The sequence below is a fragment of the Sphingomonas sp. JUb134 genome, from assembly GCF_004341505.2.
Classification (GTDB): Bacteria; Pseudomonadota; Alphaproteobacteria; order Sphingomonadales; family Sphingomonadaceae; genus Sphingomonas.
Window position 1 is genome coordinate 209247 of the sequence record NZ_SLYP02000001.1, and the last position, 55692, is coordinate 264938.

Annotated in this window: 53 protein-coding genes and 1 tRNA gene (1 of these 54 cut by a window edge); 26 read left to right on the forward strand and 28 right to left on the reverse strand. The window is 68.5% G+C overall.

All coding sequences use genetic code 11. From position 1 onward, the window contains the following. The 8 genes in view from EDF69_RS00930 to EDF69_RS00960 are tightly spaced (at most 40 nt apart) and all read left to right on the forward strand, a layout consistent with a single transcriptional unit that may run on beyond the window. Positions 1–441: the end of a heme o synthase gene (locus EDF69_RS00930; protein WP_132883331.1), read on the forward strand. It extends 465 nt beyond the left edge of the window; only the last 441 of its 906 coding nucleotides appear in the window; its start codon lies off the left edge, out of view; it ends in the stop codon at positions 439–441. Further along, positions 438–572 (forward strand): hypothetical protein, encoded by a 135-nt coding sequence (locus EDF69_RS19760; protein WP_274611270.1) that lies wholly within the window; start codon positions 438–440, stop codon positions 570–572. Before EDF69_RS00930 ends, EDF69_RS19760 begins: the two co-directional genes overlap by 4 nt. Continuing rightward, positions 569–1102, forward strand: coding sequence for a cytochrome c oxidase assembly protein (locus EDF69_RS00935; protein ID WP_132883332.1), 534 nt, complete (start codon positions 569–571; stop codon positions 1100–1102). Before EDF69_RS19760 ends, EDF69_RS00935 begins: the two co-directional genes overlap by 4 nt. Positions 1103–1134: 32 nt before the next feature. Then, positions 1135–2046 (forward strand): cytochrome c oxidase subunit 3, encoded by a 912-nt coding sequence (locus EDF69_RS00940; RefSeq protein WP_132883333.1) that lies wholly within the window; start codon positions 1135–1137, stop codon positions 2044–2046. Beyond that, on the forward strand, positions 2006–2431 hold the full coding sequence (locus tag EDF69_RS00945) for a DUF983 domain-containing protein (protein WP_132883334.1): 426 nt from the start codon (positions 2006–2008) through the stop codon (positions 2429–2431). The genes EDF69_RS00940 and EDF69_RS00945 overlap by 41 nt, the downstream gene beginning before the upstream one ends. Then, positions 2428–3042 carry an SURF1 family cytochrome oxidase biogenesis protein gene (locus tag EDF69_RS00950; RefSeq protein ID WP_132883335.1) on the forward strand — a complete coding sequence of 205 codons (615 nt, stop codon included), beginning with the start codon at positions 2428–2430 and terminating at the stop codon, positions 3040–3042. The genes EDF69_RS00945 and EDF69_RS00950 overlap by 4 nt, the downstream gene beginning before the upstream one ends. Positions 3043–3082: 40 nt before the next feature. Next, complete coding sequence (gene thrC / locus EDF69_RS00955) at positions 3083–4486, forward strand: threonine synthase (RefSeq protein WP_132883336.1); 1404 nt, start codon at positions 3083–3085, stop codon at positions 4484–4486. Continuing rightward, positions 4483–5352, forward strand: a complete 870-nt coding sequence (locus EDF69_RS00960; protein WP_132883337.1) for a class I SAM-dependent methyltransferase — start codon at positions 4483–4485, stop codon at positions 5350–5352. The genes thrC and EDF69_RS00960 overlap by 4 nt, the downstream gene beginning before the upstream one ends. Before the next feature lie 178 nt (positions 5353–5530). Here the strand turns inward: EDF69_RS00960 and EDF69_RS00965 are convergent, their stop codons facing one another. Genes EDF69_RS00965 through EDF69_RS00975 form a run of 3 tightly spaced genes read right to left on the reverse strand, consistent with a single transcriptional unit; the run spans position 5531 to position 7154 of the window. Continuing rightward, complete coding sequence (locus tag EDF69_RS00965; RefSeq protein WP_132883338.1) at positions 5531–6166, reverse strand: heme exporter protein CcmB; 636 nt, start codon at positions 6164–6166, stop codon at positions 5531–5533. Further along, on the reverse strand, positions 6163–6747 hold the full coding sequence (gene ccmA, locus EDF69_RS00970) for a heme ABC exporter ATP-binding protein CcmA (protein WP_204991284.1): 585 nt from the start codon (positions 6745–6747) through the stop codon (positions 6163–6165). Before ccmA ends, EDF69_RS00965 begins: the two co-directional genes overlap by 4 nt. After that, positions 6744–7154 carry a metallopeptidase family protein gene (locus tag EDF69_RS00975; protein WP_125959336.1) on the reverse strand — a complete coding sequence of 137 codons (411 nt, stop codon included), beginning with the start codon at positions 7152–7154 and terminating at the stop codon, positions 6744–6746. Before EDF69_RS00975 ends, ccmA begins: the two co-directional genes overlap by 4 nt. Positions 7155–7201: 47 nt before the next feature. Here EDF69_RS00975 and EDF69_RS00980 point away from each other — a divergent pair, with 47 nt between their 5' ends. The 3 genes from EDF69_RS00980 to EDF69_RS00990 are packed head-to-tail and all read left to right on the forward strand — an operon-like array spanning position 7202 to position 9158. Beyond that, the gene (locus EDF69_RS00980; protein ID WP_125959337.1) at positions 7202–7489 is read left to right on the forward strand and encodes a 4a-hydroxytetrahydrobiopterin dehydratase; all 288 of its coding nucleotides are present in this window, start codon (positions 7202–7204) and stop codon (positions 7487–7489) included. 35 nt (positions 7490–7524) lie between these two features. Continuing rightward, the gene (gene uvsE, locus EDF69_RS00985; RefSeq protein ID WP_239555215.1) at positions 7525–8658 is read left to right on the forward strand and encodes a UV DNA damage repair endonuclease UvsE; all 1134 of its coding nucleotides are present in this window, start codon (positions 7525–7527) and stop codon (positions 8656–8658) included. Between the two features lie 59 nt (positions 8659–8717). Next, entirely contained in the window at positions 8718–9158 is a 441-nt protein-coding gene (locus EDF69_RS00990) for a DUF4126 domain-containing protein (RefSeq protein WP_132883339.1), read from the forward strand. Between the two features lie 97 nt (positions 9159–9255). Here EDF69_RS00990 and EDF69_RS00995 read toward each other — a convergent pair whose 3' ends face one another. The 3 genes from EDF69_RS00995 to ruvB all read right to left on the reverse strand — a co-directional run bounded on the left by EDF69_RS00995 (position 9256) and on the right by ruvB (position 14226). Then, a complete protein-coding gene (locus EDF69_RS00995; protein WP_239555217.1) occupies positions 9256–12393 on the reverse strand; it encodes a helicase-related protein in 3138 nt (1045 codons plus the stop codon). Positions 12394–12498: 105 nt separating this feature from the next. Next, on the reverse strand, positions 12499–13086 hold the full coding sequence (locus EDF69_RS01000; protein ID WP_132883340.1) for a cysteine hydrolase family protein: 588 nt from the start codon (positions 13084–13086) through the stop codon (positions 12499–12501). A 117-nt stretch (positions 13087–13203) separates the two neighbouring features. Next, positions 13204–14226 carry a Holliday junction branch migration DNA helicase RuvB gene (ruvB, locus tag EDF69_RS01005; protein WP_129343185.1) on the reverse strand — a complete coding sequence of 341 codons (1023 nt, stop codon included), beginning with the start codon at positions 14224–14226 and terminating at the stop codon, positions 13204–13206. Between the two features lie 122 nt (positions 14227–14348). On the opposite strand from ruvB, the gene EDF69_RS01010 reads away from it, so the two are divergent. Together EDF69_RS01010 and EDF69_RS01015 are read left to right on the forward strand one after the other, a co-directional pair. After that, positions 14349–15251 (forward strand): 2-hydroxyacid dehydrogenase, encoded by a 903-nt coding sequence (locus EDF69_RS01010; protein ID WP_132883341.1) that lies wholly within the window; start codon positions 14349–14351, stop codon positions 15249–15251. Between the two features lie 49 nt (positions 15252–15300). After that, positions 15301–17364: an MGH1-like glycoside hydrolase domain-containing protein gene (locus tag EDF69_RS01015; RefSeq protein ID WP_239555219.1), complete on the forward strand. Its 2064-nt coding sequence runs from the start codon at positions 15301–15303 to the stop codon at positions 17362–17364. A 149-nt stretch (positions 17365–17513) separates the two neighbouring features. Here EDF69_RS01015 and EDF69_RS01020 read toward each other — a convergent pair whose 3' ends face one another. The 6 genes from EDF69_RS01020 to EDF69_RS01045 all read right to left on the reverse strand — a co-directional run bounded on the left by EDF69_RS01020 (position 17514) and on the right by EDF69_RS01045 (position 20686). Then, complete coding sequence (locus EDF69_RS01020; protein WP_132883342.1) at positions 17514–17942, reverse strand: nuclear transport factor 2 family protein; 429 nt, start codon at positions 17940–17942, stop codon at positions 17514–17516. Between the two features lie 102 nt (positions 17943–18044). Next, positions 18045–18647, reverse strand: coding sequence for a Holliday junction branch migration protein RuvA (ruvA, locus tag EDF69_RS01025; protein ID WP_132883343.1), 603 nt, complete (start codon positions 18645–18647; stop codon positions 18045–18047). Beyond that, positions 18644–19150: a crossover junction endodeoxyribonuclease RuvC gene (gene ruvC, locus EDF69_RS01030; protein ID WP_132883400.1), complete on the reverse strand. Its 507-nt coding sequence runs from the start codon at positions 19148–19150 to the stop codon at positions 18644–18646. The genes ruvA and ruvC overlap by 4 nt, the downstream gene beginning before the upstream one ends. Further along, positions 19147–19890 carry a YebC/PmpR family DNA-binding transcriptional regulator gene (locus EDF69_RS01035; protein ID WP_125959345.1) on the reverse strand — a complete coding sequence of 248 codons (744 nt, stop codon included), beginning with the start codon at positions 19888–19890 and terminating at the stop codon, positions 19147–19149. The genes ruvC and EDF69_RS01035 overlap by 4 nt, the downstream gene beginning before the upstream one ends. A gap of 146 nt (positions 19891–20036) precedes the next feature. Further along, positions 20037–20273, reverse strand: coding sequence for a DUF2312 domain-containing protein (locus EDF69_RS01040; RefSeq protein ID WP_125959346.1), 237 nt, complete (start codon positions 20271–20273; stop codon positions 20037–20039). A gap of 95 nt (positions 20274–20368) precedes the next feature. Next, positions 20369–20686 (reverse strand): DUF1244 domain-containing protein, encoded by a 318-nt coding sequence (locus EDF69_RS01045; RefSeq protein WP_132883344.1) that lies wholly within the window; start codon positions 20684–20686, stop codon positions 20369–20371. 70 nt (positions 20687–20756) lie between these two features. Here EDF69_RS01045 and pyk point away from each other — a divergent pair, with 70 nt between their 5' ends. Then, entirely contained in the window at positions 20757–22223 is a 1467-nt protein-coding gene (gene pyk / locus EDF69_RS01050; protein ID WP_132883345.1) for a pyruvate kinase, read from the forward strand. 95 nt (positions 22224–22318) lie between these two features. Here the strand turns inward: pyk and EDF69_RS01055 are convergent, their stop codons facing one another. Both EDF69_RS01055 and ykgO read right to left on the reverse strand, forming a co-directional pair. Further along, positions 22319–22951: an HAD-IA family hydrolase gene (locus EDF69_RS01055; RefSeq protein WP_132883346.1), complete on the reverse strand. Its 633-nt coding sequence runs from the start codon at positions 22949–22951 to the stop codon at positions 22319–22321. 13 nt (positions 22952–22964) lie between these two features. Next, complete coding sequence (gene ykgO, locus EDF69_RS01060; protein ID WP_055755695.1) at positions 22965–23090, reverse strand: type B 50S ribosomal protein L36; 126 nt, start codon at positions 23088–23090, stop codon at positions 22965–22967. Positions 23091–23243: 153 nt separating this feature from the next. Here ykgO and EDF69_RS01065 point away from each other — a divergent pair, with 153 nt between their 5' ends. The 6 genes from EDF69_RS01065 (at position 23244) to EDF69_RS19765 (ending at position 27731) form a co-directional block, all read left to right on the forward strand. After that, positions 23244–23861 (forward strand): DUF4136 domain-containing protein, encoded by a 618-nt coding sequence (locus EDF69_RS01065; protein WP_132883347.1) that lies wholly within the window; start codon positions 23244–23246, stop codon positions 23859–23861. Beyond that, positions 23858–24979, forward strand: a complete 1122-nt coding sequence (locus EDF69_RS01070) for a M14 family metallopeptidase (RefSeq protein ID WP_132883348.1) — start codon at positions 23858–23860, stop codon at positions 24977–24979. Before EDF69_RS01065 ends, EDF69_RS01070 begins: the two co-directional genes overlap by 4 nt. A 40-nt stretch (positions 24980–25019) precedes the next feature. Then, positions 25020–25706 carry a 2,3-diphosphoglycerate-dependent phosphoglycerate mutase gene (gpmA, locus tag EDF69_RS01075; protein WP_132883349.1) on the forward strand — a complete coding sequence of 229 codons (687 nt, stop codon included), beginning with the start codon at positions 25020–25022 and terminating at the stop codon, positions 25704–25706. Between the two features lie 97 nt (positions 25707–25803). Next, the gene (gene purE / locus EDF69_RS01080) at positions 25804–26289 is read left to right on the forward strand and encodes a 5-(carboxyamino)imidazole ribonucleotide mutase (protein ID WP_125959353.1); all 486 of its coding nucleotides are present in this window, start codon (positions 25804–25806) and stop codon (positions 26287–26289) included. Next, on the forward strand, positions 26286–27353 hold the full coding sequence (locus tag EDF69_RS01085; RefSeq protein ID WP_132883350.1) for a 5-(carboxyamino)imidazole ribonucleotide synthase: 1068 nt from the start codon (positions 26286–26288) through the stop codon (positions 27351–27353). The genes purE and EDF69_RS01085 overlap by 4 nt, the downstream gene beginning before the upstream one ends. Positions 27354–27602: 249 nt before the next feature. Next, entirely contained in the window at positions 27603–27731 is a 129-nt protein-coding gene (locus EDF69_RS19765) for a hypothetical protein (RefSeq protein ID WP_272695160.1), read from the forward strand. A 64-nt stretch (positions 27732–27795) separates the two neighbouring features. On the opposite strand, the gene EDF69_RS01090 is transcribed toward EDF69_RS19765, so the two are convergent. Then, the gene (locus tag EDF69_RS01090; protein ID WP_132883351.1) at positions 27796–29853 is read right to left on the reverse strand and encodes a S9 family peptidase; all 2058 of its coding nucleotides are present in this window, start codon (positions 29851–29853) and stop codon (positions 27796–27798) included. A gap of 239 nt (positions 29854–30092) precedes the next feature. Beyond that, positions 30093–30650, reverse strand: a complete 558-nt coding sequence (locus EDF69_RS01095) for a septal ring lytic transglycosylase RlpA family protein (protein ID WP_132883401.1) — start codon at positions 30648–30650, stop codon at positions 30093–30095. Between the two features lie 198 nt (positions 30651–30848). On the opposite strand from EDF69_RS01095, the gene EDF69_RS01100 reads away from it, so the two are divergent. Beyond that, positions 30849–32645 carry an aminopeptidase P family protein gene (locus EDF69_RS01100; RefSeq protein ID WP_132883352.1) on the forward strand — a complete coding sequence of 599 codons (1797 nt, stop codon included), beginning with the start codon at positions 30849–30851 and terminating at the stop codon, positions 32643–32645. Between the two features lie 70 nt (positions 32646–32715). Here EDF69_RS01100 and EDF69_RS01105 read toward each other — a convergent pair whose 3' ends face one another. Continuing rightward, positions 32716–32862: a hypothetical protein gene (locus tag EDF69_RS01105; protein ID WP_165890016.1), complete on the reverse strand. Its 147-nt coding sequence runs from the start codon at positions 32860–32862 to the stop codon at positions 32716–32718. Between the two features lie 88 nt (positions 32863–32950). Here EDF69_RS01105 and EDF69_RS01110 point away from each other — a divergent pair. Continuing rightward, positions 32951–33025: transfer RNA gene (locus tag EDF69_RS01110), tRNA-Thr, on the forward strand. Positions 33026–33167: 142 nt separating this feature from the next. On the opposite strand, the gene EDF69_RS01115 is transcribed toward EDF69_RS01110, so the two are convergent. The 3 genes from EDF69_RS01115 to EDF69_RS01125 all read right to left on the reverse strand — a co-directional run bounded on the left by EDF69_RS01115 (position 33168) and on the right by EDF69_RS01125 (position 37415). Beyond that, positions 33168–34697: a DHA2 family efflux MFS transporter permease subunit gene (locus tag EDF69_RS01115; RefSeq protein WP_132883353.1), complete on the reverse strand. Its 1530-nt coding sequence runs from the start codon at positions 34695–34697 to the stop codon at positions 33168–33170. Between the two features lie 113 nt (positions 34698–34810). Then, positions 34811–35953 carry an EmrA/EmrK family multidrug efflux transporter periplasmic adaptor subunit gene (locus EDF69_RS01120; RefSeq protein WP_132883354.1) on the reverse strand — a complete coding sequence of 381 codons (1143 nt, stop codon included), beginning with the start codon at positions 35951–35953 and terminating at the stop codon, positions 34811–34813. Then, complete coding sequence (locus EDF69_RS01125) at positions 35946–37415, reverse strand: efflux transporter outer membrane subunit (RefSeq protein ID WP_132883355.1); 1470 nt, start codon at positions 37413–37415, stop codon at positions 35946–35948. Before EDF69_RS01125 ends, EDF69_RS01120 begins: the two co-directional genes overlap by 8 nt. On the opposite strand from EDF69_RS01125, the gene EDF69_RS01130 reads away from it, so the two are divergent. Together EDF69_RS01130 and EDF69_RS01135 are read left to right on the forward strand one after the other, a co-directional pair. Further along, on the forward strand, positions 37414–38148 hold the full coding sequence (locus EDF69_RS01130) for a TetR/AcrR family transcriptional regulator (RefSeq protein ID WP_239555221.1): 735 nt from the start codon (positions 37414–37416) through the stop codon (positions 38146–38148). The two genes, EDF69_RS01125 and EDF69_RS01130, sit on opposite strands and share 2 nt — an antisense overlap. A gap of 59 nt (positions 38149–38207) precedes the next feature. Next, positions 38208–39587 carry an FAD-binding domain-containing protein gene (locus tag EDF69_RS01135; protein ID WP_165890017.1) on the forward strand — a complete coding sequence of 460 codons (1380 nt, stop codon included), beginning with the start codon at positions 38208–38210 and terminating at the stop codon, positions 39585–39587. 37 nt (positions 39588–39624) lie between these two features. Here EDF69_RS01135 and EDF69_RS01140 read toward each other — a convergent pair whose 3' ends face one another. The 4 genes from EDF69_RS01140 to EDF69_RS01155 all read right to left on the reverse strand — a co-directional run bounded on the left by EDF69_RS01140 (position 39625) and on the right by EDF69_RS01155 (position 45267). After that, entirely contained in the window at positions 39625–41766 is a 2142-nt protein-coding gene (locus EDF69_RS01140) for a TonB-dependent siderophore receptor (RefSeq protein WP_132883356.1), read from the reverse strand. 128 nt (positions 41767–41894) lie between these two features. Continuing rightward, entirely contained in the window at positions 41895–42902 is a 1008-nt protein-coding gene (gene hemH, locus EDF69_RS01145) for a ferrochelatase (RefSeq protein ID WP_132883357.1), read from the reverse strand. Positions 42903–42916: 14 nt separating this feature from the next. Then, positions 42917–43489, reverse strand: a complete 573-nt coding sequence (locus EDF69_RS01150; RefSeq protein ID WP_132883358.1) for an ankyrin repeat domain-containing protein — start codon at positions 43487–43489, stop codon at positions 42917–42919. A gap of 74 nt (positions 43490–43563) precedes the next feature. After that, entirely contained in the window at positions 43564–45267 is a 1704-nt protein-coding gene (locus EDF69_RS01155; protein WP_274611225.1) for a catalase, read from the reverse strand. A 254-nt stretch (positions 45268–45521) separates the two neighbouring features. Between EDF69_RS01155 and EDF69_RS01160 the strand changes: the two genes are divergently transcribed. Next, a complete protein-coding gene (locus tag EDF69_RS01160) occupies positions 45522–46502 on the forward strand; it encodes a L,D-transpeptidase (protein ID WP_239555223.1) in 981 nt (326 codons plus the stop codon). Positions 46503–46565: 63 nt separating this feature from the next. On the opposite strand, the gene EDF69_RS01165 is transcribed toward EDF69_RS01160, so the two are convergent. Then, positions 46566–48803, reverse strand: coding sequence for a putative bifunctional diguanylate cyclase/phosphodiesterase (locus EDF69_RS01165; protein ID WP_132883359.1), 2238 nt, complete (start codon positions 48801–48803; stop codon positions 46566–46568). A gap of 305 nt (positions 48804–49108) precedes the next feature. On the opposite strand from EDF69_RS01165, the gene EDF69_RS01170 reads away from it, so the two are divergent. Next, positions 49109–51343 carry a TonB-dependent receptor gene (locus tag EDF69_RS01170; protein WP_165890018.1) on the forward strand — a complete coding sequence of 745 codons (2235 nt, stop codon included), beginning with the start codon at positions 49109–49111 and terminating at the stop codon, positions 51341–51343. On the opposite strand, the gene EDF69_RS01175 is transcribed toward EDF69_RS01170, so the two are convergent. From EDF69_RS01175 to EDF69_RS01185, 3 genes are read right to left on the reverse strand one after another with little or no spacing between them, the layout of a single operon-like run. Further along, the gene (locus EDF69_RS01175; protein WP_132883361.1) at positions 51340–52461 is read right to left on the reverse strand and encodes an endo-1,4-beta-xylanase; all 1122 of its coding nucleotides are present in this window, start codon (positions 52459–52461) and stop codon (positions 51340–51342) included. The two genes, EDF69_RS01170 and EDF69_RS01175, sit on opposite strands and share 4 nt — an antisense overlap. A gap of 23 nt (positions 52462–52484) precedes the next feature. Further along, positions 52485–54077 (reverse strand): MGH1-like glycoside hydrolase domain-containing protein, encoded by a 1593-nt coding sequence (locus tag EDF69_RS01180; RefSeq protein ID WP_132883362.1) that lies wholly within the window; start codon positions 54075–54077, stop codon positions 52485–52487. Next, positions 54074–55669 carry a glycoside hydrolase family 43 protein gene (locus tag EDF69_RS01185; protein ID WP_239555225.1) on the reverse strand — a complete coding sequence of 532 codons (1596 nt, stop codon included), beginning with the start codon at positions 55667–55669 and terminating at the stop codon, positions 54074–54076. The genes EDF69_RS01180 and EDF69_RS01185 overlap by 4 nt, the downstream gene beginning before the upstream one ends. Between the last annotated feature and the right edge of the window lie 23 nt (positions 55670–55692).

Here is a 55692-nt window from a genome sequence, read left to right on the forward strand (position 1 = left end):
CCGCTGATCGGCTGGGCGGCGGCGACCGGCGAGATCGCGCTGCTGCCGCTGCTGCTGTTCGCGCTGGTGTTCCTGTGGACGCCCCCGCACTTCTGGGCGCTCGCGCTGTTCGTGCGCATGGACTATGCGGCGGCGGGCGTGCCGATGCTGCCGGTGGTGGCCGGCGAACGCACGACCCGTACCCAGATCGGCCTCTACACCATCCCCATGGCGCTGGCCGCGATCGCCCCCTGGCCGCTCGGTCTGGCCGGCCCGATCTATGGCGCGGTGTCGGTTGCGATGACCGCAGTGTTCGGCTGGTTCGCGCTGGGCGTGGCTCGGCGCACGACGGCACCCGAGGGCGACACGATGCAGCCGGAAAAGCGCCTGTTCGGCTATTCGATCCTCTACCTCTTCGTGGTGTTCGGCGCGCTCGTCGTCGACCGGTGGCTGCTGCCGTGACGCCGGAGGACGAAGCCCTGGTTCGCGCCCGCCAGCGATCGCGTGCGAAGGTGATGGCCTGGCTGCTCGGCGCGCTGGTCGTGCTCGTGTTCGCGATCAGCATCGTCAAGATCCAGGCGGGGATGATGTGACCCGCAACGGCCGCACCGCGCTGCTCGCCGGCCTTGCCGCCGTTTCGATGACGGGTCTCGGCTGGGCGAGCGTGCCCCTCTACCGCGTCTTCTGCCAGGTGACGGGGCTGAACGGCACCACGCAGCGCGGCGAGCTGGCGCCCGGCGGCATCGGCGACAAGGTCACCGTCCGCTTCGACAGCAACGTGGCGCCCAACCTCAAGTGGCGCTTTCGACCCGAGCGACCGGCCGAGACGATCGACATCGGCGCGCGCGACATGGCGTTCTTCACCGCCAAGAACCTGACCGATCGCCCGATCACCGGCACGGCCACCTTCAACGTGACCCCCGCCCAGGCGGGCAAGTATTTCACCAAGATCCAGTGCTTCTGCTTCACCGAGCAGACGCTCCAGCCGGGCGAGGAGGTGCGGATGCCCGTGATCTTCTACGTCGATCCCAAGCTCGCGAGCGATCCCGACACCAGCGACGTGCGCGTGATCACCCTGTCCTATACGTTTTACCCGGTGGATTCCCCCCGAACGCCAAGCTAGACCTTTGCGGACAAGAGAGGATGGGGACGACGATGGCCGGAACCAAGAACCACGATTATCACATCCTGCCGCCGAGCCCGTGGCCGATGCTGAGCAGCTTCGCCGCGCTGGTGCTGGCCGCGGGCGGCATCATGTACATGCGCGATGCGGCCTATGGCGGCCTGGTATTCGGCGCCGGCCTGATCGCGGTTCTGGCTTGCATGGGCCTGTGGTGGGCCGACGTGATCCGCGAGGCGCGCGCCGGCGACCATACCCCCGTCGTGCAGCTTCACCTGCGCTACGGCATGGTGCTCTTCATCGCCTCCGAGGTGATGTTCTTCCTGGGCTGGTTCTGGGCCTGGTTCGATTTCGCGCTGTTCCCGGCAGCCGTCCAGTTCAACCATGAGGACGGGGTCTCGCTCATCGATTCCGCATCGCAGCTCGCCGCCCAGTGGCCGCCGGCCGGGATCGAGGTCCTCGACGCGTTCCAGCTTCCGCTGCTCAACACCTTCCTGCTGCTGCTCTCGGGCACGACGATCACCTGGGCCCATCATGCGCTGATCCACGGGCAGCGCGGTGGCCGCCGCGTGGGCCTGTGGGGCCTGCTCGGCGTCGGCGAGGACGATGGCGTCAAGAAGGGCCTGTGGCTGACGATCGTGCTCGGGCTGCTGTTCTCGTGCATCCAGGCGTATGAATATGCGCATGCGCCGTTCCCGTTCGGGACGATCAACTACACCTCCGCCTTCTACATGGCGACGGGCTTCCACGGCTTCCACGTCATCATCGGCACGATCTTCCTGATCGTGAACCTGGTGCGAGTGTACCAGGGCGACTTCACGCCGCGACAGCATTTCGGCTTCGAAGCGGCGGCCTGGTATTGGCACTTCGTCGACGTAGTCTGGCTGTTCCTGTTCGTCACCGTTTATGTCTGGGGCGGATGGGGCGCGCCGGTCCACGCAGGCTGACGTGACCGGCCCCGCCGGCACGCCGCCGGAACCCCTGGCGGCCGCGACCGGCGGGCTTTGCCCGCGCTGCGGGGCGAAGACGCTGTTCGCCGGCTTCATCGCTTTCGCGCCCTGCTGCGCAAACTGCGGGCTCGACTTCCTCCAGTTCAACGTGGGCGACGGCCCCACGGTGTTCCTGACGATGGGAATCGGCACGCTGGTGACGGTGCTCGCCGTGGTGGTCGAGCTGCTCTTCTCGCCGCCGACGTGGCTGCACGTGGTGCTGTGGCTGCCGCTCACCCTGGGCGGCGTGGCGGTGTCGCTGCGCTTCACCAAGGCGCTGCTGCTCGCGCTGGAATATCGCAACGCCGCGCGCGAGGCCCGGCTGACTCGCGACGAGCCATGAGGCGCCTCCCCGCCGTCGCCACCGCAGCAGTGCTGCTGGCGGTGGCCGCGATGCTCGCCCTCGGCTTCTGGCAGCTCCACCGGCGGGACCAGAAGGAGGCGATGATCGCCCGCTTCACCGCCAACGCCGGAAGGGACGTCCTCCCCCTTCCCCGCGCCCCCACCGACGATCTGCTGTTCCGCCGCGTCACCGCGCAATGCCTCGCGGTGACAGGCTGGAACGTCAGCGTCGGTCGCACCAAAGACGGCACTCCCGGGTGGCGCCACATCGCTCACTGCAAGGCCGGTCCGCACACGGCGACGTTCCGCGCGGACATGGGCGTCAGCAACGATCCCAAGCTGCGCCCCGGCTGGCAAGGGGGCTGGGTCACCGGCCTGCTGACACAAGCCCCGACCGGCACACCTGCCATTGCCGCAGCTTTCGGCGCCCGGGCGGCAAAGGTGTGGATGATCGTCGCCGAGGCGCCAGCACCCGGGCTTGCACCCAGCCACCAGCCCCATCCCGCGGACGTCCCCAACAACCATCTCGCCTATGCCGTGCAGTGGTTCGCCTTCGCCGCCATCGCGGCTGCCATCTATGCGCTGGCACTTCGGCGGCGCCTGAAGGGCTGACGCGCTTGTGCCCTCCCGGCCGGGGGGCTAACGCCTCCGCATGCGCTATGTGAGCACCAGGGGGAATGCGCCGGTCCTCGATTTCGAGGGCGCGACGCTGGCAGGGCTGGCCGCCGATGGCGGACTCTATGTGCCGGAGGCGTGGCCGACGCTGTCGCGCGAGCAGATCGCGGACCTCGCCGGCCTCTCCTACGCGGAGACGGCGGTGCGCGTGATGCTCCCCTTCGTCGGCGACAGTCTGAGCGAAGACGAGCTGCGGGACCTGTGCGAACGCGCCTATGGCACCCGCTTCGCGCATGCCGCGGTCACCCCGCTCGTCCAGCTCGACCATCGCCACTGGCTGCTGGAGCTGTTCCATGGGCCGACGCTCGCGTTCAAGGACGTGGCGCTCCAGCTGCTCGGCCTGTTGTTCGAACGCTTCCTGACCGGCCGGTCGGAGCATGTGACGGTGATCGGCGCGACCTCGGGTGACACCGGCTCGGCGGCGATCGACGCGCTTGCCGGCCGCACCGGCGTCGACATCTTCATGCTCCACCCGCATGGCCGCGTGTCGGACGTGCAGCGGCGGCAAATGACGACGGTGCTCGCGCCCAACGTCCACAACATCGCCATCGACGGCAGCTTCGACGACGCCCAGGCGCTGGTGAAGGCGATGTTCAACGCGCCGGACTTCGCCGGCCGCTTCCACCTGTCGGCGGTGAACTCGATCAACTGGGCCCGGCTGATGGCGCAGGTGGTCTATTATTTCTACACCGCCGTCCGCCTGGGCGCGCCCGAGCGGCCCGTCGCCTTCTCCGTTCCGACCGGCAATTTCGGCGACGTGTTCGCGGGCTATGTCGCACAGCGCATGGGGCTGCCGGTGGCCAAGCTGGTGGTCGCGACCAACGTCAACGACATCCTCCATCGCGCGCTGTCCGCGGGCGACTATTCCACCGGCACCGTCACCGCGACCGACACACCGTCGATGGACATCCAGGTCAGCTCCAACTTCGAACGGCTGCTGCACGACCTCGGCGGCCGGGACGGGGCGGCACTCGCGCTGCAGATGCAGGGTTTCGAGACCAGCCGCGCGATGCAGCTGAGCGGCGCGCATCGAGACGGTGCGGCTGCTCTGTTCACCAGCGCACGCATCGACGCAGGCGGCATGATGGGCGCCATGCGCTGGGCGTGCGAGCGCACGGGCGAGCTGATCGACCCGCACACCGCGATCGGCCTCGCCGCCGCGCGGGAGCTGGACATTGCCCCCGAGGTTCCCGTCGTCACGCTCGCCACCGCCCATCCGGCCAAGTTCCCGGACGCGGTCGAGCGGGCGACCGGCCATCGCCCGGCCCTGCCTGCTCGCGTGGGCGACCTGTTCGAACGCGAGGAGCGCTGCGATCGCCTGCCCGCCACGTTCGAGGCGGTGACCGGCTATATCGCCGAGCGTGCGGTGGCACGCGCGTGAAGCTCATCAGCCTGATCGGTGAGCCCTGGCCCGACTATGGCCTGGTGGACTCCGGGCATGGCCGCAAGCTGGAGCGCTACGGCCCCTATCGCTTCATCCGCCCCGAGCCGCAGGCGATGTGGGCACCGGCCTCCCCGGACTGGGATGCGCACGGCGAGTTCGTGCCCGGATCGGACGAGGAAGGCGGCGGCCGCTGGCAGTTCGACAAGCCGGTACCGCGCGAGGGCTGGCCGCTCGCCTGGAACGAGGTCCGCTTCACCGCCCAGAACACGCCCTTCCGCCACCTCGGCTTCTTTCCGGATATGGCGCCAGTGTGGAGCTGGATGCGCGAGCAGCTGAGCGACGCGCAGGATCCGGAGTGCCTCAACCTGTTCGGCTACACCGGGGTCGGCACCCTCGCGCTCGCTTCGGCTGGCGCCCGGATGGTGCACGTCGATGCGTCCAAGAAATCGGTCGAGGCCGCACGCGGCAACGCCGTGCTCTCGGGCATGACCGACCTGCCCGTCCGCTGGCTGGTCGAGGACGCCAGCAAGTTCGTCGCGCGCGAGGTGCGTCGCAACCGCCGCTACGACGGCATCCTGCTCGATCCGCCCAAATGGGGCCGCGGCCCCAATGGCGAGGTGTGGAAGCTGGAGGATCACCTCCCGGGCCTCATCGCCGATTGCCGCCAGCTGCTGGACGAAAACTCCCGGTTCCTGTTCCTCACCGTCTACGCGGTGCGCATGTCCGCGCTGGCGATAGGCGAACTGCTGCGCCAGGCGCTCGCGGATCTGGGCGGCACGGTGGAATGCGGCGAGCTCGGCGTCCGCGAGGAAGCCCGCGGCCTGACGCTGCCGACGGCGATTTTCGCGCGGTGGCGGCGGTAGCGGCTGGGTCACATCGACCGTAAACGCCCCAACCTAGTCTTTTCCCGTTCGTCTCGAGTAGCCGTCGAGCTTGTCGAGACGGCATATCGAGAGACTGGCTGCGGCTCTCTCGATACGGGCTCTCGACAAGCTCGATCCCTACTCGAGACAAACGGAAGGGATTGGGTACAGTCCCGCGCTATTCCCTCGCAAAGCGCAGCGCGGCGCCCGCGACGAACGGCGCGCCGGCCAGCAGCAGCAGGCTGGTGGCCGCGACGAGCTTGAGGCCGGAACTGCCGCCCTCCAGCGCGCCGGCGCCGAACACCAGCAGGGGGAGCGCGAAGGGCAGCATCACCATGCCGGCCACCGCGCCGGCGCCGCGCAGGCCGGCGACCAGCGCGGCGGTTGCGACGGCCAATGCAGCCAAGCCCGGGGTGCCGAGCAGAAGCCCCAGTTGCAGCCTCAACAGCACGTCCGCCGGCATCTCCAGCAGCGCTGCGCTGAGCGCCGCCGCCAGCATCACGGCGGGTCCGAAGCCGATCCAGTGGCCCAGAATCTTGGCGAGCGCGACACCGGCGCCGGAGAGGCCGCGCACCGCGAACTGGTCGATTACGCCCGCCTCGAGGTCCGGCAGCACCAGCCGCTCGACGGGCAGCAGCGCGGCGAGCAGCGCGGTCGCCCACACCACCCCGCCGCCGATCCGCGCAAGCAACTTCGCGTCCGGGCCGATCGCGAACGGGAACAGCGTCGCCACCAGCAGGAAGAAGGCGAGCGTCAGCATCAGCCCGCCGCCGCTCCAGGCGCGGCGCAGCTCGCGCAGCACGATCGCGGTCATGCGGCCGGCTCCAGCGGCAGCACGCGGGCACCGGGCAGCGCCACCGGCACATGGCTCGCCACCAGAACGATGCCGCCATCGGCACGATGCCGCGCCACCAATGCTTCCAGCAGGGTGGTGGAGGCGGCGTCGAGGCCGTTGACGGGCTCGTCCAGCAGCCAGATGGCGGCACCGCCCGCGACCACCCGCGCCAGCGCCGCACGCCTACGCTGGCCGGTCGACAGCATCCGCACCGGTACTTCCGCGAGCGCACCGAGCCCCACCGCCTCCAGTGCATCCGGCACCCGCCCGCGCGCGCCATCGAGCGCCGCCCAGAAGCCGACGGCGTCGCCGAGCGTGCGTTCCGGATCGAGTGCGGCTGCCTCCGCCAGCAGCGCCCGCGCGCCGGCCGCCTCGACCCGGCCCGCGGCGGGGGCGAGCAGGCCGGCGGCGATGCGGATCAGGCTGGACTTGCCGACGCCGTTGGGGCCGGTCACCAGCGCCGCCTCCCCGGCGGCAAGCGCAAGGCTGAATCTCTCGAACAACAGCCGCCCGCCACGGATGCAGGCAACGTCGTCCAGCACGAGCGCCGCCGTGCTCACGCGCCCGCGGCTTCCTCCAGCGCGTGCATGTCGGCATCGGACAGGCCGAAATGGTGTCCCACCTCATGCACCACGACATGGGTGATGAGCGCTTCCAGCGAGACGTCGGTCTCGACCCACTCGTCGAGCAAGGCGCGGCGATAGAGGTGGATGCGGTCGGGCATGGCAGCGCCGGTCCAGGCCGATTTCTCGCCCACCGGCAGCCCGTGGTAGAGGCCGGTCAGCGCGAACGGATCCTCGATGCCCATCGCGTCCAGCGTCTCGTCGTCCGCGAACTCCTCGACCAGCAGCACCACGTCCTTCAGATGCTCGGCAAAGGGCTCCGGGATGCGGGCGAGCGCGGCGCGGGCCAGCGCCTCGATGCGGGCGGCGTCGGGGGCGAACTGCAAAGGCGCTTGCTCGGACATGGCTTCGTCCATAGGCCTTGCCGGCGAGGCCGCACAAGGAGGGTCGAATGGAGCTGTTGAACGAGGCGGAGCGCGCCGATGCGCTCGACGGACTGCCGGACTGGGACCATGACGACGCGCGGGACGCAATCACGCGCAGCTTCACCTTCGACAACTTCAGCCAGGCCTTTGCCTTCATGACCCAGGTGGCGCTGCTGGCGGAAAAGGCCAATCACCACCCGGAATGGTCGAACGTGTGGAACCGCGTGGACATTCTCCTGACCACGCATGACGCGGGCGGGCTGTCGTACCGCGACATCGACATGGCCCAGGCGATCGACGCCCTGGTGGAATAAAGGACCCTCTGGCGTCCCCGCCCGTTGGACGGGCGATGCCGAACCGATCCAACCGCCCGATGCGGCTGGGCTTCCCCGTCAAGGTGATGGGCAAGCCCGAGCTCAAGAGCAACGACACCCGCCGCTGGCAGGCGGGTCCGCACCTGAAATGCTCGCTCGAGCATGTCGACCGCGTGCTCGACTATTGCGCCGCCAAGGGCATCTCCATGTACCGGCTGTCGTCGGACCTGGCGCCCTATGCCACCCATCCGGACATGCCGCAGTTCCACGCCATGGTGGCGGAAAGCGACGCGGAGCTCGCCGCGTTCGGTGCAAAGGCGCGGTCGCTCGAAATGCGGCTGTCGTTCCACCCGTCGCAATATATCCTGCTCAACAGCCCCAACCCGGAGCTCACCGCCAAGAGCATCCAGGACCTGGCCAGCCAGTCGGAGATGCTCGACCGCATGGGGCTGGACGACGAGGCGGTGGTCATCACCCATGTCGGCGGCGTGTATGACGATCGCGAGGCGGCGCGCGCCCGCTGGATCGAGGGCTGGGAGCAATGCCCGGAGCATGTCCGCCGCCGGCTGGTGCTGGAAAACGACGACCTCCGCTTCTCGGCCGCCGACGTGCTGTGGATTCATGAGCTCACCGGCGTCCGGCTGATCTTCGACTATCAGCATTTCTGGTGCCTCAACCCGGAAGGGCTCGACCTGCGCGAGACGCTGGAGCGCTTCATGGCGAGCTGGCCCGACGGCGTTCGCCCCAAGATCCACTTTTCCTCCCCGCGCACCGAGATGCGCGAGGTGAAGCAGAAGATCACGCCCGCCAAGCGCGGCAAGGCGGCCAAGGACGAGGTCACCAAGGCGCCGGTGAAACCGAATGCACGCGTGAAGACGGTGCTGCGCCCGCCGGTGTGGACGGGCCATGCCGACTTCACCAACCCGTTCGAATTCGCGACCTTCATGCGCACCGCAGAGGGGCTCACCTTCGACGTGATGCTGGAGGGCAAGTCCAAGGACCTCGCCCTCATCAAGCTGCGCGGCGACCTGCTGCGCTACGCCCCGGACGTGGCGGCCCGGTTCGGCATCCATGCCGAGGACGCCGCCGCGCTCGCCGCCGACGATGCCGCGCTGGAGAACGGGGTGGACGCCGAGGATGCGCCCGACGTGGACGAAGGCGCCGCCTGATCCCCGGGATACCCGGCGCCCTCCGCTCGTTGCGTTCCAGACCATTCCAGGAGACTCGCATGCTTCGCTCCCTCCTCATCGGCCTCGTCGCGGGCCAGCGCGCCATGACCCCGCTCGCGCTCGTCGCGGGCGCCGCCCGGCGCAGCCGCCTGCCAAAGGATGCGCCGGCACGCGATCTGCTCGCTCATCCGCTGGTCGCGGGCGGTGCGGTGGCACTCGCTGCGGCGGAGATGGCGGGCGACAAGATGCGCACCGCACCCGACCGCACCGTCGTGCCGGGCCTGATCGCGCGCACTGCCACCGCAGCCTTCGCCGGCGCCGCCCTGGCCCCGGCCGAACAGCGCAAGACGGCTGCGGTGCTGGCCGCGGCGACCGCGATCGCCGCCTCATACATGGGCTTGTCGCTGCGCATGCGGGCGCTGCGCCGCTACGGTCAGGACAAGAGCGGCTTCGTCGAGGACGCGCTGGTCCTCGGCAGCGGATTAGCCATCACGCGCTGACGCGGCCACCATCGTGCTCCTGCGAAGGCAGGAGCCCAGGGCCACACGCGCTGCGTTCCGTAACCCTGGACCCCGGCCTCCGCCGGGGTTCGGGGCGTCAGCAGTCGGCTACCTCGCTCAGCAGCGCCTGTACCCGGGCGGCGCGCTCCGCGGCATCCTCGATGCGCTCGGCCAGCACGTACCGGTCCCCCTTCGCCTCCAGCCCCGCGGCCTTCAGCTTCGCCTTGCCATAGGGCGTGAGCGCGATGCCGCCCGGCCCCGCATCGACGCGGGCGACCTCGGCGACCCGCGCCAGCTGGCGGATACGCGCCACCGTCATCAGCCGCTGGGCGTCCTCCGGCAGTTCACCGAACCGATCCTCCAGTTCCTCCTCGAAGCCGTCGAGGGCCGCCTCGTCGGCCAGCCGCGCAAGCCGGGCATAGAGCGTCAGCCGTACCTCGGCTTCCGGGATCCACTCCTCCGGCAAGCGACCCTCGATCCCCAGGTTCAGCTCCGGCGTCCACACCGTCACCTCCTCCCCACGCGCCGATCGCAGTGCGAGGCCCAGCAGATGCTGGTAGAGATCGACGCCGATCAGCTTCATGTGCCCAGCCTGCGCCTCGCCCATCAGGTCGCCGGCGCCGCGCATGTCGAGGTCGCGCGCGGAGATCGCAAAGCCCGCACCCAGCCGGTCGAAGGCTTGCAGGGTGCGCAGGCGCTTGAGCGTGGACTCGGCGATCTCGGCACCGGCTTCGGTCATCAGCAGCACCTGCCCGCGACGGCCGCCACGCCCCACCCGACCGCGCAGCTGGTGGAGCTGGCTCAGCCCGAAGCGATCGGCATGGTGGACGATCATCGTGTTGGCGCGGGGCACGTCGAGCCCGGCCTCGATGATGTTGGTCGCGAGCAGCACGTCGCCCGCGCCATTGGCAAAGGCGACCATCGCCTCGTCGATCTCGGCCGCCGGCATCTTGCCGTGGGCGGTGACGAGCCGCAGTTCCGGCACCAGCTTCTTCAGCTCCGCCTCCAGCGGTGCCATGTCCTCGATCCGGGGCACCACCACGAAGCTCTGCCCGCCGCGTCCCTTTTCGCGCAGCAGCGCGCTGCGCACCGTCACGGGATCGAAGCTGGCGATGGCGGTGCGGATCGGCTGGCGGCGCGCCGGCGGCGTGGCCAGGATCGACAGCTGCTGCAGGCCGACCAGCGCAGTCTGCAGCGTGCGCGGGATCGGCGTGGCCGACAGCGCCATGACGTGCCCCGCGCCCAGGTCGCGCAGCTTGGCCTTGTCGGCCGCGCCGAAGCGCTGCTCCTCGTCGATCACCACCAGTGCGAGGTCGTGGTACTCCACTCCGGCACCCGCTACCGCGCCGGTGCCGATCACCACGCGGATCGAGCCGTCGGCAAGGCCTGCCTTGACCTCTCTCTTCTCGGCCTCGCTCGACAGGCGGGAGAGGCCGGCGACGGCGATACCGGTGCCTTCGAAGCGCTTCTGAAAGGTCTCCAGGTGCTGGCGGACCAGCACGGTGGTGGGTGCCGCGATCGCCACCTGGCGGCCGGCGAGCGCGACCATCGCAGCCGCGCGCAGGGCTACCTCGGTCTTGCCATAGCCGACGTCGCCGATCACCAGCCGGTCCATCGGCTTGCCCGAGGCGAGGTCGTCGCGCACCGCCGCGATCGCCCGCGCCTGATCCGGCGTCTCGGTAAAGGCGAAGCCGGCGGCGAAGCGCTCGTACGCAGCCGGGTCCGGCTCGATCGGGTCGGTGGTGCGCGCGTCTCGCTCGGCGGCCAGGGCTGCGAGGCCCTTGGCGCTCTCCGCCACCGCCGCATCGATCGCGCCGCGCCGCTTCTCCCAGCTCGATCCGTCGAGCGAGTCGAGTGTCACCGAATCGGCGTCCGCGCCGTAGCGCCAGATGCGGTCGGCCTCGGCGACCGGCACCAGCCGGCGGCCTTCGCGCGCATAGCCGAGCATGATCGCGTCGCCGCCATGCTCACCCGGCAGCGTCTCCAGCCCCATCACGGTCCCGATGCCGAAGTCCTCGTGCACCACCACGTCACCGATGCGCAGTTCGCCGGCACCCGCGAACAGCGGGTCGATGGCGGCGACCGCGTTGTCCTCTGCCAGCGCGCGTCCGCCGAGCAGGTCGGAGGCGGCGACCACCGCCAGCCCCTCGACGAGGAACCCGCGCTCGATCGGTACGACCAGGGTCCCGACCGTACCAGGCCCAAGCGCCCGCGCAGCCTGCCAGCTGGCGACCTCCTGGGGCTCGGCCTTGAGCAGCTTCCTCACCCGCGCGCCCAGGAAGCGCAGGTCGCGGCGCGATCCGACCAGCAGCAGCGCGCCATCCTCCAATGCGGCGCGGCCGAACCGCGCAAAGCCGCGCGAGGGCTGGCGCTGCTCGACGAAGCGCGGCGGCGCTTCCCCGCCCTCCGGCAGGGCGAGCGTATCGGCCGCGGCCAGCTGCGTATTCCAATCGCTGTCGGACACGACGCCAGCGCTTGCGCGACGACGCTTGGCGCCGTCCTCGGCCAGCGCCAGGAAGCGTTTCCGACGCTTCTCGGCACCCGGATCGTTCGCAGTCGCGACGGGGGGCAAGTGCGCGAAGAGCGATACGCCTGCCGCACCCTCACCAACGCCGGGCTCCATGGCACGGCCGATCTCGATGGTGTCCAGCGTCTCTTCGGAACGCTGCGTCGCGGGATCATATCCGCGGATCGCGGCGATCCGTCCCTCCACCACCTCGATCCGCACCGGGCGCGGGGCGTCCGCGGGGAAGATGTCGACCACGCCGCCCCGCACCGCGACTTCGCCGGGCTCGTCCACCCGGTCGTCGGTGAAGTAACCGATCGCCTCCGCCTCGGCCCGGAAGGCCTCCGGGTCGAGTTCGTCGCCGACCGCAAGCGCCGGCGGCGCCGCATCGAAGCTCTCGACCGGCGGCAGCAGCGGCACGGTCGCCTCCGCCGTGGTGATGCAGGCAAGCCGCGGCCGCTTGGCGTCCCCCGCCAACAGCCGCAGCCGGCGGAGCGCCCCCACGCGCCGGCCCACATTGGCGGCGGAGGGCGGCGCATCGTCGCCCGGGATCGCGTCGCTCGACGGCAGGTGCACCACCGCCGCGTCGGGAGCGAGGGCGGCAAGCGCCGCGGCAATGCGTTCGGCGCGCTGCTCGTCGGCGGCGATGAACAGCAGGTCCTGGCTGGCGATTGCGTCCGCCAGGGTGGCGGCAAGCGCGCCATAGGGCATGGGATCTGCGGTCGGCATCAGGCGGCGCCACCGGCGCGCACGGGCAATGGGTGCATCGGGAACTCCAGCGCGCCGGGCGGCGCGTGGGGGTTCAAACGAGCGCAGCCCAGCCGCGTTCCTTGGTCACTCGGCCTTGGCGATCCAGTCGGCGAGGGAGCATTCGCGGGTGGGGCCGATCTCCGCCTCCATGCTGTTGCGCATGATCTCCAGCGCCCATCTGGTGCGCTGCGGATCGCTGCTGGCGACGGCATCCTCGGGGACCCACAGGTCGTACGCCCGCATGTGCGCGTCCGCGGCGGTGAACAGCACGCAGATGTCGGCGGCTACCCCGGTCAGGATCAGCCGGCTGACCCCCAGCTTGGGCAGCAGCACCGGCAGGTTGGTCGAATAGAAGCCGGAGAACTGCGGCTTGATGATGAAGTAATCGTCCTTGCGCGGCGCCAGCTTGCGGGTGAGCGCGCGCCCCGGCGCATCGCTCTCGGTCACGTTTTCGACCAGGCGCGAGCGTTCGGAATGCCATTCGCCGTTGTTGTCGTTGACGTAGATGACGGGCACGCCCGCCGCGTCGGCCGCCGCGCGCAGCGACAGGATCGGCTCCGCAGCCGCCTCCGCCGCCTCCTGCAACGGCGCCGCGTCTTCGAAATCGAGCGCGTTGATCATGTCGATGATCAGCAGCGCCGTCTTGCCGGGCGCCTGTTCCGTGTCCGCCATCGCCTCTCTCCTCGCGCCGCCGGCGCTTGCGAGCCGGTGGATGGTTCCAGCGCGCGGGGGAGGCTCCTGGTTCCCGGGGGCCCGCGCTGGCGACGGACCCGATCGCCGCCCCCGCGCCTAGTCGAAGAGGCCGTCCTGCGTGTTCACCGGGGGCTCGATGCCGAGGTGCTTCCACCCGGCCGAGTTCAGGCAGCGCCCGCGTGCCGTGCGCGCCACCATGCCGATCTGGATCAGATAGGGCTCGATCACTTCCTCGATCGTGTCGCGCGGCTCGGAAAGGCCCGCCGCCAGCGTCTCCACGCCGACCGGGCCGCCGCGATAGACGTCGGCGATCATCGTCAGGTAACGCCGGTCCATCGCGTCCAGCCCCTGGTTGTCGACCTCCAGCCGGTTGAGCGCAGCATCGGCGGTGCGCGCGTCGACCGTCTCGGCACCCGCGACATTGGCGAAGTCGCGCACGCGGCGCAGCAGCCGTCCGGCGATGCGCGGCGTGCCGCGCGCGCGCCGGGCGATCTCGCGCGCACCGTCTGACGCCACGTGCAGGTCGAGCAGCCCGGCCGCCCGCGTCACCACCCGCTCCAGCTCGTCCACCGTATAGAATTGCAGCCGCACCGGGATGCCGAAGCGGTCGCGCAATGGCGTCGTCAGCAGGCCCTGGCGCGTGGTGGCGCCCACCAGCGTGAAGCGCGGCAGATCGATCCGTACCGATCGCGCCGACGGACCCTCGCCGATCATCAGGTCGAGCGCGCGGTCCTCCATCGCCGGATAGAGCACCTCCTCGACCGCCGGATTGAGGCGGTGGATCTCGTCGATGAACAGCACGTCGCCGTCCTCGAGGTTGGTGAGCAGCGCGGCCAGGTCGCCCGACTTGGCGATCACGGGGCCGGAGGTGGCGCGAAAGCCCACGCCCATCTCGCGCGCGACGATCTGCGCCAGCGTCGTCTTGCCGAGTCCTGGGGGCCCAAAGAACAGCACATGGTCAAGCGCGTCGCCCCGCGAGCGCGCCGCGTCGATGAACACGCGCAGATTCTCGCGCGCGGCTTTCTGGCCGACGAACTCGTCCAGCGAACGCGGGCGAAGCGCGGCGTCGACGTCCTCGCCGCGCCGGGCGGGCGTCAGGATGCGATCGGCATCGCTCATCGGCTTGCCGGCCCCATGGAGGACGGGAGTGCGGCCTTCGGATCGAAGATGTCCATGGTTCGTTCCGTACCGATGCACCCCGCCCCCTGTCGAGGCACATCGCACGCCGCTAGGCTGACGCGATGACCGATCGCCCGCCCCTGTTCGTCATGACGCCGCTCGCATCCGAGATGATCGAGCAGTTGGAGCAGCGCTTCACCGTCCATCGCGGCGGCGGTCCGGAGGACACCCGCGCCATCGTCGCCGGTGGCGCCAGCGTCATCGACGCCGCCATGATCGAGGCCCTGCCCCAGCTGGAGATCATCGCGATCAACGGCGTCGGCTATGACGGCATCGACCTGGAGGCGGCCCGCGCCCGCGGCATTCGCGTCACGACCACGCCGGACGTGCTGACCGACGACGTCGCGGACCAGGCGATCGCGCTCATGCTGGCGGTGCAGCGACGGATCGCGGCCAACGACCGGATGGTGCGCGACGGCGGCTGGATGGTTCCGCCCGGGCGCCAGGCGAGCGGCCGCCGCATCGGCATCTTCGGCCTCGGCCGCATCGGTCGCGCGATCGCACGCCGTGCCGAACCGTTTGCGGCGGAGCTTCTCTACACCGCCCGGCATGCGAAGCCGGACGTGGCCTGGCGGTTCCTCCCGGACATCCGCGCCCTGGCAGCCGCCTCGGACGTGCTGATCCTGTCTGCCCCGGGTGGCGAGGAAACGCAGCACATCGTCGGGGTCGAGGTGCTTGCGGAGCTTGGCCGCGACGGCGTGCTCGTCAACGTCGCGCGCGGCAGCCTGGTGGACGAGGCGGCGCTGATCACGGCGCTCGCCGAGGGGCAGATCGCCGGCGCGGGACTGGACGTGTTCGAGAACGAGCCGGACGTACCGCGCGCACTACGCCACATGGACCATGTCGTGCTCGCCCCCCACCAGGGGAGCGCCACCGTCGCCGGCCGCGCCGCCATGGCGGCGCTGGTACTCGCCAACCTCGACGCGCATTTTGCGGGGAAGCCGTTACCGACGCCGCTGGCCTAAGCGGTCTCCTTTCGCCTAAGCATTGCTCAGACAAAAAGGAGAGGCGGGCTTGGCGATCAACCGGAAGGGAACGCGCATCGGGCGCACGGTGCGGATGGTGGCGCTGCTGGGCGCAGCCGGCTTGCTGGGCGCGGGTGCGACGGCGGAGCCGCCGCAACAGTCGGCCGCGACCGCGCTGCGGATCGATGCAGACGCCGTGATGCGCGCCCGGTTCGGCAACGACGCGCCCTGGTATCGCGACAATATCCCACTGTTCGAATCGTCCGATCCGAAGCTCGACGCGGTCTATTACTATCGCTGGCAGCTGTTCCGCGCCCACCAGCGCGACCTGGGCGTGAAAGGCTATATCAGCACCGAGTTCATGGATGACGTGGGTTGGCAGCGCGAACCCTATGCCAGCCTGAACGACGCGACCGGCTTCCACCTCTACGAGGGCCGCTGGCTGCGCGATCGGCGCTACGCGGGCGACTATATCGACTTCCTCTACCAGGACGGCGGCAACGACCGGCACTTCAGCGAAGCGATCGCGGATGCCACCTATGCGCGCTTCCTGGTCGACGGCGACCGCGCCGATGCGACCCGCCACCTCTCTGCTATGCGCCACATCTATGGCCTGTGGGACGACAAGTTCGATTTCACCAAGGGTCTCTATTTCATCGAGCCGCTGCTCGATGCGACCGAGTACACCATCTCCTCTATCGACGCGTCGGGGGGCAAGGACGGGTTTCGCGGAGGGGATTCGTTCCGGCCGTCGATCAACGCCTATATGTTCGCCAACGCGCGCGCGATCGCTCGCCTGTCCGCCCTCGCGGGCGATGCGAAGACCGCCGCCGACTATGACGCGCGTGCCGACCGACTGCGTGCCCGCGTCGAGGAAGCGCTGTGGAGCCCGAAGCTCGGCCACTTCATCGACCGGTACAAGGTCGACAACGAGCATGTGAAATATTGGGAGCCGATCCGCGGGCGCGAGCTCGCCGGCTATGTGCCCTGGACCTTCGGCCTGCCGAGCAACGACCCCCGCTTCGCCAACGCCTGGAAGCATCTGCTGTCGCCGCAGGGGCTAGGCGGACCGTTCGGCATGCGCACGGTGGAGCCGGGCTACCCGCACTACATGCAGCAGTATCGCTACGAAGGCACTGCGCCCGAATGCCAGTGGAACGGCCCCATCTGGCCGTTCCAGACGACGCAGACGCTGACCGCCATGGCCAATCTGCTGCGCGACTATCGCCAGGACGCCGTCACCCGCGCCGACTATCTGCGCCTGCTGCGCCAATATGCGCAGCTCCACTATCAGGGCGACCGGCTCGACCTGGAGGAGGATTATCATCCCGACACCGGCAAGCCGATCGTCGGCCTGGCGCGCAGCCACCATTATTTCCACTCGGGCTTCACCGACCTGGTAATCGCCGGGCTGGTCGGCCTGCGCCCACGCGAGGACGATGTGCTGGAGGTCCACCCGCTGGTACCCGCCGGCACCGGGCCGGACTCGCTCCAGTGGTTCCAGTTGCAGGACGTGCCCTATCACGGGCGGCTGGTGACGATCCGCTATGACGCCGATGGCAGCCACTACCGACAGGGCGCGGGCCTGCGCGTGCTGGTCGATGGGCAGGAGGTCGCCCGCAGCGCCAAGGCCGAGCGGATCGAAGTGCCCATCGCGCGCCGCGCCGCGCCTGCCCGCGCAACCCGCATCGACCGCGCCGTCGAACTGGTCCGCGGCCAATTCCCCAAGCCGAGCGCGTCGAGCGGCACGCCCGAGCGCATCCACGACGCCGTGGACGGCCGCGTGGTGTTCTTCCCCGAGAACGGTCACGGCTGGAGCAGCCAGGCCGGCGAACGCGCGCCGTGGCTGCAGGTGGACTTCGGCAAGGCCACCGAGCTTTCCTCAGCCGAACTCGCCTTCTTCGCCGATGCCCAGCACGCCGCCCCGACCGGCTACACGATCGAGGCCCAGGTCGACGGTCGCTGGCAGAAAGTCACGGCTGAGCAGGACGCTCCGCTCGCCAACGGCATCACCAACGCTCGCTGGGCGCCGCTGCGCGCGACGGCGGTACGGGTGCGGATGCGCCCGCAGGCGGGAAAGCCGGTGCGCGTGATCGAACTGAAGCTGTTCTGACGAAGGCGTAGTCGGGCCTTTGCGGCCCCTCTACCGTGCGCCTGCGCAGCAGGAGCCCAGGATTCCAGGCGCCGCAAGCCGCGGCTCTGCTTGGCCCGAGACCCCGGCCGGCGCCGGGGCACGGGACGGGAGAGGGACGCTGCTTTTGGTTACTGCGACCTTGCCGGCGGAATCGGCGTGTATTGCGTCGAGATCAGCCGCCAAGCGCCGCCGGACCGATGCGCGACATAGCGGACGCGCATGGAACGCGACGCGCCGCCGGGAAGCATGACCGAGATGCGCGACGTAACCACTGCAGTATCCCCGGCCGATCGCACAGCGACTTCATCGCTCTGGATCGGCGGCGCAGGCTTCTTCGCCTCGGGTGCGTAGAAGGCGAGCACCTCCGCGCGGGAGTCGACAGCACCAGCCGGCGAGATCTCTTCGTACTCGGGCGAAAGCGTCTCTTCGAGCGCAACAGGATCGAACCCGAGGCGCGCCGCCTCGAACCGCTCGACCAGTCGACGCAGGGCCGCATCCTCAGCACTCGCAGGGCTTGTCGCAAGCAGCGCCACAAGGATCATCGCATGCATCGCCATTCCGACCGTGCTTTCTTTTGGTGCGTCACCCCTTCCGAGGACAGCGCCCCGGTCAGGCAGGGGCATCCTGCCGCGCACTGGCCGCGGCGTCCAGCGCTGCCGTTATCGCGCCGCCTTGCGTAGCGCGAGGCGGACGAGCGCATCGAGGCTGGCACCCTCGCCGACCTCTTCGGCGGCCGCCTCCACCGCGCGCGCGGCTTCGGCGGGCTTGAAGCCCAGGTTGAGCAGCGCCGAAACCGCATCGGCGCTCGCGCCACCCGCCGGGATCGTGGCGCCGGCGACGCCCGCGAGCCCGGGCGCGATGCCGCCGACCTTGTCCTTGAGCTCCATGGCGATGCGTTGGGCGAGCTTGGGCCCCACCCCATTGGCGCGGCCGATGCTGGCCTTGTCGCCCTTGGCGATGGCGGTGCGCAGCTCGTCGGGGGCAAGCACCGACAGGATCGCGAGCGCGACCCGCGCGCCCACGCCCTGCACACCGGTCAGCAGCCGGAACCAGTCGCGCTCGTCGGCGGTGGCAAAGCCCACCAGCCGGATGAAGTCCTCGGCCACCAGCATTTCGGTGTGGATGGTGACGTGCTCGCCCACGCCGCCCAGCGCCTGCAGCGTGCGGGACGAGGCGCCGACCAGATAGCCAACGCCGCCCACGTCGATCACCGCATGGTCGATGCCGGTCGACTCCAACCTGCCTTTGAGATGCGCGATCATGCCCCCACTCCCGTCCGTCGGGCGCGCGCATGCGCGCTCGCCAGGTGATGCGCATGGGTGATCGCCACCGCCAGCGCGTCGGCGGCATCCGGCCCGGCGAGCTTCACGCCCGGCAGCAGATGGCCCACCATCGCCTGGATCTGGCGCTTGTCGGCGCCGCCGGTGCCGACCACCGCCTTCTTGACGATGCTCGGATGATATTCGCCGATCGCCAGCCCTGCGGTGGCAGCGGCGAGCAGCACCACGCCGCGCGCCTGCCCCAGCTTGAGCGTCGACTGCGCATTGCTGTTGCCCAGCACTTCCTCGGCCGCAGCGCTCTCGGGACGCTCCGTGCGGATCACCTCGCCCAGCGCCCCGAACAGGTGCGACAGACGCCGGGGCAGCTGCATCGACGGATCGGTCCGGATCTGCCCATTGGCGAGGTGGCTGAGGCGATTGCCGTCCGCGCGGATCAGGCCCCAGCCGGTGGTGCCGAGGCCGGGGTCCAGGCCCAGGATGATCAGCCGAGCTTCTCCATCACCGCGTCGGACACTTCGTAGTTGCCCCACACGGTCTGCACGTCGTCGTCGTCGTCGAGCGCGTCGATCAGCTTGAACAGCGTCGCGGCGTCGTCCTCGGTCACTTCGACCATGGTCTGCGGCTTCCAGGCGAGTTTGGCGCCCTCGGCCTCGCCCAGCACCGGCTCCAGCGCCTTGGCGACTTCGTGCAGGTCGCCCTGGGCGGTCCAGATCTCGTGGCCGTCCTCGCTGGAGGTGACGTCCTCGGCACCGGCTTCCAGTGCCGCCTCGAACACCTTTTCGGCGTCGCCGGCACTTGCCGGATAGTTGATGAGGCCGACGCGGTCGAAGCCGTGGCTCACCGATCCGCTCGCGCCCAGGTTGCCGCCGTTCTTCGACACCGCGGTGCGCACGTTGGTGGCGGTGCGGTTGCGGTTGTCGGTCAGCGCCTCGATGATGAGCGACACGCCGCCGGGCCCGAAGCCCTCGTAGCGGATCTCCTCGTAATTCTCCATGTCGCCCTTCGACGCCTTGTCGATCGCGCGCTGGATGTTGTCCTTGGGCATCGACTGCGCCTTGGCGGCGTTCACCGCCGCGCGCAGGCGCGGGTTCATGTCGGGGTCCGGCAGACCCATCTTGGCCGCGACGGTGATTTCGCGGCTGAGCTTGGAGAACATGCCCGAGCGCTTCTTATCCTGCGCGCCCTTGCGGTGCATGATGTTCTTGAACTTGGAATGGCCTGCCATGTGCTCTCTCGAATCCAGGGGCAGCCGGCTTCCCCGGGAAGCGGGCCGTCAATGCATAGACGGGTAGAAGAAACACCGCCCCCGAGACAAGCGCAGTGCCTGTCCCGCGCGGCCGGGGCGGGAACGGCGCCCGAAGGCGCCGTCGATCAGATGCCGAGCGCCTGCTTGTAGGTCTCGAGCAGCATGTCCGCCTCGTCGCGGTGATGCTTTTCCATCCGGCGCAGGCGGATGATCGATCGCATCGTCTTCACGTCGAAGCCAGTCGACTTCGCCTCGGCATAGACATCCTTGATGTCGTCGGAGATGCCCTTCTTCTCCTCTTCCAGCCGCTCGATGCGCTCGATCAGAAGGCGCAGCTGCTCGGCGGAGATATTGTCGCTCATGATGGTCCTGTGGAATCTGTGGTGAACCGGGGCGTCTAGGCGATCCCCCGCCACCGCTCAACCGGTGCGTGAGGCTCGCGCGCCTCGTTCGGCCTTCAGGCGAGGTTGGTCGGATTGCGCGCCAGGCTTTCCTGCATGCGCGCGAGCTGCGCCTCCGTCGCCGGCGGCTGGTGGCTGGCCTTCCACTCGGCATAGGGCATGCCATAGATCAACTCGCGCGCGGTTTCCCGGTCGATCGGCTGCTCCGCGCGGATGCTCGCGTCCTCCACCCATTCCGACAGGCAGTTCCGGCAAAACCCCGCCAGCCCCATCAAGTCGATGTTCTGCGCGTCCGAGCGATGGCGCAGATGGCGCACCAGCCGCCGGAACGCGGCCGCAGCGATCCTGTCATCAAGATGATCGATGTCTGCCATTTATGCCCTCCAAGGTTGATCCGGATCGAAGAACAGTTAGAGCCGGTGGCTCGAAAACCAAGGATCGAGGATGACAAAGGCTTTCACGCCCCGCTCGCGCAAAGTCCGCGTGCTCGCGACACTGGGCCCGGCCAGCAACACTCCGGAGATGGTCGCTCGGCTGTTCGAAGCCGGCGCAGACGCGTTCCGGATCAACATGAGCCATGGCGACCAGGCGTCGAAGCTCCCGGTGATCGCGGCGATTCGCGCGCTGGAAAAAGAATATAACCGCCCGACGACGATCCTCGCCGATCTTCAGGGGCCGAAGCTGCGCGTCGGCCGCTTCGCCGAGGGCAAGGTGATGCTGGAGACCGGCAGTCAGTTCATCCTCGATCGCTCGGACGCGCCGGGCGACGCCACGCGCGTCGAGCTTCCCCACCGGGAGATCTTCGCCGCGATCACGCCGGAGGCTCGGCTGCTGCTGGACGACGGCAAGCTCGTGCTGCGCGTCGTGGAGCATGACGACACCCGCATCGTCACCCGTGTCGAAGTCGGCGGCATGCTCTCCAACAACAAGGGCCTGAACGTTCCGGACGTGGTGCTGCCGATGGCGGCGCTGACCCCCAAAGACATCAGCGACCTTCACTTCGCGGTGGACGCTGGCGTCGACTGGATCGCGCTCTCGTTCGTCCAGCGGCCCGAGGATCTGGCGGACGCCCGCAAGCTCATCCAGGGACGCGCGGCGCTGCTCGCCAAGATCGAGAAGCCGTCGGCCGTCGTCCGACTGGAAGAGATCGTCGAGCAGTGCGACGGCGTGATGGTGGCACGCGGCGACCTGGGCGTGGAGCTGCCGCCCCAGTCGGTGCCGCCGCTCCAGAAGCGGATCGTCGAGACCGCCCGCCGGCTGGGCCGACCGGTGGTGGTCGCGACCCAGATGCTCGAATCGATGATCACCTCGCCCTCGCCGACCCGCGCGGAAGTGTCGGACGTCGCGACGGCGGTCTACGACGGCGCCGACGCGATCATGCTTTCGGCGGAAAGCGCCGCCGGCTCCTGGCCGGCCGAGTCGGTCGCGATGATGGACGCCATCGCCAATTCGGTGGAGCGCGATCCCGGCCACGGCGACCGCGTCCACTTCACCATCACGCGTCCCGATCCGACCACCGCCGACGCGCTCGCCGAAGCTGCCAAGAACATCGCCCGCACGGTCGATGCCAAGGCGATCCTGTGCTTCACCATTTCCGGCTCGACCGCCCGGCGAATCGCACGCGAGCGTCCCGGCGTGCCGATCATGGTGCTGACTCCGAAGCTGGAGACCGCACGGCGACTCGGCCTGTTGTGGGGCGTGCACGCGGTCCACACCCGCGACGTCGGCTCGTTCGAAGAGATGATCGCCAAGGCCAAGCGGATGATGCTGCGCCACCACATGGCCGGCGCCTCCGACCGGGTGGTGGTCTGTGCCGGCGTGCCGTTCGGAACGCCGGGCTCCACCAACGTGCTGCACGTGGTGCGGCTGATCGGCGACGAGCTCAAGAACTACGAGAAGAACAAGGCCTGAAGCCGGCCCGGTGCTCCCGGAAAGCGGGAGCACCGGGTATGCGAACGCCAGCGCCTGCGGCCCTGGGCTCCTGCCTGCGCAGGAGCACGTGCCTGTTATTCGGGTAGCAGCCCCAGCCGCACCAGCTCGGCGCGGAAAGCCGCAGCGTCCGAGAAATGCACCGCGCGAAAGCCCGCGACATCGGCGGCGGCCACGTTGGCGAGGTTGTCGTCCACGAACACCGCCTCGCCCGGAGCCAAGCCGAATCGGCGCAGCGCCAGCGCGTAGATCGCCGGATCCGGCTTCACCAGCTTCTCATCGCCCGACACCACCACGTCGCGAAACCGGTCGAACAACTCCGGCGCGGTCGCGCGGAACGGCGGCCAGAACTCGCCGGAGAAGTTGGTGATCGCGTAGAGCGGCACGCCGGCGGCATCCAGTTCCGCGACGATCTCGGCCATGCCGGGCACGGGCCCGCCGATGCTTTCGTTGAAGCGCGGCCCCCAGGCGGCGATCAGCGCTTCATGCTCCGGATAGCGCGCGATCAGCTCGGCCGAGGTCTCAGCGAAGGCGCGGCCGGCATCATGCTGGAAATGCCATTCCTGAGTGACGACATCGCGCAGAAACGCCGCGAGCGCCTGATCGTCGTCGATCAGGCGCTCGTAGAGGAACCGAGGGTCCCAATGGTAGAGGACGTTGCCGACGTCGAAGACGACGGCCTTGACCGGGTTCGGCACGTCAACCGTCACCGAACCGGCAAGATCAGCCCTGGCGTGCCTTGAAACGGCGATTCGTCTTGTTGATGACGTAGATACGGCCACGGCGGCGGATCACGCGGTTGTCCCGGTGGCGATCCTTGAGCGACTTCAGGGAGTTGACGATCTTCATGACCGGGTTCGCTTCTCGAAATTTGGGCTGACAAAAAGAGGCGCCCGCCTAGAAGCTGACGGCTTCCAAGTCAAGGATGGCGGCATTGGAGCGGATGCGGCAAGCCGCGCGTTGAACACGGCACGACGATTCGGGCCGCACAGGAGCCAAGGCATGAACAAGCTCGTACTGGCGCTTACCGCAGGGATCGCAAGCCTTACCGCGGGCTGTGCGACCACCCAGCGTGCCGCCCCGATCGATGTGACCCGCTTTCACCTCGGTTCGCCCGTGGAGCCGGGCAGCTTCACGATCGAGCCGCTCCGCACCAACGCGACCATCAGCCCCGAGTACCAGACCTATGCCGACGCGGTTTCGCGCGAACTGAGTCACCTTGGCTTCACGCCTACACGCACCACGGTGAGCAGCGATTCGCGCTATGTCGTCTCGGTCGCATTCCTGCGCGCCACCCGCGGCTATGTGGAAAAGCCTGCACCCTTTTCCGTGGGCCTGGGCGCCGGCGGCGGCAGCTTCGGCCGGCGCTCGGGCGTGGGCGTCGGCGGCGGCGTGACCCTGCCCGTCGGCGGCGGCCGCCAGCAGGCGGTGATCGGCTCCGAGCTTTCCGCCCAGATCCGCCGCCGCGCGGACAACACGGTGGTCTGGGAAGGCCGCGCGATGACCGAGTCGCTGGAGGGCAAGACGTCGAGCCAGCCGATCACCGTGGCGGACAAGCTTGCCCGCGCCTTGTTCCAGGGCTTCCCCGGAGAGTCGGGGATCACTACCACGGTCAAATGAGCATCACCGTCAACGCCGCCTTCGACAGCGGCAACATCCGCCTCACCGGGATCGAGGGCGACACGCTGAACCTGGAGATCGTGCGCGATCACCAGTCCGACTTCTATCAGTGGTTCCACTTCCGCGTGGCCGGCGCCAAGGGGCGCCGGCTGACCTTCCGGATCACCAACGCCGGCGGCTCCGCCTATGCGTTCGGCTGGCCGGGCTATCGCACGCGGATGAGCACCGACCGCGTGGCATGGCGGCAGGTCGCCGACACCGACTATGCCGATGGCGTGCTGCGCTGGACGGCAGAGATCGACAGCGACCTCGTGTGGTTCGCCTATTTCGCGCCCTATACGATGGAGCAGCACGACGCGCTGGTGGCGCGAATCGGTGGGGAGCCCGGCGTCACCGTGCGCGAGCTGGGCCAAACGCTGGACGGCCGCGCGATCGATTGCCTGACGATCGGCACCGGCCCCAAGCAGGTCTGGTTCTACGCCCGCCAGCATCCCGGCGAATCGATGACCGAATGGTTCATGGAAGGCGCGCTGGAAAAGCTGGTCGATCCGGACGACGCCACCGCCCGCGCGCTTCGCGAAAAGGCGACGCTGCACCTGGTGCCCAACATGAACCCGGACGGCGCGTTCCGTGGCCACCTGCGCACCAATGCGGCCGGCGTGAACCTCAACCGCGAGTGGCATACGCCGACGCCCGAGCGCAGCCCCGAAGTGCTGTGCGTGCGCAACGCCATGGATGAGACCGGCGTCGTCTTCGCGATGGATGTTCACGGTGACGAGGCGATCCCCGCCAATTTCCTCGCCGGCTATGAGGGCATTCCCGCCTGGACCGATCCGCATGGCGAGAAGTTCTACGAATATGGCCGACGGCTCGCCGCGGCGACGCCCGACTTCCAGCTGGAGCTCGGCTATGTGAAGTCCGCACCCGGCCAGGCGAACCTGTCGATGTCGACCAACCAGCTCGCCGAACGCTTCGGCGCGGTGTCGATGACACTGGAGATGCCGTTCAAGGACCATGACGCGAACCCCGATCCGGAGTTCGGCTGGTCGCCCGAGCGTTCCAAGAAGCTCGCGCATTCCTGCCTCGACACGCTTGCCGGGATGATCGACGAGCTCTGATCCGTCCGTCCTGCCGTATCCATTTTCTCAAGGAGCCCCGATGCCCAGCCTCGTCCTCATTCGTCACGGCCAGTCCGCCTGGAACCTGGAGAACCGCTTCACCGGCTGGTGGGACGTCAACCTGACCGAGCAGGGCATCGCCGAGGCGACGGCGGCCGGCGAGCTGATGGCGGCCAAGGGCCTCGATTTCGACCAGTGCTTCACCAGCTTCCAGACGCGGGCGATCAAGACGCTCAACCTGGCACTGGAGTCGATGAGGCGGCTGTGGCTGCCGGTCGAGAAGGACTGGCGCCTCAACGAGCGGCACTATGGGGGTCTGACCGGCCTCGACAAGGCAGAGACCGCAGCCAAGCACGGTGAGGAGCAGGTCAAGATCTGGCGCCGCAGCTTCGACATCCCGCCGCCCCTGCCGGAGGCGGGAAGCCCCTACGACCTCAGCAACGATCGTCGCTATGCCGGCATCGCCGTACCTGCGACGGAGAGTCTGAAGGATACGATCGCGCGCGTGCTGCCCTATTGGGAGGCGCGGATCGTACCCGAGCTCAAGGCCGGCAAGCGCGTGCTGATCTCCGCGCACGGCAATTCGCTGCGCGCGCTGGTGAAGCACCTGTCCGGCATCTCGGACGCCGATATCGCCAGCCTGGAGATCCCGACCGGTCAGCCGCTGGTCTATGAGCTGGACGAGGCGCTCAACGCCACCGACCGCTACTATCTGCGCGACCGGTAAGGCCGTTTCGCAGCGTGGCACCTCGGGCAGGGCTTCCGGCCTTGCCCGGTGCCGTGCCGCTCTCTAGGAAGCCGGCTTCCTCGCATTCGGGACAGCGATGGCAGACCAACCTCTCGTCGGCATCATCATGGGCAGCACCTCCGATTGGGAGACGATGCGCCATGCAGCAGACGTGCTCGACGCCTTGGGCGTCCCGCACGAGACCAAGGTGGTGTCCGCGCACCGTACGCCGCGGCGTCTGGTCGACTATGCCGAGAGTGCGGCGGGACGTGGCCTCAAGGTGGTGATCGCCGGTGCCGGGGGCGCTGCGCACCTGCCCGGCATGGCCGCCTCGATGACGCGGCTGCCGGTGCTGGGCGTGCCGGTGGAATCCAAGGCCTTGAGCGGCATGGATAGCCTGTTGTCGATCGTGCAGATGCCGGCAGGCATCCCGGTCGGTACGCTCGCGATCGGCCGCGCCGGCGCCGTCAATGCGGGTCTGATGGCAGCAGCGATCCTGGCCGTCTCCGACGATGCGCTCGCCGCCCGCCTCGACACCTGGCGAGCCGCCCAGACCGACAGCGTGGCGATCGACCCGCAATGAGCCACGCGCCCGGCGCCACCATCGGCATCATCGGATCGGGCCAGCTCGGGCGGATGATCGGCATGGCCGCTGCCCAGCTCGGCTACCGCATTCATGTCTATGCGCCCGATACGGGGCCGGCCAATGACGTAGCGGCTGCGCACACCCGCGGCGCCTATGACGACTGCGCGGCGCTCGCCGAGTTCGCCGCCCAGGTCGACCTCGTCACCTACGAGTTCGAGAACATCGCCGCCGAGCCGATCGCGACGCTTGAGGAACAGGTGCCGGTTCACCCCTCCTCCAAGTCGCTGCGCGTGGCGCAGGATCGTGTCGCGGAGAAGCGCTTCGTCGAGGATCTCGGTGGCCGGCCCGCCCGCTGGGCGGCGGTCGCCAGCCGTGCAGAGTTGGACGCGGCGATCGCCACCATCGGCTGTCCCGCGGTGCTCAAGACGACGCGCTTCGGCTATGACGGCAAGGGCCAGGCCCGGCTTGCAGGGCCTGAGGACGCGGACGCCGCCTGGGCGGCGATTGGTGACGGCCCTGCGATCCTCGAGGCGTTCGTTCCCTTCACCCACGAATTCTCGATCATCCTGGCGCGCAGCCCGGACGGCGCGGTGGTCAGCTATCCGCCGGCGTGCAACGTCCACAAGGACGGCATCCTCGATACCTCGACCGTTCCCGCGCCGGCGGAAGTCGCCGCGCAATGGACCGAGGCGGCAGCACTCGCCGGCCGCGTCGGCGAGGCGCTCGGCCATGTCGGCGTGCTGACGCTGGAATTCTTCTGCGGCGCCGAAGGCCCGGTGTTCAACGAGATGGCGCCGCGCGTCCACAATTCCGGCCACTGGACGATCGAAGGCGCCGAGACCTCGCAGTTCGAGAACCATGTGCGCGCGATCTGCGGCCTGCCGCTCGGCCCAGTGCGGATGACGGGCCGCGAGGCGGTGATGACCAACCTGATCGGCGAAGACGCCGATGCCTGGCCCGAACTGATGGCGGAGCCGGGTGCCCACCTCCACCTCTACGGCAAGCGCGAGGTTCGTGCCGGCCGCAAGATGGGGCACGTCACGCGAGTCGTGCGCGACTGAGCCTCGCGGGGCGCTGCTCGCGCCTGCAAGTCCAAGCGTAGCCCTTACTTGGAGCGTCGCCATCTTCGGCGAGCGGTCGTCTCCCTGGCGACCGGCTCGGGCGGAGGTACGCACCTCCCGCGCGCGCTCCACTTTGAGATGCACGCCGCGCAACTGCCGGCAAGTTCATTGCATTTGCTGCAATCGCGCCGAAACGCCACATGGATGGGGACAGATGCTGCACCGCAGCAAACATCCAAGAGGTTCACCATGTTCAGCCTGATCGCGCTGTATTTCGCCTATCGCAACCAGACCGTCGGCGCGCACATCGCACCGGTCTCCAAGACCACTGCTGCCAACGACCGCGCGATCGTCGCCGAGTTCGCCAAGGCCGCCTGACGCCCGCGCCGCAACCGCGCGGCGCACTCCCGACGGGCGGAGCCGCGGCTCCGCCCGTGAGGGCTCAGCCCTCCACCCCGAGCTGCCACAGGACGAACGCCATTTCCTCGGCAGCTTCCTTCAGGCTCTCCCACCGGCCCGACTTGCCGCCATGGCCTGCGCCCATGTTGGTCTTGAGCAGCAGCACGTTGCTGTCGGTCTTGGTGAAGCGCAGCTTCGCGGCCCATTTGGCCGGCTCCCAATAGGTTACCCGCGGGTCGTTCAACCCGCCCGAGATGAACAGCGGCGGATAGCCCTGCGCCCGGACGTTGTCATAGGGGCTGTACGACCGAATCAGCTCGAACGCCGCCGGGTCCTCGATCGGATTGCCCCACTCCGGCCATTCGCCCGGCGTCAGCGGCAGCGTTTCGTCCAGCATCGTGTTGAGCACGTCGACGAACGGCACGCTCGCGACCACCGCGCCCCATAGCTCGGGGTCGGAGTTCACCACCGCGCCCATCAGCTCGCCGCCGGCCGATCCGCCCGCGATGGCGATCTGCCCTTCGCTGGTGAAGCCGTGCGCGATCAGCCCACGCGCCACGTCGACGAAGTCGTTGAACGTGTTGGTGCGCTTCTCCAGCTTGCCATCGAGATACCATTGCTGGCCGAGATCGTCGCCGCCGCGAATGTGCGCGATCGCGAACGCGACGCCGCGGTCGAGAAACGACATGCGGCTGGTCGAAAAGCCCGGCGGCACCGCATAGCCATAGGCGCCATAGGCATAGAGGTAGAGCTTGCCCGTGCCGTCGCGCGGGAAGCCGTTGGGATAGACCACCGACACCGGCACTTGCGTGCCGTCGCGCGCGACAATCTTCAACCGCTCGGTCGCGTATTTCGACGCGTCATAGCCGCTGGGAATGGTCTGGACCTTGAGCACGCGCTGCTCGGCGGTGGCGACGTCGTACTCGATCACCGTGCCGGGCGTGACCATCGATTCATAGCCGAGCCGCAGCGTGGTGACGGCATATTCGGGATTGTCACCAAGCCCCACGACATAGCTCGCCTCCGGAAACGCGATCGCCGTCGCCTCGCCGCCTTCGTAGCGGTGGAGAAAAATCTGATCGAGCCCGTCCTCGCGCCCCTCGACCACGAAGAAGTCGGCGAAGGTGGTGACGCCGGTCATGTAGAAATGGTCGCTCGGCGCCAGCCGCTCGGTCCATTCGGACGGACGTTCCAGTGGTGCGGTCACCAGCCGGAAGTTTGGGTGGGTGTCGTTGGTGTGGATGAAGAGCGTGCCGTCATGCTCCTCCACGTCGTACTCGACATGGGACTGGCGGGCGCGCACCAGGATCGGCTCGGCGGTGGGATCGTCGGCGGGGACCAGCCGCACCTCACTGGTGACATGGTCGCCGGCGGAGATCACCAGAAAGCGGCGCGACTGGGTCTCGCCCACCGACACGCGCCAGCCCTCGTCCGCCTCGTGGTACAACTCGACGTCCTGGTCGATTGGCGTGCCCAGCCGGTGCAGCCGGGCATTGTCGGTCCGCCACTGGTCGTTGGCGAGGCCGTAGAGGAAGCCTGAGGAGTCGGCGACCCACACAAGCTCCGACAGCGTGCCCGGGATCACATCGTCCAGCAGCGCGCCGGTGGTGAGGTCCTTGACCCGCGCCTCGAACCGCTCGGAGCCATTGTCGTCGATCGCGTACGCCAGGTAGCGGCCATCGGGGCTGATCGAGAGCGCGCCCAGCCGGAAATATTCCTTGCCCGCGGCCAGCGCCGGTTCGTCGAGGATCAGCTCGTCCGCGCCGCCTTTAACGGGCTTGCGCCACCAGCGGCGATATTCGCCGCCGGTCTCGAAGTCCGACCAGTAGAGCCAGTCGCCGTCCTTTTGCGGAACGGTGGAGTCGTCCTCCTTGATCCGTCCGCGCATCTCCTCGAACAGCCGGTCGGTGAGCGGCTGGTGAGGCGCCATGACGGCTTCGAAATAGCCGTTCTCCGCCTCAAGGTATCCGAGCACGTCCGGGTCGGTGACCTCCGGATAGCCGGCGTCGCGCAGCCAGGCCCAGGGGTCCTCTACGATGATGCCGTGGCGTTCGAAGCTGTGGGGGCGCTGCTCTGCGATGGGGGGCGTCGGATGGTTCATGCCCGCCCATGTGGGCCGGGACGCCGGCGAAGTCGAGGGGAGGCAACGCTTGCATCTATCGTGCTCCTGCGCAGGCAGGAGCCCAGGGACGAAGGGCAGCACGCCGCTCCCTTTCCGTACCCCGGCCCACGCCGGAGTTCAGTTGGGAAAGCCTCACCGTTCGCGCGCCTCCGCCAGACCATCGCGACTGGGCCCCGGCCTTCGCCGGGGTACACGGCTGGTTGGGATCTAGGGCGCCCCTAGCGCCCGCTTTCCAGCGCCAGCCGCTCGCGCAGGTTCGCCAGCTCCACCGCCGAGGCACGGGGCCGCTCCGGCGCCGGCTTGCCATCGCGCAGCCGCGCCCGGTCCTTCTCCGGCGGCTCCACCCGACGCACCCGCACCGCGGCATAGCCCTGCGTGCGGATGCCGAGTTGCTCGGCCGCGCCACGGCTCAGGTCCAGGATGCGCCCGCGCGAAAAGGGTCCGCGATCGTTGATCCGCAGCAAGATGGTGCGCCCGGTGTCGAGCGCCGTCACCTCGACATAGCTCGGCAGCGGCAGGGTGGTATGCGCGGCGGTGATCCCCTTAGGCCGGAAGCGCTCGCCGTTCGCCGTCTGGTTGCCGGATTCATTGCCGTACCAGCTGGCATAGCCGACCGCGTCGTAGCTCGGATCCTCGGCCGGCGTGTAGCGGATGCCGCGCACCGTATAGGGCTTGCCGATCTTGACCGGCGTGTCGCTCACGGGCCGGAAGTGCTTGCCGCCGCACGCGGCCAGGAGCGGCACCGCGAGCAGTGCCAGCCACGTCCCCCTGCGCATGGACGGGAGGGCGGACGGCATCTGGATCGCGTCGAGCATGCGGGCGAGGTATCGCAGCCGGCGGGGCGAATGAACCCCCAAGCGGTGAGCCGAGTCCCGGTGCGGCCCTGTCGCCCACCGGTTGAATCTGGCACAGCACAGCCTTCCGCAGCCGTGGGGCGTCCCCCGGCGCCGCCCCGACCGCCAGATGGATTGCCGATGCCTGCTTATTCCGAACGCCTCGCCACCCTCCGCACCCGCCTCGCACAAGAAGGGCTCGACGGGTTCGTCGTGCCGCTGACCGACGAGCATATGAGCGAATATGTCGGCGGCTATGCGCAGCGGCTGGCGTGGCTCACCGGCTTCCAGGGCTCGGCCGGTACCGCTGTCGTGCTGGCGGGCGAGGCGGCGATGTTCACCGACGGCCGCTATACGCTGCAGGTGCGCGAGCAGGTCGACGGCGCCGACTGGACCTATGTCCAGGTGCCGCAGGAGAGCATCGCCGGCTGGCTTGCCGGCCATGCGCCGCAGGGCGGCCGGATCGGCTATGATCCGTGGCTGCACACGCGCGAGTGGGTGGAGCGGACCGCCGCCGCCCTCGCCCCCCGCGGCGGCACGCTGGTGCCGGTCGCGGCAAATCCAATCGACGCGCTCTGGGCGGACCGGCCGGAGCCGTCCGACGCCCCCCTCGCCGTGCAGCCCGACACCCTCGCCGGCCGCAGCGCCGCCGACAAGCGGGCGGAAATCGCCGACTGGCTGCGCGCCCACGGCGCCGACGCGCTGGTGCTCTCCGCGCTCGATTCGGTCGCCTGGGCGTTCAACGTGCGCGGCACCGACGTGACCCACACGCCGGTCGCGCTCTCGTACGCGCTGGTCGCCGAGGACGGCACCGCCGAGCTGTTCGTGGCGCCCGACAAGGTTGGCGACGACGTCCACCGCCACCTGGGCAACGCCGTGCGCGTCCGCGACAAGGCGGAGTTCGCATCCGCCTTGCGCGCCCTTGCCGGCAAGCGCGTCGCCGTCGATCCCGAGCGGGCGGTCGCGGCGATCTTCGACGCGCTCGACGCGGGCGGGGCCATGCTGCTGCCGATGCGCGATCCGGTGGTATTGGCCAAGGCGATCAAGAACCCCGCCGAGATCGCCGGCCACCATTCCGCCCAGGCCCGCGATGCTGCCGCACTGGTGCGCTTCCTCAAGTGGTTCGAGGAGACCGCCCCTGCCGGTACGCTGACCGAACTCGACGTGGTGGCGCGGCTCCACGATTTCCGTGCCGAAACCGGCGTGCTCAAGGACGAATCGTTCGAGACGATCTCCGCCACCGGCGCGCACGGTGCCAGCCCGCACTACAAGGTCACGGACGAATCGAACGCGCCGATCCTGCCGGGCCAGCTGTTCCTGATCGATTCGGGCGGGCAGTACGCCGACGGCACCACCGACATCACCCGCGTGATGCCGGTCACCAAGCCCACGGCCGAGATGCGCGACCGCTTCACCCGCGTGTTGAAGGGCCACATCGCCGTCGCCACCGCCATCTTTCCGGACGGCACGACGGGCGCGCAGATCGATGCCTTTGCCCGTCGGCCGCTGTGGGAGGCGGGCCTCGATTTCGCGCATGGCACCGGCCACGGCATCGGCGCCTATCTGTCGGTCCACGAAGGCCCGCAGCGCATCGCCCAGCCGACCTATCCCGGCGGCGGCCCGCTGGAGCCACTGCGCGCCGGCATGCTGCTCTCCAACGAGCCCGGCTATTACAAGGCCGGCGAGTACGGCATCCGCATCGAGAATCTGATGCTGGTGGTGGAGCACACGCCTGCGGGTGGCGATGCGACCATGCTCGCGTTCCAGACGACCAGCTTCGTGCCGATCGAGCGGCGCCTGATCGAGCCTGAGCTCCTCACCCCGGACGAACGCGCGTGGCTGGACGCCTACCACGCCGAGACGCTGCGTCGGGCCGCGCCGCTGCTGGATGCGGATACCCGCGCCTGGCTGGAGGAGAAGTGCGCACCGATCGGGTGAGAGACCGGGATACGCATGCTCCCGTCACCCTGGCGAACGTCAGCGTGACAGGGGCGGGTATCCGCCCTCTTCAGCGGTCCCGATCCTCCTGCGAGGCGCCAGCGCGCTCCTCGACGGGCGCAGGCGCCCCTTCCCCCGCGCGCGCCTGTGCCTTGCGCCGCCGCAGATTGTCGCGCAGCGCCTGCGCCAGCCGGGCCTGTTTTTCGGGGTCGTTCATCGCGCTTCGCATAAACCGCGCCATGCCGGGTTGACAATCATCCGCGCCCCGCACATAGGCGCCCCTCCGCTGGCAACTGCCGGCGTGTGCTGCCGTAGCTCAGTGGTAGAGCGCATCCTTGGTAAGGCTGAGGTCGTGAGTTCAATCCTCACCGGCAGCACCATTTTCTCCTAGAAAATCAGAGACTCCCTTCGGGGACCCGCCCACGCACCAAGACGCGCGCGGCGCGCTTTCGCGCGTCGCGTTCAGGCTGCAGGCTTCGGGAACAACGGCGGCGCAGCGCTGCTGCACCGCCGCCGGAAGGATCAGTGCGCGGCGCTGGTGTCCGCCGCGCGGCGCGGCCGAGGGGCCAGCCAGATGATCATCGCCGCCCCGAAGAAGGCGAGGGCCGACAAGAGGAAGATGTGCGTGGTGGCAAGCGCCATCGCCTCCTTGTCCACCAGTTGCGCCACGATCGCGCGCACCTGGTCGAGCGGCATGCCCTGCGCGCTCAGCGCGTCGATGGTGTGGCCTTCGTTGAGTCGACCGGCCACCTCGCTGCGGGCCACGCGGGAGCTGTCGTCCCACATGGTCGTCACCACCGAGGTGCCGATCGCGCCCGCCATGGTGCGCAGGAAGCTCATCAGGCCGGCGGCGGCGGCCGTCTCCTTCGGGTCCACCGATCCCAGCGCCAGCGTCATCAGCGGCACGAAGAAGAATGGCATGCCGAACCCCTGGAGCAGCTGCGGAAAGGCGAGCGTCCAGAAATCCGCGCCGCTGTTCCACTGCGTGCGTAGCAGCGTCGTCATGCCCAGCCAGACGATACCGAAGCATACCAGCCCGCGCGGATCGACCTTGGTCGAGAGCTTCGCGACGATCGGCGACATCACCACCGCCGCCACGCCGTTGAACGCCGTCGCATAGCCCGCATAGGTCGCGGTGTAGCCCAGGCTCGTCTGGAGCCACTGCGGGATGATGACGGCGGAGGCAAAGAAGGTGCCGAACGCGAAGAACAGCGAGGTGACCGCCACCGTATAGCCGCGGTGCCGGAACACGCGCAGGTCCACGATCGGCTGGTCCTCCGTCGCCTCCCACGCAAGGAACACCAGGAAGCCGACACCGGCGATCACTGCCAGTCCGACGATCATCGGATCCGCGAACCAGTCATGCTCGCGGCCCAGATCCAGCATGATCTGCAAGGCGCCGATCCACAGCAGCATCAGCATCAGGCCGATCTTGTCGACGCGCAGCGGCTGGGTCGGCGTCTCGGCATGGCGCAGCAGTCGCATCGCGCCGAATGCGCACAGCGCCGCCACGGGGATGTTGATGAAGAAGATCCAGTGCCACGACCAGCTGTCGCTGATCGTGCCGCCTAGGATCGGCCCCAGGATCGGCGCGACCACCGTGGTCATCGACCAGGCGCCCATTGCCTGCGCGCGCTGGTCGGGGCGGAAGATGCGCATCAGCAGCGTCTGCGACAGCGGCATCAGCGGTCCGCCGCACAGCCCCTGCCCGATCCGGCACGCGATCAGCATGCTCAGGCTGGTCGACAGTCCGCACAGCACCGAAAAGATGCCGAAGCCGATCATGCCGACCGTGAATACCCGCACCGCGCCGAACCGGCCGGAAAGCCAGCCGGTGAGCGGCACGCACACGGCCTCCGCGACCGCATAGGAGGTGATGATCCACGTCCCCTGGCTGCCCGAGATGGCGAGGCTGCCGGAGATGTGCGGCACGGAGACGTTGGCGATGGTGGTGTCGAGCACCACCATGAAGTTGGTGAGCGCGAGGACCGCGCCCGCAAGCAGCAGCCGCACGCCCGTAAGGGGCGTGGGCGACTCGGCCTTGGCGTTCATGGGCCTGTCCTTAAAGCGGTTGCGAGGCAGGTGGCATCAGCTGCCGGCTCGGCAACCGCGACAACAAAAGGAAACCAGAGCGGCGATCCGGGGAAGCCGGATCGGACACCGCTCTAGTGCGAGCGGAGGTCGATCTCGGCGTCCATCGACAAGCCGACGCGCAGCGGATGCGCCTGCAGCTCCTTGGGGTCGAGCGCCACGCGCACCGGCAGGCGCTGGACCACCTTGATCCAGTTGCCGGTCGCGTTCTGCGCCGGGATCAGCGCGAACGACGATCCGGTGCCGCCCGAGAAGCCGATGACGCGGCCGTGATATTCGATGTCGCCGCCATAGAGGTCGGAGGTGAGCGTCACCGGCTGGCCGACCTTCACGCGATCCAGCTGGCCTTCCTTGAAGTTGGCATCGACGTAGAGCTGGTTGAGCGGCACGATCAGCATCAGCGCGGTGCCCGGAGCGACGCGCTGTCCGACCTGGACGTTGCGGCGCGTGATGACCCCGTCGATCGGCGCGCGGATCACGGTGCGCTCCAGATCGAGCTTGGCCTGCGCGAGCTTGGCCTGGGCGGCGAGCACTTCGGGTGCGGTCGCAGCCGTAGTGCCGCGGATCAGCGCATTGTTGGCGGCCAGCTGGCCAGTCGCCTGACCGCGGGTCGAGCTCGCCTGGGCAACGCCGGCACGCGCCAGCTCCAGGTTCGCACGGGCCGTGGCAAAGGCGTTGGTCGCGCTGCTCAGTTCTTCGCCCGAGACGGCGCCATTGGGCGCCAGCCGCTGGCGACGCTCCAGGTCCAGCCGCGCGCGCTCATAGTCGGCCTGTGCGGCGACCAGCTGTGCGCGGGCACGGGCGATGTCGGCGTCCCGCGCTTCCACCTGCGCAGCAAGCGCGGTGCTGGTGGCGGACGTCTGGCCATATTGGCGCTGCGCCCGCGCCAGATCCGCCTCGGCCTGCGCGACGGCGATGCGCGCGTCGCTGTCGTCGAGGCGGACCAGCACCGTGCCCTTGCGCACCGTCTGGGTGTCCGCAACCGCGACGCTCGCGACCTGGGCCGCGATCATCGGCGTGACGCTCGCGGTATCGGCGCCGACATAGGCGTTGTCGGTGCTGACATAGTGGCGGGAGACCAGCAGGTAATAGGCGCCGAAGATCACCGCTGCGATCAGCACCAGTACGGCGATGATCCCCAGCAACTTCTTGCGCCGGCCGTTGGGCTTGGCGCCCTCGCCTGCGGCAGCCTGGTTGGGAAGGGCGGCGTCAGCCATGGGTCGGGTCCTTGCGTGCGGTCGTGGCCGCGATGTTGGTGGAAAAGCCGCCGCCGAGCGCGCGGACGAGCTGGACGTCGAGCGCGAAGGACCGCGCCTCCAGGTCGGCAACCGCGGTGCGGTTCTGCAGCACCCGGTCTTCGGCGGTGAGAACGTCGAGGAAGGTCGAAAGCCCGCCCTCGTAGCGCTGTCGCGCGAGCGACCACGCCTCTTCGGAGGCGGCAAGCGCCTCGCGGGTCTGGGCGAGCCGCTCGACGAGCGCGCGCTGGCTGGTCACCGCGTCGGCGACCTCGCGATAGGCGTTGGCAACCGTGCCGTCGTAGCTCGCGACCGCCTCGTCATAGCTGGCGCGCGCGCCGCGATACTGGCCCGACAGCTGCCCGCCGCGGAAGATCGGCAGGGTGAACGCCGGCCCGACCTGACCATAGGTGGACCCGCCCTTGAACAGGTTGCCCAGGCCGAGCGACTGGAAGCCTACCAGCGCGTTGAGGTTGATCGCAGGATAGAAGTCGGCACGTGCGACCTTGATCTCGCTCGCCCGCGCCTCGACCCGCGCCCGCGCGGCGGCAATGTCGGGCCGGCGGCCGATCAAGTCGGTGGTGACGCCGGCCGGCAGCGCCCGCGCCCCCGGCGGAAGCGGCGGCAGCGCGATGCTCAGCCCCCGGTCCGGCCCCTTGCCCAGCAGCGCGGCGAGCCGGTTGCGGGTCAGGCCGATGTTCTCGTCGATCGCGGCAATCTGTGCGCGGATCGTTGGGATGGCTGCCTCTGCCTGCTTCACTTCTGCCCGCGTATCGAGGCCGTTGGTGACGCGCTGCGCGACCAGTCGCTCGGTCTGCCTGCGGACTTCCAGCGAGCGCAGCTGCACCGCCCGCTCGGCGGCCTGGCGCGCCAGATCGGCATAGGCCGAAGCGATGTTCGTCGAGAGCACCAGTCGCGCCTGCTCGACATCGATCCGCGACGCTTCCGCTTCCGAAGTGGCGGCGGCCAGGGCTGCTCGGTTACGGCCCCACAGGTCCAGATCGAAGCCCAGGGTCGCGGCGACCGAACCGGTGTCGTTCCAGCCGTGCGGCACGAAATCGGCTGGGATGCCGTTGTTGTAGCTCTGCTTGTTCTCGCTGACGTTGCCCTCGATGCCCACCGACGGCAGCCGGGCAGCGCCGCGCTGCTCGACGATCGCGCGTGCGGCGCGTAGCCGGGCGGCGGCGGCGACGACATCCGGGGAGTCGGCCAGCCCCTCCTCGATGAGCGCGCTCAGTTGCGGGTCGCCGAAGCCCGACCACCAATCGGTTGCCGGCCAGGCGGAGGCGGTAGACGTGGTTGCCAGGCTCTGCTCGGCGGCAAAGCTCTGGGAGGTTCGCACCTCGGGCCGGGCGCCCAGGTTCGGCACTGGAGCACAGGCCGCCAGCGGGACGACACCGGCCGCGGCGGCAAGCAGCAACGGCCGGAAGGAAAATCGGATCATGAAGCAAAACCGTACTGATTGGTACGGTGCGGCAGATGGCCCTGCGCCGCAGCCTTGTCAACCGAAAACTGTACTCTATAGTACGGTTATGGAACAGGATGCGAAAAGGAGCTGCGGCAAGCGCGAGGCACGCAAGCAGGACCGGCGCCTGACGATCATGGCAACGGCGCGCCGGATGTTCCTGGAGAACGGTTATGCCGCGACGTCCATGTCGGCGATCGCGGCCGAGCTGGGTGGCTCAAAGGCAACGCTGTGGAACTACTTCCCTTCCAAGGAAGAGCTGTTCGATGCGGTTCTCGACGACGCAACCGCAGTTTATCGCCAGCAGCTGACGGATCTACTGCGACCCACGCCCGACATGGCAGCAACGGTGCTGGCCTTTACGCGCAGCTTCATCGCGAAGATCACCTCTCTGGAAGCGGTACAGCTCCATCGCCTGGTCGCCACGGAAGCGGCGCGCTCGCCTGAGGTGGGCAGGATCTTCTCGCGCGTGCCCCAGCGCACTCGCCAGCTGCTGGCTGAGTTTTTCGCCGCTGCCATGGCCACAGGGCAGCTTCGCCAGGCGGACCCGGCCGATGCCGCCAACGTGGTCACCTATCTTTGCATGGGGCTGCAACAGCGCATGCTGTGGGGCGGCGCGGCGCCCTCTGCGGCGGAGATCGAGGCCGGTGCTCAGACCGCGACCGAGGTGTTCCTGCGCGCCTACGCGCCGGACGGAACCGGCGGCGCCTGAGCTCTCGTCTTGGTGGGGCCGAGGATGCATCCGTTCGCTCCCTCGCGCATTCTGCCCCGGTGACTGTTTCCGAAATTCCCAGCATCGTCTGGTTCCGCCAAGACCTCCGGCTTTCCGACCAGGCCGCGTTTGCCGCCGCCGCGGCAGAAGGGCCGGTGCTCGCCGTCTATGTGCTCGATGACGAGATACCGGGCGAATGGCGGATCGGCGGCGCGCAACGCTGGTGGCTGCATCATACGCTCGCCGCATTGGCCGAGTCGCTTGCCGATCTCGGCGTCCCGCTGGTGCTGCGGCGTGGCCGCGCACCCGACGAAATTGCCAGGATCGCGGAGGAGACCGGCGCCAGGCGCGTCCATTGCCTCGCCCATCAGGAACCCTGGTGGCGTGAGGCTGAGGATGCACTCGCCCGCTCGGTCGATCTGGTGCGCCACCCTGGTCGCCTGCTCGCCGAACAGGGCATCGTCCGCACCGGCAGCGGCGGGCCCTTTCGCATCTTCACCCCGTTCTGGCGCGCGCTCCAGCTCCACATGCCGCCACCGCCGCCCGAGCCGGCGCCCACCAACGTGCAGGGCATGGTCCATCCGCCGCGCAGCGATCGGCTCGAGGAGTGGCACCTGCTCCCCACCGCCCCGAACTGGGCGGAGGGCTTTGGGCATTGGACGCCGGGTGAGGCCGGTGCCCGGGCGCGACTGGAGGCGTTTGCGGACGAAGTCGGCGACTATGATCACGCCCGCAACCTGCCTTCCACCGACGGCACCTCCAGCCTGTCGCCGCACCTGCACTTCGGCGAAGTCTCTCCCGCCGCCGTCTGGCACGCGCTCGACGGCAAGGCTGGCGCGGAGAGCTATCTGCGCGAGATCGGCTGGCGCGATTTCGCGGCCAACCTGATCGTTCAGCAGCCGGATTATGGCACCGCCCACGGTCGCGCGAAGATGGATGCGCTTGCCTGGCGCACCGGCCCAGAGGCCGATGCGGAGTTCCGCGCCTGGACACGAGGGCAGACGGGCTATCCGATCGTGGACGCAGGCATGCGGCAGCTCTGGCACATCGGCTGGATGCACAATCGCGTGCGGATGATCGCGGCGAGCTTCCTGGTGAAGCATCTGCTGATCGACTGGCGACGTGGCCAGCACTGGTTCTGGGACTGCCTGGTCGATGCGGACTATGGCAACAACGCCGTCAACTGGCAGTGGATCGCCGGCACGGGCGTCGACTCCAGCCCCTTCGGCCGGATCATGGCCCCGCTGGTGCAATCGCCCAAGTTCGATGCGGGAGCCTATATCCGCCGCTGGGTACCGGAACTTGCCGGCTTGGACGACAGCAGCATCCACGACCCGCACGGCGCGGGCGTGGCGCCGGCCGGCTATCCCGAACCGCTGATCGCCCATCGCCCCGCGCGCGAGCGGGCGCTTGCGGCGGCGGCTGCGGCACGCGGCTGACGAAAGGCGTCGGCGCACACGCCGACGCCTCCCTGGCTCAGAAGCGGTAGCTCAAGGTCACCGTCGCGTTGCGCGGCGCCCCGTAGCGATATTGGCTGAACGAACCCACGTTGCTGTAGAAGGTCTTGTCGAACAGATTGTCGACGTTGGCCTGCAGCTGCAGCTGCTCCGTCACGGCATAGCGCGCCATCAGGCTGACCAGGGTATAGCCGTCCTGCTGGAAGCGATACGGGGTGTTCAGGACCGGGTTCGTGCCGTCCGAATACGCCTTGCTGCGATAGTTCACGCCGCCGCCGATGGTAAGGCCCGCCAGCGGACCCTGCAGGTCATAGGTGGTGAAGATCTTGAGCAGCTTGCGCGGCTGGTCGGTGTTGGCGGGTATGTCGTCGGCATCTTCGGCCTTGAACTGGCTGTAGCTGGCGTTGACGTTCCAGCCCGGGAGTGGCTGGCCGGTCGCCTCCAGTTCGAAGCCTTTGCTGACCACGCCCTGGGCGGCGCGATAGGGTTGGAATATCTGGCCGTCGAGGATGACTTCCGGTCCGTCGATCTGCCCCACATTGTCCTGCTCGATGCGGAACAGCGCGATCGAGGTTTGCAGCGCGTCGCCGAAGAAGCTGCTCTTCAGGCCGATTTCATAGGCATCGCCGTCCAGAGGATCGAGCAACTGGTGTTCACGATCGTAAAGGTTCTGCGGCTGGAAGATCTTGGTGAAGCTGGCGTAGAGGCGGTGATTGGGCGTGATGTCGTAGAGCGCCCCGACATAGGGGATGAACACGTCGTCATCGCCATAGTCGCTGTTCGTTCCCCAGGCATAGCCCGTCTGCTTCCAGCTGGCGATGCGCCCGCCCAGAATGACCTTGAACGGATCGGCCACGTTCAGGCGGACGGCGCCGTAATAGCCGGTCTGCTTGATCCGCTCCTGTTCGTTGCGCACGGCCTCGGTGCCCCAGACCGGCTCGGGATAGGGGATGCCCTCCTGGCCGATCACCGGGACGTCGGTGAGCCAGGGCAGCGGCGCGTCGTAATTGTCGGTGTGGCGCTTGAGGATGCTGTGCAGCGCGCCGACCACCACTTCATGCTCGCGCCCGAACAGGGACACCGCACCCTTTAGCTGGGCATCGAAGCTGTTCTGATAGCTCACGCCTGCCGACTTGTACGGATTGGTGCCGTCCATCGTGCCCGTCGCCTTGTCGACGGTACCGTACAGGTAGAGCAGCTGGGTATCGCTGGTGTTCTTGAGGCGGTTGTAATTGACCGTCAGGTTCCACCGGTCACCGAGTTCCTGGCGGACGGTGGCAAAGATGTTCTGGTTGGTGCTGTTCCAATAGGTCCAGTCCGCCGCCGTCGTCTGCGAACGCGGAAGATCGGTCAGCGTGCCGTCGCTGTAGAAGGTCGGCAGCGCACCCCAGGTGGCGCCCCCCGGCTTGGTATCCTGATGGCTGATCCCTGCCCGCACCAGCGTCGTATCGGTCAGGTCGGCGTCGACCACGCCATAAAGCACCCACTTCTTCTTGTTCTGGATGTCGATGTAGCTTTCGCCTTCCTCATAGCGGCCGACGACGCGGGCGCGCACGCGTCCGTCCGCCGTCAGCGCGCCGCCGACATCCGCCGACAGGCGCCAGGTGTCCCAGCTGCCGAGGCTGGCGCTGACATAGCCGGTCAGGTTGGTGGCATCGGCATGCTTGCGGACCAGATTCACCGAGGCCGAGGGGTCGCCCACGCCCGACAGGAGGCCGGTGGCACCCCGCACGATCTCCACCCGCTCATAGATGGACACGTCGATGCTGGTCTCGCCGTTGCCGCCCGCCAGCGTCCAGGCCGCCGGCACGCCGTCCACCTGGGTATTCCGGATTTCGAAACCGCGCGCGAAGAAGCTGTTTCGGACATCGTCGAACTCGTTCGCGGACACGCCGACCGCGTTGGTGATGACGTCCTTCACCGTGATCAGATTCTGGTCGAGGATGCGCTGCGCGGTCATGATGCTGACCGACTGCGGCGTTTCGCGGACCGTGAGGCCCAGGCCGGTCGCCGTGTCGATCGCGTCCGGGAGGGTGTAGGAACCGACGACGACGATCTCTTCGTCCGATGCGTTCGCGTTCGCGTCCGTTTCCTGCGCGGCTGCAGGAACCGCGACGAGCATGGCTGCTCCGCCCAGCAGAAACGCGATCTTCAATTGCATGACTTTCCCCACAACGCTCATTGCCCAAGGCATGGCTCCCGCTAGGAGAGTTGCGCATCATTCGCAATAGCAGGTCGTGAGATTCTTGATCTCCGCTGGGACGGACGCGGCCCTGGTCGATTAACCGACTAGGCGGCTGTCCTGACCCAGCCTGCGAGTTCCCGTGCCAGAACGGCCCGGAGCATCGCGATCCCGCCGGCGCTGGCGTTCAGGCACGGCAGATAGGCGAACTCGGCGCCGCCCGCTTCGACGAAGGTCTCGCGTCCCCGGATCGCGAGTTCCTCCAGCGTTTCGACGCAATCAGCCGAAAAGCCCGGCGCGAAGATCGCCACCTTCGTCACGCCCTTGGCGGGAAGGCCGGCGAGCACCGTGTCGGTGGCAGGCCCCAGCCACTTCGCGGGGCCGAAGCGCGACTGGAAGCTGACGGTCAGATCCCGGCCCAGCGCCTTCGAGAGAAGCTGTCCGGTCTCCAGGCATTGGCGGTAATAGGGATCGCCCAGGTCCATGGTGCGCAGGGGCATGCCGTGGAAGCTCGCCACCAGCGCCTCCGGCTCCCAGTCGAGTGTCGCGAGACTTGCCCCGACCGAAGCCTTCAGCGCGTCGATATAGGCTGGATCGTCATGATAGGGCGGCAGCGTGCGGATCGCCGGTTGCCAGCGCATCCCCGCCAGCGCCTCGAACGCCTTGTCGTTCGCCGTCGCCGTCGTGGCCGCGCAATATTGCGGGTAGAGCGGCGCCAGCAGAATGCGCGCGCACCCCGCCTCTTTCAGTGCACGCACCCGGTCGCCGATGGCGGGGCTGCCATAGCGCATCGCATAGTCCACCACGACGTCCGCGCCGAACGCGCCCTGCAGCGCCGCCGCCTGCTCCCGGGTGATGGCCGCAAGCGGGGGTCCGGCGTCGGTCCACACCTGGGCATAGGCATGCGCCGACTTGCTGGGGCGGGTGGTGAGGACTGCCCCGCGCAGGATCGGCTGCCACAGCAGTTGCGGAAGCTCGATGACCCGGCGGTCGGACAGGAACTCGGCAAGGTAGCGCCGTACCGCCCCGGGTTCCGGTGCGTCGGGCGTGCCCAGGTTGATGAGCAGCACGCCGACGCGGGGAGAGGGGGTGGCGGGATGGTTCGCCGGGATCATGCGACCGCCTCCCCTCACTTGGCGGAGAGCGCCGCTGCCAGCGCCGTGTTGCCCTGCGCGGCAGCGACCGAGGCGGCGGTCCGGCCGGTCGCATCCGCGATATTGGCATCCGCTCCGGCCGCCACCAGCAGGTCGACCTGAGCGGTCCGGCTGAACAGCGCGGCCATCATCAGGGCGGTCTGACCGGCCTTGTTGCGCGCGTTCACGTCGCAGCCGGTCTTGAGCAACCGAGCGGCGATGGCGTCGTCACCCTTGAACGCGACGCCCATCTGGGCGGTGTTGCCCTGGCCGGCGTCCGGCTTGCACGGATCGGCACCGCGTTCGAGCAGCGCCTCCACTGCCTCCTTCTGGCCGTTGTACGCGGCGAGGATCAGCGGCGTGAAACCGCGCCTGTCATACCCGTCGACGTCGGCGCCGGCCCTCACAAGGGTGTCGATCATGTCGACCCGTCCCAGGCGGGCGGCGTCGAACAGCAGTTCCTGCCGGCGCTCCGCCGACGGGACGGCGGCTGCCGGAGCCGCCGAGGCGGCCGGCACCTGCTGGGGAGTCGCCGCTGCAAGCAGCGCGGCAGTCAGCACGACAAACATCAAGGGTCCTTTGCTGAAGGGGGTGGGTCCCGGCGCGGGAGAGGGGGGGGCGAGCGCCGGGACCCTCGGGGCGATCAGTTCGCCCCGAACTGCTCAGGATAGGCGGCGCGATATTCGTTCGCCGCCTTCACGACTTCGGACAGGGGCACGTTCACCGCCTTGGCGACGCGCGTCCCATAGTCCTTGTCGGCCTGGTAGAAGTAGCTGAGCATCATGGTCTTCACCCGCATCGAGGTGACCTGGCCCAGGTCGCCCGCCAGGTTCTTGACCAGGTCCGCCTTGTCCTGCGGCTTCAGCGACCGGTAGAAGATGCCTGCCTGCTCGAAATTGTTGGTCTTCTCGATCGGCTTCGAGTCCACGATGCCGGAGACTTCATAGGTCGAGTTTCGGAACTCGGCCGCCGTCGTCTTGGGCGCCGTGTCGGCCGGGAAGTAGTTCACGTCCGACGAGCGCTGCGTGGCGTTCAGCTGCCCGTCCTGGTTGTTGTTCACCACGGCTACCCGCGGCCGGTTCACCGGAAGCGTCATGACGTTGGCGCCCACGCGATACCGCTGGGTGTCGGCATAGGAGAACAGCCGGCCCTGGAGCATGCGGTCGGGCGACGGTTCGATGCCCGGCACCATGTTCGACGGGGCGAATGCCGACTGCTCGGTCCATTCGAAGAAGTTGTCGGGGACCTTGTTGAGCGTCATCTCGCCGATCTTCTTGAACGGCACGCCCAGCCACTCCTTGGTGTCGTCGAAGGGATTGTAGTTCAGCGACGCGAACTGGTCGGCGGACATGGTCTGCACCATCAGGTCCCAGCTCGGGTGGTTGCCTGCGGAGATCTGGCCGTAGAGGTCGTCGGTCAGGAAGTTGAAGTTTGCCTTCGCGACCTGTTCGCCGTTCAGGTTCTTGACGCCCTGGCGGCTGATCCAGCGGAACTTGGCGAAGATCGTCTTGCCTTGGGCATTCACCAGCTTGAACGCGTGGACGCCATTGCCGTCCATCGTGCGATAGGATGCGGGCGTGCCCAGGTTCGTCCATACCTGGGTGATCATGTTGGTGGCCTCGGGCGTCTTCGAGAAGAAGTCGAACAGGCGGTTCGGATCCTGCTTGTTGGTGACCGGCGAAGGCTTGAGCGAGTGGATCATGTCCGGGAACTGGATCGCATCGCGGATGAAGAAGATCGGCAGGTTGTTGCCGACGAGGTCCCAGTTGCCCTGATCGGTGTAGAACTTGGTCGCGAAGCCGTGGGGATCGCGCATCGTCTCCGGGCTCCCCGCGCCGTGGATGACGGTCGAGAAGCGGACGAACACCGGCGTTTCCTTGCCCGGCGCGAACAGCGACGCCTTGGTGATGTCGGAGATGTCGGCGGTGGCGCGGAACACACCCTGAGCACCCGTGCCGCGGGCATGGACGACGCGCTCCGGCACGCGCTCCCGGTCGAACCGGGCGAGCTTCTCGATCAGGTGCGCGTCTTCCAGCAGCACCGGCCCCATGTCGCCCACCGCCTTGGAATGGCGGTTCTCGCCGATGGGCGCGCCGTTATCGCGGGTGAATTGGGGTGCGCTGGCCGCAGCGCCATCCCCACCGGCCTGAACGGTGCCTGCGACGCCCGGCTGCGACAGCACGGGCCGCTCGGGAACGGTCGGCGCGGCGGCGGTCTGCATGCGGCTGGCGGCCTGGGTCGAGGCGGGATCCGCGACCTGGTGTGCCTGTGCAAGCACGGGCCCGACGAGCGAGAGATTGATGCACGCAGCCAAGAGCCCGGCGCGCGAGGTAGTGAAAGCCATCATGTCGTCCATGTTGTCGGGTTACGGGATGTCGGCGGTCGCCGGCATCACAGCGGTGCGGCCCCTTGGCCCGGCCGGGCGCCGGACCGCCAACGAGCAATGCCGATCACTGTAAGCGAGGAATTTGTCGGAGCATTGGGGTGCGCGCGAAATCCGGAAGCGATGCCGGGGCTCCGAGCCTCTGGCGCCTGCAACTCGCCGCACTCGGCGTCGCCCCGACTGGTTCAGCGGCTGCAAGTGCGCGATAGCTACGCGCCATGACCCGCCCTTCCGCTCCTGCCGCCGCCCTGCTTGGCATGCTCGCGCTGCTTGCCGGCAATCCAGCCGCCGCCCAGCAGTCGGGTCCGCCCGGTTTGAGCGTGGTCGATGCGGTGCAGAAGCTGAAGCCCGGCGGTTACCTGTGGGCGCCGCAGGTCGCACCCGACGGGCCGATGATGATCGTGGTGAGCCTTCGCCTGCAGCGCGCCTATGTCTATCGCAACGGGGTGATGATCGGCGTTTCCACCATCTCTTCCGGCGCCAAGGGACACGAGACGCCGACCGGCGTCTTCACCGTCCTTCAGAAGGACATCGACCATAAGTCGAACCTGTACAACGGCGCGCCCATGCCGTTCATGCAGCGCCTGACCTGGGACGGGATCGCCATGCATGCCGGCAACCTGCCCGGCTACCCGGCCTCCCACGGCTGCATCCGGCTGCCGCTCGCCTTTGCGCGGCTGCTCTACGGCGCCACCAGCAAGGGCATGACGGTGGTGATCACCCAGGATGCGCCGGTACCCCGCGTGGCTCCGACCCCGCAGCTGCTGAAGGCGGGCAAGACCGCCCGCTCTCCGTCCGGGGATGCCGGTTTCTGGCAGCCCGAACGCGCAACCTCCGGCCCCGTTTCGATCATCGTCAGCGCGGCAGATCGGCGGGTGGTGGTGCTGCGCAACGGCGTGGAGATCGGGGCAGCCCCCGTCACCCTGCGCGGCGCCATTCCTCGCCCTGCGGCCTATGTCGCCAGCAGCGTCGATGCCGCCGGGGCGCACTGGACCAAGGTCGCGCTTCCCTGGGACGGCAAGGCGGCGAACTCCCCCGTCGCGGAGGACAAGGACCCCATCAGCGTCGATCCGCGCTTCCGCGATCGCCTGTTGCCGCTGCTGGTCGCGGGCACCACCGTCGTGGTCACGCCCGACAGCCTCAGCAGCGGCAGCACGGGTGCGCCGATCACGCTTATGACGGACACCGGCGAGCCCTGACCGCCGGCCATGACCGAGTTACCGATCCGGTGGGGCGAGCAGGGCTCTGGGAGCCCCCTCCGCTCAGTTGGCGTCGGCGAGCGCGGACGAGTGCCCGCCGACGCGGAACACCGCGTCCATGGCCGTCGCGGGCATCGGCCGGCTGAGCAGGTAGCCCTGGAGCGAATTGCAGCCGATCTCGGACAGGAAGAAGCGCTGCTCGGCAGTCTCCACGCCTTCCGCCGTCACCTTCAGGCCGCTCGCCTTGGCGAGATCGATGATCGCCTGGATGATCGGACTGCCGTCCTCCGTGCTGCCGATGCCGCTCACGAATGACCGGTCGATCTTGATGCGATCGACGTCGAAGTTGCGCAGATGGGTGAAGGAGGAATAGCCGGTCCCGAAATCGTCTAGTGCGACCTTCACCCCCCGCGCGCGCAGCGCCGTCAGATTGGGCTGGCAGGTGGCCGCATTCTCGATGAAGCTGGTCTCGGTGATCTCCACTTCCAGCCGGGCCGGGTCCAGGCCCGTTCGTTTCAGTATTTCCGTCACGCGCTCGGCGAAGCGCGCGTTGCGTAGTTGAACGGCCGACACATTGACCGAGATCGTCCCGATCGGCCAATTCACCGCTGCGCGACAGGCCTGCTCGAGCACCCACTCCCCGAGTTGCTCGATGAGCCCGGCCTCCTCGGCGATCGGCACGAAGATGGTAGGCGAGATGACGCCCTTTTCCGGATGCCGCCACCGAACGAGTGCCTCCGCCCCGGTGATGACGTCGCTCTGCGCCGAATAGAGCGGTTGGTAATAGACCTCGAGTCCACTGCCGGTGTCCAGCGCGGTGCGCAGCCCCGTTTCGATCTCCTTGCGTCGCCTCAGGCTGGCGTCCATTCCTTCGGCAAAGAAGGTGTAGCGTCCCTTGCCCGCACTTTTCGCCTCGTAGAGCGCGATGTCCGCCTTGCGCGCGAGTTCGGTCCGCTCGCCCGCATCGGCGGGCCCCATGGCGATGCCGATGCTGACGCCGACCCGCGCCTGGGTGCCGGCGATGTCGATCGGGCGGCTGATCTCCTCGACGATCCGCATGCACAGGATCTCGGCCTCGGCCGGGCCTTCGATGTCGCACTGGATGATCGCGAATTCGTCGCCGCCCACGCGCGCGACCAGGTCCGTCGAGCGGACCAGCGCGGCGAGCCGAGTCCCCACCTGCCGGATGAGTTCGTCGCCGGCAGGGTGGCCGAGGGTGTCGTTGACGTTCTTGAACCCGTCCAGGTCGAGGTACAGAAGCGCGAGCGAGGTGGATGCGGCACGCGCATGGGCGAGCTGATGCGCGAGGCGATCGTCGAACAGCGCGCGGTTGGCGAGCCCCGTCAGCGAGTCGTGGAAGGCGAGATGCTGCGCCTGCGCCTCGCTCGCCTCCAGCCGCAGTGTGCCCTGTCGCACATGGCGCAGCAAAATGGTCACGATCGCGAAGATGAGGAGAAGCGATGCGCCCATCACGGGGGCCACGCGCTCCACCAGCAGCGAACCCGGCTGGAACGGTTGCCAGACGACGTAGCCGAGCAACTGGTCGGCCGAGGAGCGCAGCGGCACCGCCCCCTCTGCCTGGGCAGCGAGCGGCCGTTTCGCAAAGGCCGCGCCTTGGAGCTGGTATCGCTCGGAAAGCTCCCTTGTGAAGCCCGTGTCGAGATACCGCACCGCGATGTGCAGGAACTCGGTACCGGCAGCCTGGGGAATGGTGCCGGTGTCCGAGGTGATCGGCTTTACGCTGACGATGGCAGGGTGACCGCTGACGATGGCGAGGTCGATCGTTCCCGGCGTCAGCGCCGATGGCCCCACATCTTCCGGAGAGGGGTGACGCAGCTTGCGGCGCAGTTCCGCGACGAGCGGAACGGCGATGCGCGCGATGTCATGATGGTAGGCGGAGGCAGAAAGGCGGCGCCCGGCGCGCATCGCATAGAGCGGCTCGTCCTTGGGGTTCAGGACAAAGGCTTCGTCATGCCCGTAATAGGTGCGCATCCACACGCCAAGGTTGGTATCCAGCCACACCGGGTCCTGACGAAAGGCTCGCACGTGCCGGACCGCATCGTCCCAGACGGTGACGCCCTCCTGGTCGTGCGCGATCCGCGCGATGCTCTGCGCAAGCACGGTCGAGATCACGCCATGTTCGCGCTGGAAGGCGAGCCGGTCGGCCTGACGCGCGGAGAACAGGACCAGCGCGGCGATCAGCACCGCCATCGCCGCGACCGTGGCGAGGGCAGGTGCGACCACTTGGGCGACGAACCGCCTGCGGCCCGCGCGCCCGGCTGAGTTCTGTGCCGGCTCCATGCTTCAAGGGGTAGGGAGTGGCAGTTAAGGAGGTCTTGCTGCAAAGCCTTGCCACGCCCGACTCCTCAAGAAAAAATCTCCGGTGTCCCAAGGAGTTGCGCCACCCGGCACTTTCTCCCTGTGCGGGTCGTGAGGCCCCAATTCGAAGCCTGGCGGCCCTTCTTGCGTTAACGCCGAAATCATCAATCTGCTGGATAGCCGCGGGCATGATCCCGATCTCTTGCCGTGCGCGCCTCATGTCCTGCGCCGCCCCGGCCCTCATTCTCTTGGCAACGCCCGCAGCGGCCGCTCCCGTGCAGGAGCCTATGCCTGCGGCCGAATCGCAGGCGGAGGCGCAAGAAGAAGTCATCGTCACCGCGCAGCGCCGTCCGGAGCGTATCCAGAACACGCCCGTCGCGATCACCGCGCTCGACGAACAGGCGATCGTCCAGCGCAAGCTCAGCGACATCAAGGACGTGGTGACCTACACGCCCGGCTTCTCCGGCAACTCCGAAGACAGCTACATCGATACGCTGGCGATCCGCGGCATCGTCTCGAACGACTACGGCATCGGCGGCGATCCTTCGATCGGCATTTTCAAGGACGGCGTCTATCAGGGGCGGACCGGAAGCGCGGTCACCTCCCTGTTCGACATCGAGCGCGCGGAGGCCCTGCGCGGCCCGCAGGGCTTCCTGTTCGGGCGCAACGCCATTTCCGGGGCGATCAACATCGTCACCAACAAGCCCGACACGGATCGAGTGCGGGGGCACGTCTACCTCGGCTATGGCGAGGTGGATCGCGTGGAGGCGGAGGCTGCGGTCAACCTGCCGCTGAGCGAGCATTGGGCGCTGCGCGTGGCCGGATATCACACCGCCTCGGACGGGTGGGTGGACAACGTTTTCACGCCCGGTCGCGACGATCGGCTGATGGGCGAGAACCGCACCGCGGCGCGCGCCTCGCTGCTCTATACGGTGGGTCCGCTGCGCGTGATCGCCATGGGCGAGTATGAGCGGCGGCGGCTGGATGGCACGCCCTATCGCGCTTCCAACGACGATCGCGAGGTGCTGGACGCGATCGACGACGCGCTTGGCATCGATCTCGTGGTCGGCGGTGGTCCTCGCGATGTGGATACGGAGCTAACGGACCCCCGCGACGACGGTGAGATCTACGGAGGCACGCTTCAGGCCGACCTGGATCTGGACTTCGCCACGCTGAGTTCCATCACCGCCTATCGCCGCCACCGCTTCTTCTATTCCGAGGATTATGACGGGACGCCGCTTCGCATCGGCAACTACAGCCAGCGCCAGCGCGGCACCTATGCAAGCCAGGAGGTCCGCCTCGTTTCTCCGGGCACGGGTCGGTTCACCTGGTCGGCCGGGCTGTCCGGCTATCGCGAGACGGTGCGGGCCCGCTTCACCGAGCAGGCGGACGAGACCGCCGTCTGCCTGGCCGGCTACGGCTACTCCAGTTGCGAGGAACTGACCCAGGACCTCTATGGCACGCTCTATGTTGCCGCGCCGGAGGGGATCCTGGTCGACACGAACGAGGCGCGGACGGTGAACACCGGCCTCTCCGCCTATGGCGACGTAAATTATCGCGTCCTCCCCAAGCTGAACGTCGGCCTGGGACTGCGCTACACCTGGGACCACAAGAAGTTCGGGCTGAACATCCTCCCGAGCGAAACCACGCTCGGCAACCTCTGGACGTTCGCCTACTACACCGATGGCTTCGTGACCGATGGCAGGTCCTGGCAGGGTACGACGCCGCGACTGTACGTGCGTTATGAGATCCAGCCCCGCTTGAACGTCTACGCCAGCGTCACGCGGGGCTATAAGTCGGGCGGGTTCGGCTCCTTCACGGTGGCAGCACCGGGACCGATCGAGGAGTTTGGCCTCGTCCCCGACGGCACCAAGCCCGACGCCTTTGCGCCCGAGACGATCTGGAGCGAGGAACTGGGGGTGAAGGGCGACCTCCTCGGCGGACGGCTGCGCTTCGACCTCACCGGCTTTCTCTACAACTACCGCAATTTGCAGAGCGTCTATTTCGACACCCAGACGCGCACGCAGCGGGTCCTGAACGTCGGGCGGGTGCAGGGATATGGCGCCGAGTTCGCGACGACCCTTCGCCCCAGCCTTTTCTTCGATCTGACGGGGACGCTCACCTACACCCACACGCGCAAGCGCGGCGACCGCGATTGCACGCTGAAGGACTGCGGCGGCCTCCCGAACCCCACCTGGGCTTCGAGCGGTGTCGGCACCTTCCATTATCCCCTGGCCTCCGGCGAGGCCTATCTCGCGGGCGAGTGGGTCTACGAAGGGCGCGGGCGCCAAAGCTTCGACTGGCGCGGTATCACCCGCCGCCACGGCTATACCGCGGTGAACCTCCGCCTCGGCTATCGCTCGGACGCCGGGTGGGAAGCCGTGGCCTACGTCGAGAACCTGTTCGACGCGCTCTACTATCACGGCGCGGAAAACGGTGGCGACCTGACCCCTGCCACGGTGTGGGGCGTAGCGCAGCCGCGCAACGTCGGCCTGAACCTGCGGTGGCGCTTCGGCGACTAGCGCTCGCGAGGATGCGCTTCGAACGCGGCCGCCAAGGCATCGCGCATCGGCTTGGGGCGAAACTCGGCGTCGAACGGCAGCGGGCGCTTGGGCAGCGCATCGGGTCGCGGACGAAAGTCGTTGAGCCAGCTGTATCGGTCCGACAGCCCCCAGCACATGACCGTGCGGCACTGCGGATAGGAGAGCATGAGGTCCAGGTACGCGCGCGTATGCGCCGCGACCTCGGCATCGCGCTTGGCGATATCGCTGGGAAGCGGATTGTCGTGCACGTCCATCTCCGTGATCAGCAGCCGGAAGCCCATGGCCGCGACCTCGTCGAGGAACTTGCGCCACGCCGTCTCGTCGAGCGCGCCGAGGCCTGTCGGCGAGTCCGAATATTTGCTGCCCAGATGGCTCTGCACCCCGAGCGCGTCCACCGGCACGTTGCGCTTGCGGAAGCCCTCCAGCAGCTTCAGCACCGCGTTCCGATGCACGGCCTCGTCGCCGCGCCAGCCCATATAGTCGTTGTAGACCAGCTCGGCCGCGGGCGCCGCCGCGCGCGCGCTATGAAAGGCGAGATCCAGCGTCTGCTGTGCGCCGCTCATGGCCTTCGACAGGGCCGTCTCGCGCAGCATGCCGGTGTCGGAGTCGATCGCCTCGTTGACCACGTCGAAGCTGTCGATGACGCGGGCATAGCGCCCGGCGACCCTGGTCACATGCTCCTGCAGCAGCCGCTCGGCCGCGCGGGCCGGCTGCGCACCGAAGTCGTGTTCGGTGACCCATTTCGGCGTCCAGCGCTCCGAATGCCACAGCAGCGTGTGCCCGCGCACGCCCAAGCCGTTGCGGGTCGCCCAGCCGATCAGCGCGTCCGCAGGGCCGAAGTCGAACGTCGTCGCGTTCGGCCGGGTGATGCTCCATTTGAGTTCGTTCTCCGGCACGATCAGCGCACACTCGCGGGCATTGAGCGCGCGATAGGCGGCGTCGGCGAAATTGCCCTTGCCGATCGTGCTGCCGAACCGGATGCCGCTGGCGGCGGCGATTGCGCCCAGACCGTCACCGCGGGGCGCGGCTTGGAGTGGCAGCGCGAGCGCGCCGGCGGCCCCTGCGGCTCCGGCAAGAAATTGGCGGCGATCGAACATGGGCTTTCTCCGGTTTCCGGGGCTCAGCCCTGGTCGAGGGCGATGCGGCGATTGGGCTGGATCGTGATCGTGCGGGGCGGCCGCCCGGCGAGGCGGAGCGTGACCCGCTGTGGCTTTGGCTCGATTCCGAGCAGCGCGCGCGGCGTGCCCTCCGGGTCGGTGATCAGCCGGACGGCGCCGCCCTCGATCCGGCCGAGCAGCTTGCCCGACAGGGTGAGGCTCGCCCCCCTGCCGTCATAGGCCATCGCCGCCGTTCGCCCTGCGTCCGTCGGCAGGGACAGCTGCGTTCCGGCGGCGGCGGCGTGCCCGGGGCGCACGTTCCAGTGGAGCGCGTCGGGCTCCTCGACGACGCCCACCAGGCGCCAGCTATAGTCCACCATCACCAATGCGCAGGGCGAATAGCGTGGCTGGTCCTCGCCATGGGTGAAGGCGCCGGTCTCCGGATCGATCTGCTGGCGGAAGCTCGGGTCCGCCTGGATCGCCTCGCACCAGGCGTTCATCATCTCGGTGAACTCGGCCGTGCGGCCATAATGCTCGATCCAGCGCGGCGCGCGCATGGCGGTGAGCGCCTGCGACGCGCCGCCCCAGCTGTTCGCCGGGATCGGCCGGACGAACGTCGGATCGTCCATCGCGATCGACGCCATCGGGTAGCGCGTCCAGAATACCTGCCGGTTGCCCAGCTGCCGGGTCCACAGGATGTCGAAGGTCTTCTGGTCGACGACATGCTCCCCGCAGACGCGGCTGAGAATGTCGGAGCGCACGCGCACGAACTGATTTTGCGCATCCAGGTCGTAGAAGGCCGCATCCTCGGCGACATAGAGCGTGTCCAGGATCCGCCGCCGAATGGCTTCCGCCTGCTCGGCCCAGCGTGCGGCCTCGTCGCGGTTGCCCAGCGCCTCGGCCATCGCCGCCAGTGCGCGGCGGCCGCCGTAGACCGTCGCCGAGAGGTCCGGACACAGCCGCGGCAGGGAGGCGATCGGATGATGGGTGCGCGCGTCCTTGTTGGGGCACTGGTTGGGCATGCCCTTCCACCGCGGCGAATTGTCGTGGCCGGTGTCATAGGTGCAGAAGCCCTCGACCAGCCCGGTGCCGCGCGTGTTGCGATGGCGCATCAGCCAGCCGTCCCACGCGCCGCACGCCCGATAGGCCGTTTCCAGCAGTTCGCCGTCGCCGGTCGCCCGCGCCAGATCCCAGGCGGTGGCGGCGATCGGCACCACCATCTGGATCTGGCCGAAGCCGGTCTCGACGACCTTGTTGTTCGCCGGCAGCTGACCGTCGGCGCGCTGCAGTTCGAAGAAGGTCAGGTGGCTGTTGCGCGCCACGTCCGGTCGGAACTTGCGATAGAGCAGCGCCTCGTGCGGCCCGCATTCCTGCCAGATGCCCTGGTAGACCGATCCCTCGATCAGCACCGGCTTGCTGACGTAGGGCATGACCTTCACATTGCCGGCGAGCACGTCGAGGGCCGCGTCATAGGCCGCCTGCCAGCGCGGGTTCGTGGTCGAGAAGCGCGGAACACCTGCTCCCCCGCCCTGCTGGGCGCGAGCAAAAATAGGCAGGGCCAGCGTCGCGGCGGCGCTTGCGGCAAGGAATGACCTGCGATCCAAGGACGACCTCATGGGTTGAGCTCCGGATGGTCGACGTGGAACCAGTCGACGTCGATGTGGCCGCTCGGACCCCGCTTGTTGAAGGTGAACAGCGCCGGGCGCGATCCCTTCCACCAGGAGAAGCGGGCGAGCGGGATGGCGTCCCCCAGCGGCGTGAAACCGCCCGTGCCCAGGCGGTAGCTGTAGCGGACGGTCTGGTCGCGACCGACCTCGGCGCGCAGCTCGATGGTGTCGGCGGTCAGCCGCGGCCCGGCCTGTTCCTCGCCTTCGCGGGTCAGGGCCAGGTGCGTCTCACCCCGCTCGCGCACCGCGCCGATCCAGCTCGGGCGTACCCCGAACAGGGTGAGACCGGCACGCTGGCCATCCGCCATGTGGGACAGATCGATCCGCGCGGTGATGCGGCTCTCCGGTCCCTGCAACACCTGGGTCAGCGTGTTCCGCGCCGTCACCAGATGCTGCGCCTCACCCGCCTCCAGCCGCAGCCAGCCCGGGCGCGCCGACAGGCTCCAGCGCGTGTCGTCGGGATTATGGTTCCAGGCCCATTGCAGGCCCAGCTTCGGCGCGCTGAACTCGTCGGAGTCCTGCAGCCGGTCCCGGGCCGGTGCATGACCGGTGTTGGGCCGGGGCGGCGTCATCATCGGCTCGCCCGAGGTCTTGCCCGCGAGCGGCCGCCCCATCACTGGCCAGTCGCCCACCCAGCGCACCGGCTGGAGGTGGACGATGCGGCCGAACGCACCGGTGCTGTTGAAATGAGCGAACCATCCCTCGCCCGACGGCGTCTCGATCCAGCCGCCCTGATGCGGCCCTTCCAACTGGGTCGAGCCCTGCTCCAGCACCACGCGCCATTGATAGGGCCCGCGAATGTTGCGCGCGCGCAGCGCGACCTGCTGTCCCTTCTCCACCCCGCCGATCGGGGCGAAGATGTAGTACCAGCCATTGCGCTTGTAGAACTTCGGCCCTTCCAGGATCGGCAGGTTCGCCTTGTCCTCGACGATCACCTCGCCCTTGTCGAGCACGCGAGTCCCGTCCGCGCTCATGCGGTGGAGGATCAGCGGGCCGGCGCCGTGGCGCGAATGGACCAGCCAGGCGGTGCCGTCCTCGTCCCAGAAGGGGCACGGGTCCTCCAGCATCCGCTCGTCGATGACCTTGACCGGCTTGCTCCACGGACCGGCCGGGTCACCGGCGGTCGCCATGAACACGCCTTCGTCGATCGTCGCCCAGTAGACGTAGAACCGGCCGTTGTGATGCCGGATCGACGGCGCCCACACGCCGCCTGCGTAGCGCGTGCCCCCCACCGGCTTTGAGATCTTGTCGGTGAGGCTGTGCGGTCCCGGCATGTCATATTCGGGCGCGAACGGCAGGCGCGGCAACACGCTGCCGATGATCGTCCAGTGCACCAGGTCATAGGACCGCAGGATCGGGAGGCCGGGCGAGAAGTGGAAGCTCGACGACACCATGTAATAGGCGGTGCCAAAACGGATGATGTCCGGATCGGAATAGTCGGCGAACAGGATCGGGTTGCGGAACGTGGCGGGTGCGGTGGCCGACTGATCCGCAGAGACTGATTTCGCACCGCCGCACAAGATCAACGCAAGCAGTGTCAACCCGGTGCGTACAGACCTCCGCC

What these genes read in the sequence shown, in the direction of transcription:
- ruvB (WP_129343185.1), bottom strand. Translation starts at nt 14,226, where the DNA reads ATGAGCGATGCCGATCGCATCCTGACGCCCGCCCGGCGCGGCGAGGAC.
- EDF69_RS01180 (WP_132883362.1), bottom strand. Translation starts at nt 54,077, where the DNA reads ATGAGGTCGTCCTTGGATCGCAGGTCATTCCTTGCCGCAAGCGCCGCC.
- EDF69_RS00950 (WP_132883335.1), top strand. Translation starts at nt 2,428, where the DNA reads ATGAGGCGCCTCCCCGCCGTCGCCACCGCAGCAGTGCTGCTGGCGGTG.
- EDF69_RS01120 (WP_132883354.1), bottom strand. Translation starts at nt 35,953, where the DNA reads ATGGCTGACGCCGCCCTTCCCAACCAGGCTGCCGCAGGCGAGGGCGCC.
- EDF69_RS19765 (WP_272695160.1), top strand. Translation starts at nt 27,603, where the DNA reads ATGTTCAGCCTGATCGCGCTGTATTTCGCCTATCGCAACCAGACCGTC.
- EDF69_RS01065 (WP_132883347.1), top strand. Translation starts at nt 23,244, where the DNA reads ATGAACAAGCTCGTACTGGCGCTTACCGCAGGGATCGCAAGCCTTACC.
- EDF69_RS01045 (WP_132883344.1), bottom strand. Translation starts at nt 20,686, where the DNA reads ATGGCAGACATCGATCATCTTGATGACAGGATCGCTGCGGCCGCGTTC.
- EDF69_RS01100 (WP_132883352.1), top strand. Translation starts at nt 30,849, where the DNA reads ATGCCTGCTTATTCCGAACGCCTCGCCACCCTCCGCACCCGCCTCGCA.
- EDF69_RS01085 (WP_132883350.1), top strand. Translation starts at nt 26,286, where the DNA reads ATGAGCCACGCGCCCGGCGCCACCATCGGCATCATCGGATCGGGCCAG.
- EDF69_RS01155 (WP_274611225.1), bottom strand. Translation starts at nt 45,267, where the DNA reads ATGATGGCTTTCACTACCTCGCGCGCCGGGCTCTTGGCTGCGTGCATC.
- EDF69_RS01140 (WP_132883356.1), bottom strand. Translation starts at nt 41,766, where the DNA reads ATGCAATTGAAGATCGCGTTTCTGCTGGGCGGAGCAGCCATGCTCGTC.
- EDF69_RS01000 (WP_132883340.1), bottom strand. Translation starts at nt 13,086, where the DNA reads ATGGCGGACACGGAACAGGCGCCCGGCAAGACGGCGCTGCTGATCATC.
- EDF69_RS01090 (WP_132883351.1), bottom strand. Translation starts at nt 29,853, where the DNA reads ATGAACCATCCGACGCCCCCCATCGCAGAGCAGCGCCCCCACAGCTTC.
- EDF69_RS01105 (WP_165890016.1), bottom strand. Translation starts at nt 32,862, where the DNA reads ATGAACGACCCCGAAAAACAGGCCCGGCTGGCGCAGGCGCTGCGCGAC.
- EDF69_RS01040 (WP_125959346.1), bottom strand. Translation starts at nt 20,273, where the DNA reads ATGAGCGACAATATCTCCGCCGAGCAGCTGCGCCTTCTGATCGAGCGC.
- EDF69_RS01170 (WP_165890018.1), top strand. Translation starts at nt 49,109, where the DNA reads ATGCCTGCGGCCGAATCGCAGGCGGAGGCGCAAGAAGAAGTCATCGTC.
- EDF69_RS00940 (WP_132883333.1), top strand. Translation starts at nt 1,135, where the DNA reads ATGGCCGGAACCAAGAACCACGATTATCACATCCTGCCGCCGAGCCCG.
- hemH (WP_132883357.1), bottom strand. Translation starts at nt 42,902, where the DNA reads ATGATCCCGGCGAACCATCCCGCCACCCCCTCTCCCCGCGTCGGCGTG.
- EDF69_RS01175 (WP_132883361.1), bottom strand. Translation starts at nt 52,461, where the DNA reads ATGTTCGATCGCCGCCAATTTCTTGCCGGAGCCGCAGGGGCCGCCGGC.
- EDF69_RS01010 (WP_132883341.1), top strand. Translation starts at nt 14,349, where the DNA reads ATGACCGATCGCCCGCCCCTGTTCGTCATGACGCCGCTCGCATCCGAG.
- EDF69_RS00990 (WP_132883339.1), top strand. Translation starts at nt 8,718, where the DNA reads ATGCTTCGCTCCCTCCTCATCGGCCTCGTCGCGGGCCAGCGCGCCATG.
- EDF69_RS01115 (WP_132883353.1), bottom strand. Translation starts at nt 34,697, where the DNA reads ATGAACGCCAAGGCCGAGTCGCCCACGCCCCTTACGGGCGTGCGGCTG.
- EDF69_RS00975 (WP_125959336.1), bottom strand. Translation starts at nt 7,154, where the DNA reads ATGTCCGAGCAAGCGCCTTTGCAGTTCGCCCCCGACGCCGCCCGCATC.
- EDF69_RS01165 (WP_132883359.1), bottom strand. Translation starts at nt 48,803, where the DNA reads ATGGAGCCGGCACAGAACTCAGCCGGGCGCGCGGGCCGCAGGCGGTTC.
- EDF69_RS01125 (WP_132883355.1), bottom strand. Translation starts at nt 37,415, where the DNA reads ATGATCCGATTTTCCTTCCGGCCGTTGCTGCTTGCCGCCGCGGCCGGT.
- thrC (WP_132883336.1), top strand. Translation starts at nt 3,083, where the DNA reads ATGCGCTATGTGAGCACCAGGGGGAATGCGCCGGTCCTCGATTTCGAG.
- EDF69_RS01095 (WP_132883401.1), bottom strand. Translation starts at nt 30,650, where the DNA reads ATGCGCAGGGGGACGTGGCTGGCACTGCTCGCGGTGCCGCTCCTGGCC.
- pyk (WP_132883345.1), top strand. Translation starts at nt 20,757, where the DNA reads ATGACAAAGGCTTTCACGCCCCGCTCGCGCAAAGTCCGCGTGCTCGCG.
- EDF69_RS01020 (WP_132883342.1), bottom strand. Translation starts at nt 17,942, where the DNA reads ATGGCGATGCATGCGATGATCCTTGTGGCGCTGCTTGCGACAAGCCCT.
- EDF69_RS00980 (WP_125959337.1), top strand. Translation starts at nt 7,202, where the DNA reads ATGGAGCTGTTGAACGAGGCGGAGCGCGCCGATGCGCTCGACGGACTG.
- gpmA (WP_132883349.1), top strand. Translation starts at nt 25,020, where the DNA reads ATGCCCAGCCTCGTCCTCATTCGTCACGGCCAGTCCGCCTGGAACCTG.
- EDF69_RS00965 (WP_132883338.1), bottom strand. Translation starts at nt 6,166, where the DNA reads ATGACCGCGATCGTGCTGCGCGAGCTGCGCCGCGCCTGGAGCGGCGGC.
- EDF69_RS01150 (WP_132883358.1), bottom strand. Translation starts at nt 43,489, where the DNA reads ATGTTTGTCGTGCTGACTGCCGCGCTGCTTGCAGCGGCGACTCCCCAG.
- purE (WP_125959353.1), top strand. Translation starts at nt 25,804, where the DNA reads ATGGCAGACCAACCTCTCGTCGGCATCATCATGGGCAGCACCTCCGAT.
- EDF69_RS01160 (WP_239555223.1), top strand. Translation starts at nt 45,522, where the DNA reads ATGACCCGCCCTTCCGCTCCTGCCGCCGCCCTGCTTGGCATGCTCGCG.
- EDF69_RS01070 (WP_132883348.1), top strand. Translation starts at nt 23,858, where the DNA reads ATGAGCATCACCGTCAACGCCGCCTTCGACAGCGGCAACATCCGCCTC.
- ykgO (WP_055755695.1), bottom strand. Translation starts at nt 23,090, where the DNA reads ATGAAGATCGTCAACTCCCTGAAGTCGCTCAAGGATCGCCACCGGGAC.
- EDF69_RS00995 (WP_239555217.1), bottom strand. Translation starts at nt 12,393, where the DNA reads ATGCCGACCGCAGATCCCATGCCCTATGGCGCGCTTGCCGCCACCCTG.
- EDF69_RS01130 (WP_239555221.1), top strand. Translation starts at nt 37,414, where the DNA reads ATGAAGCAAAACCGTACTGATTGGTACGGTGCGGCAGATGGCCCTGCG.
- EDF69_RS01035 (WP_125959345.1), bottom strand. Translation starts at nt 19,890, where the DNA reads ATGGCAGGCCATTCCAAGTTCAAGAACATCATGCACCGCAAGGGCGCG.
- ruvA (WP_132883343.1), bottom strand. Translation starts at nt 18,647, where the DNA reads ATGATCGCGCATCTCAAAGGCAGGTTGGAGTCGACCGGCATCGACCAT.
- uvsE (WP_239555215.1), top strand. Translation starts at nt 7,525, where the DNA reads ATGCCGAACCGATCCAACCGCCCGATGCGGCTGGGCTTCCCCGTCAAG.
- EDF69_RS00945 (WP_132883334.1), top strand. Translation starts at nt 2,006, where the DNA reads ATGTCTGGGGCGGATGGGGCGCGCCGGTCCACGCAGGCTGACGTGACC.